This window comes from Marinobacter sp. MDS2 (assembly GCF_030718085.1).
Lineage (GTDB): Bacteria > Pseudomonadota > Gammaproteobacteria > Pseudomonadales > Oleiphilaceae > Marinobacter.
On the sequence record NZ_JAVAJF010000001.1, the window covers coordinates 1,547,891 to 1,605,561 of the forward strand.

At 56.4% G+C, this 57,671-nt stretch carries 55 protein-coding genes and 1 pseudogene (2 of these 56 running past the window's edge); 29 read left to right on the top strand and 27 right to left on the bottom strand.

What is annotated here, in order from left to right; genetic code table 11:
- From Q9245_RS07380 to coaD, 4 genes are all read left to right on the top strand, one after another.
- Positions 1–1,037, top strand: partial view of a coniferyl aldehyde dehydrogenase gene (locus Q9245_RS07380; RefSeq protein ID WP_305896522.1) — the 3' portion only. The gene continues 409 nt to the left of window position 1, outside the view; only the last 1,037 of its 1,446 coding nucleotides appear in the window; its start codon lies beyond the left edge, outside the window; the stop codon is at positions 1,035–1,037.
- A gap of 100 nt (positions 1,038–1,137) precedes the next feature.
- A complete protein-coding gene (locus Q9245_RS07385; protein WP_305896523.1) occupies positions 1,138–1,770 on the top strand; it encodes a hypothetical protein in 633 nt (210 codons plus the stop codon).
- Between the two features lie 24 nt (positions 1,771–1,794).
- Entirely contained in the window at positions 1,795–3,393 is a 1,599-nt protein-coding gene (locus tag Q9245_RS07390; RefSeq protein ID WP_305896524.1) for a GMC family oxidoreductase, read from the top strand.
- Positions 3,394–3,671: 278 nt separating this feature from the next.
- Positions 3,672–4,154: a pantetheine-phosphate adenylyltransferase gene (gene coaD / locus Q9245_RS07395; protein WP_223134413.1), complete on the top strand. Its 483-nt coding sequence runs from the start codon at positions 3,672–3,674 to the stop codon at positions 4,152–4,154.
- Between the two features lie 55 nt (positions 4,155–4,209).
- Here the strand turns inward: coaD and Q9245_RS07400 are convergent, their stop codons facing one another.
- From Q9245_RS07400 to Q9245_RS07415, 4 genes are all read right to left on the bottom strand, one after another.
- Complete coding sequence (locus Q9245_RS07400) at positions 4,210–5,502, bottom strand: DUF945 family protein (RefSeq protein WP_305896525.1); 1,293 nt, start codon at positions 5,500–5,502, stop codon at positions 4,210–4,212.
- Between the two features lie 51 nt (positions 5,503–5,553).
- Entirely contained in the window at positions 5,554–7,701 is a 2,148-nt protein-coding gene (gene ppk1, locus Q9245_RS07405; protein WP_305896526.1) for a polyphosphate kinase 1, read from the bottom strand.
- A gap of 43 nt (positions 7,702–7,744) precedes the next feature.
- Entirely contained in the window at positions 7,745–8,776 is a 1,032-nt protein-coding gene (gene hemB / locus Q9245_RS07410; RefSeq protein ID WP_305896527.1) for a porphobilinogen synthase, read from the bottom strand.
- Between the two features lie 152 nt (positions 8,777–8,928).
- On the bottom strand, positions 8,929–9,150 hold the full coding sequence (locus Q9245_RS07415) for a hypothetical protein (RefSeq protein ID WP_305896528.1): 222 nt from the start codon (positions 9,148–9,150) through the stop codon (positions 8,929–8,931).
- A gap of 269 nt (positions 9,151–9,419) precedes the next feature.
- On the opposite strand from Q9245_RS07415, the gene Q9245_RS07420 reads away from it, so the two are divergent.
- The 4 genes from Q9245_RS07420 (at position 9,420) to panP (ending at position 14,195) form a co-directional block, all read left to right on the top strand.
- Positions 9,420–10,049, top strand: coding sequence for a TetR/AcrR family transcriptional regulator (locus Q9245_RS07420; protein WP_305896529.1), 630 nt, complete (start codon positions 9,420–9,422; stop codon positions 10,047–10,049).
- A gap of 2 nt (positions 10,050–10,051) precedes the next feature.
- Positions 10,052–11,758, top strand: a complete 1,707-nt coding sequence (locus Q9245_RS07425; protein WP_305896530.1) for an isovaleryl-CoA dehydrogenase — start codon at positions 10,052–10,054, stop codon at positions 11,756–11,758.
- 209 nt (positions 11,759–11,967) lie between these two features.
- Positions 11,968–12,318, top strand: a complete 351-nt coding sequence (locus tag Q9245_RS07430; RefSeq protein ID WP_305896531.1) for a DUF503 domain-containing protein — start codon at positions 11,968–11,970, stop codon at positions 12,316–12,318.
- 197 nt (positions 12,319–12,515) lie between these two features.
- On the top strand, positions 12,516–14,195 hold the full coding sequence (panP, locus tag Q9245_RS07435) for a pyridoxal-dependent aspartate 1-decarboxylase PanP (protein WP_305896532.1): 1,680 nt from the start codon (positions 12,516–12,518) through the stop codon (positions 14,193–14,195).
- Between the two features lie 59 nt (positions 14,196–14,254).
- Here the strand turns inward: panP and Q9245_RS07440 are convergent, their stop codons facing one another.
- Together Q9245_RS07440 and Q9245_RS07445 are read right to left on the bottom strand one after the other, a co-directional pair.
- Positions 14,255–14,521 (bottom strand): hypothetical protein, encoded by a 267-nt coding sequence (locus tag Q9245_RS07440; RefSeq protein ID WP_305896533.1) that lies wholly within the window; start codon positions 14,519–14,521, stop codon positions 14,255–14,257.
- A gap of 106 nt (positions 14,522–14,627) precedes the next feature.
- Positions 14,628–16,193, bottom strand: a complete 1,566-nt coding sequence (locus tag Q9245_RS07445; protein ID WP_305896534.1) for an inorganic phosphate transporter — start codon at positions 16,191–16,193, stop codon at positions 14,628–14,630.
- A 193-nt stretch (positions 16,194–16,386) separates the two neighbouring features.
- On the opposite strand from Q9245_RS07445, the gene Q9245_RS07450 reads away from it, so the two are divergent.
- The 3 genes from Q9245_RS07450 (at position 16,387) to Q9245_RS07460 (ending at position 20,662) form a co-directional block, all read left to right on the top strand.
- Positions 16,387–17,484, top strand: coding sequence for a GGDEF domain-containing protein (locus Q9245_RS07450; RefSeq protein ID WP_305896535.1), 1,098 nt, complete (start codon positions 16,387–16,389; stop codon positions 17,482–17,484).
- Between the two features lie 69 nt (positions 17,485–17,553).
- A complete protein-coding gene (locus tag Q9245_RS07455) occupies positions 17,554–18,000 on the top strand; it encodes a flavodoxin (RefSeq protein WP_305896536.1) in 447 nt (148 codons plus the stop codon).
- Between the two features lie 106 nt (positions 18,001–18,106).
- Positions 18,107–20,662, top strand: coding sequence for an EAL domain-containing protein (locus tag Q9245_RS07460; protein ID WP_305896537.1), 2,556 nt, complete (start codon positions 18,107–18,109; stop codon positions 20,660–20,662).
- Here the strand turns inward: Q9245_RS07460 and Q9245_RS07465 are convergent.
- The 3 genes from Q9245_RS07465 to Q9245_RS07475 form a co-directional block, all read right to left on the bottom strand.
- Positions 20,629–21,489: an acyl-CoA thioesterase II gene (locus tag Q9245_RS07465; protein ID WP_305896538.1), complete on the bottom strand. Its 861-nt coding sequence runs from the start codon at positions 21,487–21,489 to the stop codon at positions 20,629–20,631. The two genes, Q9245_RS07460 and Q9245_RS07465, sit on opposite strands and share 34 nt — an antisense overlap.
- 143 nt (positions 21,490–21,632) lie before the next feature.
- On the bottom strand, positions 21,633–22,790 hold the full coding sequence (locus Q9245_RS07470) for an FAD-dependent oxidoreductase (protein ID WP_305896539.1): 1,158 nt from the start codon (positions 22,788–22,790) through the stop codon (positions 21,633–21,635).
- A gap of 16 nt (positions 22,791–22,806) precedes the next feature.
- On the bottom strand, positions 22,807–22,974 hold the full coding sequence (locus Q9245_RS07475) for a rubredoxin (protein ID WP_114335399.1): 168 nt from the start codon (positions 22,972–22,974) through the stop codon (positions 22,807–22,809).
- 271 nt (positions 22,975–23,245) lie between these two features.
- Between Q9245_RS07475 and Q9245_RS07480 the strand changes: the two genes are divergently transcribed.
- The 9 genes and pseudogenes from Q9245_RS07480 to Q9245_RS07520 all read left to right on the top strand — a co-directional run bounded on the left by Q9245_RS07480 (position 23,246) and on the right by Q9245_RS07520 (position 31,548).
- Positions 23,246–23,803: a hypoxanthine-guanine phosphoribosyltransferase gene (locus Q9245_RS07480; protein WP_305896540.1), complete on the top strand. Its 558-nt coding sequence runs from the start codon at positions 23,246–23,248 to the stop codon at positions 23,801–23,803.
- Entirely contained in the window at positions 23,784–24,350 is a 567-nt protein-coding gene (locus tag Q9245_RS07485; RefSeq protein ID WP_305896541.1) for a chorismate lyase, read from the top strand. Before Q9245_RS07480 ends, Q9245_RS07485 begins: the two co-directional genes overlap by 20 nt.
- 67 nt (positions 24,351–24,417) lie before the next feature.
- The gene (gene ubiA, locus Q9245_RS07490) at positions 24,418–25,302 is read left to right on the top strand and encodes a 4-hydroxybenzoate octaprenyltransferase (RefSeq protein ID WP_371824791.1); all 885 of its coding nucleotides are present in this window, start codon (positions 24,418–24,420) and stop codon (positions 25,300–25,302) included.
- A gap of 106 nt (positions 25,303–25,408) precedes the next feature.
- On the top strand, positions 25,409–26,101 hold the full coding sequence (gene phoB, locus Q9245_RS07495; protein WP_305896543.1) for a phosphate regulon transcriptional regulator PhoB: 693 nt from the start codon (positions 25,409–25,411) through the stop codon (positions 26,099–26,101).
- Positions 26,102–26,151: 50 nt separating this feature from the next.
- A complete protein-coding gene (gene phoR, locus Q9245_RS07500) occupies positions 26,152–27,471 on the top strand; it encodes a phosphate regulon sensor histidine kinase PhoR (RefSeq protein WP_305896544.1) in 1,320 nt (439 codons plus the stop codon).
- A gap of 143 nt (positions 27,472–27,614) precedes the next feature.
- A complete protein-coding gene (locus tag Q9245_RS07505; protein ID WP_371824792.1) occupies positions 27,615–28,850 on the top strand; it encodes a lytic murein transglycosylase in 1,236 nt (411 codons plus the stop codon).
- Positions 28,851–29,611: 761 nt separating this feature from the next.
- Positions 29,612–29,695, top strand: a pseudogene (locus Q9245_RS15960) (PEP-CTERM sorting domain-containing protein); the annotation flags it as partial.
- Positions 29,696–29,818: 123 nt separating this feature from the next.
- Positions 29,819–30,847 carry a metal-dependent hydrolase gene (locus Q9245_RS07515; RefSeq protein WP_305896547.1) on the top strand — a complete coding sequence of 343 codons (1,029 nt, stop codon included), beginning with the start codon at positions 29,819–29,821 and terminating at the stop codon, positions 30,845–30,847.
- Complete coding sequence (locus tag Q9245_RS07520; protein WP_305896548.1) at positions 30,847–31,548, top strand: pseudouridine synthase; 702 nt, start codon at positions 30,847–30,849, stop codon at positions 31,546–31,548. Before Q9245_RS07515 ends, Q9245_RS07520 begins: the two co-directional genes overlap by 1 nt.
- On the opposite strand, the gene Q9245_RS07525 is transcribed toward Q9245_RS07520, so the two are convergent.
- Positions 31,545–32,036 (bottom strand): asparaginase domain-containing protein, encoded by a 492-nt coding sequence (locus Q9245_RS07525; RefSeq protein ID WP_305896549.1) that lies wholly within the window; start codon positions 32,034–32,036, stop codon positions 31,545–31,547. The two genes, Q9245_RS07520 and Q9245_RS07525, sit on opposite strands and share 4 nt — an antisense overlap.
- A gap of 178 nt (positions 32,037–32,214) precedes the next feature.
- On the opposite strand from Q9245_RS07525, the gene Q9245_RS07530 reads away from it, so the two are divergent.
- Positions 32,215–32,844 (top strand): HPP family protein, encoded by a 630-nt coding sequence (locus tag Q9245_RS07530; protein WP_305896550.1) that lies wholly within the window; start codon positions 32,215–32,217, stop codon positions 32,842–32,844.
- A gap of 5 nt (positions 32,845–32,849) precedes the next feature.
- On the opposite strand, the gene Q9245_RS07535 is transcribed toward Q9245_RS07530, so the two are convergent.
- The 7 genes from Q9245_RS07535 to cysZ all read right to left on the bottom strand — a co-directional run bounded on the left by Q9245_RS07535 (position 32,850) and on the right by cysZ (position 41,203).
- Positions 32,850–33,140, bottom strand: a complete 291-nt coding sequence (locus tag Q9245_RS07535) for a type VI secretion system PAAR protein (protein WP_305896551.1) — start codon at positions 33,138–33,140, stop codon at positions 32,850–32,852.
- Between the two features lie 111 nt (positions 33,141–33,251).
- Positions 33,252–33,863, bottom strand: coding sequence for a Yip1 family protein (locus Q9245_RS07540; protein ID WP_305896552.1), 612 nt, complete (start codon positions 33,861–33,863; stop codon positions 33,252–33,254).
- A 257-nt stretch (positions 33,864–34,120) separates the two neighbouring features.
- The gene (locus Q9245_RS07545; protein ID WP_008939715.1) at positions 34,121–34,327 is read right to left on the bottom strand and encodes a cold-shock protein; all 207 of its coding nucleotides are present in this window, start codon (positions 34,325–34,327) and stop codon (positions 34,121–34,123) included.
- 263 nt (positions 34,328–34,590) lie between these two features.
- A complete protein-coding gene (crcB, locus tag Q9245_RS07550; RefSeq protein ID WP_305896553.1) occupies positions 34,591–34,971 on the bottom strand; it encodes a fluoride efflux transporter CrcB in 381 nt (126 codons plus the stop codon).
- 14 nt (positions 34,972–34,985) lie between these two features.
- Positions 34,986–37,433, bottom strand: a complete 2,448-nt coding sequence (locus Q9245_RS07555; protein WP_305896554.1) for an acyl-CoA dehydrogenase — start codon at positions 37,431–37,433, stop codon at positions 34,986–34,988.
- Between the two features lie 138 nt (positions 37,434–37,571).
- Complete coding sequence (gene rapA, locus Q9245_RS07560; protein ID WP_305896555.1) at positions 37,572–40,436, bottom strand: RNA polymerase-associated protein RapA; 2,865 nt, start codon at positions 40,434–40,436, stop codon at positions 37,572–37,574.
- A gap of 17 nt (positions 40,437–40,453) precedes the next feature.
- The gene (gene cysZ / locus Q9245_RS07565; RefSeq protein ID WP_305896556.1) at positions 40,454–41,203 is read right to left on the bottom strand and encodes a sulfate transporter CysZ; all 750 of its coding nucleotides are present in this window, start codon (positions 41,201–41,203) and stop codon (positions 40,454–40,456) included.
- A gap of 95 nt (positions 41,204–41,298) precedes the next feature.
- Here cysZ and Q9245_RS07570 point away from each other — a divergent pair, with 95 nt between their 5' ends.
- The gene (locus Q9245_RS07570; protein ID WP_305896557.1) at positions 41,299–41,679 is read left to right on the top strand and encodes a VanZ family protein; all 381 of its coding nucleotides are present in this window, start codon (positions 41,299–41,301) and stop codon (positions 41,677–41,679) included.
- A 485-nt stretch (positions 41,680–42,164) separates the two neighbouring features.
- Here the strand turns inward: Q9245_RS07570 and Q9245_RS07575 are convergent, their stop codons facing one another.
- Positions 42,165–42,824 carry a methyltransferase gene (locus Q9245_RS07575; RefSeq protein WP_305896558.1) on the bottom strand — a complete coding sequence of 220 codons (660 nt, stop codon included), beginning with the start codon at positions 42,822–42,824 and terminating at the stop codon, positions 42,165–42,167.
- 114 nt (positions 42,825–42,938) lie between these two features.
- Between Q9245_RS07575 and mnmH the strand changes: the two genes are divergently transcribed.
- From mnmH to Q9245_RS07600, 5 genes are all read left to right on the top strand, one after another.
- On the top strand, positions 42,939–44,054 hold the full coding sequence (gene mnmH, locus Q9245_RS07580; protein ID WP_305896559.1) for a tRNA 2-selenouridine(34) synthase MnmH: 1,116 nt from the start codon (positions 42,939–42,941) through the stop codon (positions 44,052–44,054).
- A gap of 118 nt (positions 44,055–44,172) precedes the next feature.
- Positions 44,173–45,006, top strand: coding sequence for a mechanosensitive ion channel family protein (locus Q9245_RS07585; protein WP_305896560.1), 834 nt, complete (start codon positions 44,173–44,175; stop codon positions 45,004–45,006).
- Positions 45,007–45,171: 165 nt separating this feature from the next.
- Complete coding sequence (locus tag Q9245_RS07590; protein ID WP_305896561.1) at positions 45,172–45,726, top strand: aminoacyl-tRNA deacylase; 555 nt, start codon at positions 45,172–45,174, stop codon at positions 45,724–45,726.
- 92 nt (positions 45,727–45,818) lie between these two features.
- Entirely contained in the window at positions 45,819–47,114 is a 1,296-nt protein-coding gene (locus tag Q9245_RS07595) for an FAD-dependent monooxygenase (RefSeq protein ID WP_305896562.1), read from the top strand.
- Positions 47,115–47,155: 41 nt separating this feature from the next.
- Complete coding sequence (locus Q9245_RS07600; RefSeq protein ID WP_305896563.1) at positions 47,156–47,521, top strand: histidine triad nucleotide-binding protein; 366 nt, start codon at positions 47,156–47,158, stop codon at positions 47,519–47,521.
- Between the two features lie 177 nt (positions 47,522–47,698).
- On the opposite strand, the gene phoU is transcribed toward Q9245_RS07600, so the two are convergent.
- The 5 genes from phoU to Q9245_RS07625 form a co-directional block, all read right to left on the bottom strand.
- Positions 47,699–48,421: a phosphate signaling complex protein PhoU gene (phoU, locus tag Q9245_RS07605; protein ID WP_305896564.1), complete on the bottom strand. Its 723-nt coding sequence runs from the start codon at positions 48,419–48,421 to the stop codon at positions 47,699–47,701.
- Between the two features lie 30 nt (positions 48,422–48,451).
- Positions 48,452–49,339, bottom strand: coding sequence for a phosphate ABC transporter ATP-binding protein PstB (gene pstB / locus Q9245_RS07610; protein WP_371824793.1), 888 nt, complete (start codon positions 49,337–49,339; stop codon positions 48,452–48,454).
- 11 nt (positions 49,340–49,350) lie between these two features.
- Positions 49,351–50,628, bottom strand: coding sequence for a phosphate ABC transporter permease PstA (gene pstA / locus Q9245_RS07615; protein WP_305896565.1), 1,278 nt, complete (start codon positions 50,626–50,628; stop codon positions 49,351–49,353).
- Complete coding sequence (pstC, locus tag Q9245_RS07620) at positions 50,621–52,009, bottom strand: phosphate ABC transporter permease subunit PstC (RefSeq protein ID WP_305896566.1); 1,389 nt, start codon at positions 52,007–52,009, stop codon at positions 50,621–50,623. Before pstC ends, pstA begins: the two co-directional genes overlap by 8 nt.
- Positions 52,010–52,116: 107 nt before the next feature.
- Complete coding sequence (locus Q9245_RS07625) at positions 52,117–53,166, bottom strand: substrate-binding domain-containing protein (RefSeq protein WP_305896567.1); 1,050 nt, start codon at positions 53,164–53,166, stop codon at positions 52,117–52,119.
- 211 nt (positions 53,167–53,377) lie between these two features.
- Between Q9245_RS07625 and Q9245_RS07630 the strand changes: the two genes are divergently transcribed.
- A complete protein-coding gene (locus tag Q9245_RS07630; protein ID WP_305896568.1) occupies positions 53,378–53,779 on the top strand; it encodes an acyl-CoA thioesterase in 402 nt (133 codons plus the stop codon).
- Positions 53,780–53,782: 3 nt separating this feature from the next.
- On the opposite strand, the gene Q9245_RS07635 is transcribed toward Q9245_RS07630, so the two are convergent.
- The 4 genes from Q9245_RS07635 to Q9245_RS07650 are packed head-to-tail and all read right to left on the bottom strand — an operon-like array spanning position 53,783 to position 57,514.
- Positions 53,783–54,889 carry a DUF3524 domain-containing protein gene (locus Q9245_RS07635; protein WP_305896569.1) on the bottom strand — a complete coding sequence of 369 codons (1,107 nt, stop codon included), beginning with the start codon at positions 54,887–54,889 and terminating at the stop codon, positions 53,783–53,785.
- Complete coding sequence (arsJ, locus tag Q9245_RS07640; RefSeq protein WP_305896570.1) at positions 54,882–56,093, bottom strand: organoarsenical effux MFS transporter ArsJ; 1,212 nt, start codon at positions 56,091–56,093, stop codon at positions 54,882–54,884. The genes Q9245_RS07635 and arsJ overlap by 8 nt, the downstream gene beginning before the upstream one ends.
- Position 56,094: 1 nt before the next feature.
- Positions 56,095–57,099: an ArsJ-associated glyceraldehyde-3-phosphate dehydrogenase gene (locus tag Q9245_RS07645; protein WP_305896571.1), complete on the bottom strand. Its 1,005-nt coding sequence runs from the start codon at positions 57,097–57,099 to the stop codon at positions 56,095–56,097.
- A gap of 37 nt (positions 57,100–57,136) precedes the next feature.
- A complete protein-coding gene (locus Q9245_RS07650) occupies positions 57,137–57,514 on the bottom strand; it encodes a metalloregulator ArsR/SmtB family transcription factor (RefSeq protein WP_305896572.1) in 378 nt (125 codons plus the stop codon).
- Between the two features lie 153 nt (positions 57,515–57,667).
- On the opposite strand from Q9245_RS07650, the gene arsH reads away from it, so the two are divergent.
- Positions 57,668–57,671 carry the beginning of an arsenical resistance protein ArsH gene (gene arsH, locus Q9245_RS07655; protein WP_305896573.1) on the top strand. The gene runs 713 nt beyond the window's last position, so 4 of the gene's 717 nt are visible here — the first part of the coding sequence; its start codon is at positions 57,668–57,670; its stop codon lies beyond the right edge, outside the window.

The window sequence follows — 57,671 nt, forward strand, 5'->3', positions numbered from 1 at the left end:
TAGGGCCGCTGGTTGCGTCATTGGCCGCAGGAAACCGGACCATGGTCAAAATGTCCGAGTTCACGCCTCACACCTCGGCGCTGTTTAAAGAGATCATCGAGAGCATGTTCCCGGAAGACCTGGTCGCAGTTGTGACAGGCGAAGCCGATGTGGCAGCCGATTTCTCCCAGCGTCCGTTCGATCATCTGCTGTTCACCGGCTCTACCTCCGTGGGCAAATTGGTGATGCGGGCCGCGGCCGAAAACCTGACACCGGTTACACTGGAACTCGGCGGCAAATCCCCCGCCGTTGTCTCGCCCGACGTGCCGCTTTCCGATGCCGCCCAGCGCATAGCGTTCGGTAAGGCCATCAACGCCGGCCAAACCTGCGTCGCCCCGGATTATGTGCTTTGTCCGAAAGATCGGGTGCAGGCTTTTGTGGATGAATTCCGCGCTCAGGCTTCAACCATGTATCCGAGTCTGCGCGATAACGACGACTACACCGCCATCATCAACGAACGGCAGTACGACCGGCTGCAAAGCTATCTCGAGGATGCCCGCGCCAAAGGTGCCGAGGTTATCGAGATCAATCCTGCCAACGAACACATGAAAGACGGCACCCGCAAGATTCCCTTGACCTTGGTACTCAACACCACCGAGGACATGAAGGTGATGCAGGATGAAATCTTCGGGCCGATTCTTCCCATCGTCACCTACTCGGATCTGGACGATGCGATTCATTACATCAACGATCGTCCTCGGCCGCTGGCCCTGTACTTCTTTGGCTACGACAAAGACCAGCAGGAACACATCATCGCCCAGACCCACTCCGGCGGCATGTGCATAAACGATGCCTTGATGCATGTGGCCCAGGACGACCTGCCCTTCGGCGGGGTCGGGGATTCCGGTATGGGCCATTACCATGGCAAAGAAGGCTTTATGACCTTCTCCCACCACCGGTCGATCTTTAGCAAACAGAAATTCAACAGCGGCAAGTTCGTATACGCACCGCACGGCACTGCCGCGCACAAAATGATCTACAAACTGTTCATCCGCTAACAACGGCCCAGACCGGCACAGGCATCGGGTAATCCTTCCCGATCCTGTGCCAACCTTCGGAGCCCGGCCAACCTTCATACACAACCAGCACAGGTGCCACATGCCCGATCAGCCAACCCTCTCTGCTGAAACCACTCCCCAACTGAGCCGACGAAGCTTTCTGAAAACCGGCGTGGGCGGCGCCCTGTTTTTGGGCACTGTCAGCATGACCGCGGGCCTCTCTGGCTGTTCAACTGCGCCCGCAGGTCGAATCAGTGCCGTTGAAAGCCGGATGAATGCCAGTTATCAATTTCAGTTTTTGAGTACAGACGACATCGCGCTGTTTGAAGCCTTGCTACCGGCCCTGTTTGCCGGTGCATTACCTGAAGCCCCCAACAAACGTCAGTTTGAGATTGCTGCCACCATTGAACGAATTGATCAAGGTATCGTCCAGTTCGGGGCCCCGAACCAGAAAGAACTGCGAAAACTCTTCGACTTGCTCAACTTTGCCCCCACCCGCATCGCTCTGGCACGGGTATGGTCCGACTGGCCATCGGTCACCACCAAAGAAGCCGATGCGTTCCTGAACCGCTGGCGCACGAGCCGCCTCGGTCTATTGAACAACGGCTACATCGCGCTGAGCAAAATCGCCAACGTCGCCTTTTATGGTCACCAGAATCAATGGCACCTGACCGGTTACCCGGGGCCACCCGCCTGGATGGTTGATGCGTTACCTCAATTCAAAAATGCCTGATGACCCCGGAAAACGGAGAGCACTATGTCCATGAATGATCCCATCGCCCGGGGCCTGGCTTCCGGCTGGAACGTGGTCGATGCCAGCAAACTGACCGAAAACCAGACCGTCGAAGCCGACGTTGTTGTCATCGGCACTGGCGCCGGCGGCGGCACCACCGCTGAAATCCTGTCCAAACAAGGCTTTTCGGTAATATTGGTCGAAGAAGGTGGCCTGTATTACCAGAAAGACTTCAAAATGGACGAACAAACCGCCTACGCCACGCTCTACCAGGAAGGCATGAGCCGCACCACCGCCGATGGCGCCATCTCCATTCTGCAGGGCCGCTGCGTGGGTGGTTCGACCACCGTCAACTGGACCAGCAGCTTCCGCACACCCGAGCAAACGCTGAATTATTGGCGCGAAACCTTCGGGCTGGAAGGACTGGCCCCGGATGTCATGGCGCCTTGGTTCGACGGGCGAGAAGAACGCCACACCATGGCACCCTGGCTAACACCGCCCAACCAGAACAACAGCATCTTACGGGACGGTTGCGAAGCACTCGGATACTCCTGGCAAACCATTCCGCGCAACGTCAACGGCTGCTGGAATTCGGGCTACTGCGGGGTAGGCTGCCCGACCAATGCCAAACAAGGCGCCCTGATGACCACCATCCCCGGCGCACTCGACAACCAGGCCCAAATGTTCCACGGCCTGCGCGCCGAGCGACTGGTCATGAAACAAGACCGCATCGACCACCTGCAAGCCACCGCCATGGGGCCAGACGGCGTTACCCCATCCGGAGTCACCGTCACCCTGAAGGCCAACCATTTCGTGGTCGCCGCCAGCGCCATCGGCTCCCCGGGACTGCTGTTGCGTTCCGACCTGCCGGACCCACACAACCGCGTAGGCAAACGCTCATTCATCCACCCGGTCAGCGCCACCGTCGCCCGTATGCCGGCCAAAGTAGAGCCTTTCTACGGCGCACCGCAGTCCATTTACTCGGATGAATTCAACTTCAAAAACGGCCACGACGGCCCCATAGGCTACAAACTCGAAGTCCCACCGTTACACCCCGGCATGGCGGCTGGCGTTGTACCGGGCCACGGCCAACTGCAGCGCGATAATCTGGGCCAACTGCCCTGGCTCCAGTCCGTCATTGCCCTGCTCCGGGACGGCTTCCACCCCGAAAGCCCCGGCGGCACCGTCAGCCTGCGCGACGATGGCAGCCCCGTACTCGATTACCCCATCACCGACTACCTGTGGGATGGCATCCGCCAGTCCTACCTCGACATGGCCGAAATCCAATTCGCCGCGGGCGCAGAAGCGGTCCAGGCCATACACATGGACTCGGCCTGGTACACCAGCTGGAAAGAAGCCAAAGCCGCCATCAACGAGCTTCCGATGAGGCCCCACCGTGCCCGAATCTTCACCGCGCACCAAATGGGCGGCTGCGGCATGGGCAGCAATCCGGAAGAGTCGGTGGTCAACGGCTTCGGCGAACACCACCACGTGGCCAACCTGAGCGTGCACGACGCCTCCATCTTCCCCACCAGCATCGGCGCAAACCCGCAGCTGTCGGTTTACGCACTGGCGGCTAGAAACAGCGTGAGACTGGCTCAGAAGCTGGCAGCGAAAAGCTGATTAAACGGCAAAAGTAGCGCGAACTGTCGCTGTCGGGGCGACTATGGATGAGCCCGAGGCACAGGGTGAGGGTTGTCTTCCGGGAGTCTTGAGGGCCAAGGACGGCCCGAAAGAAGCGCACAAGGATGTGCTCGTAGCGTCTCCCGGAAGACAACCCTCGCACTGTGCTAACTCCAACTCAAGCAATCCGATGCAAAAGCCCCGGATCAAAAGCACAGGGCTACAGCCCGAAAACCAATACTGCTATGCTACCGGGTATAAAAACCAAGGAGCTGTGCATGCCAAAAGTAATCTACCCAGGCACCTTTGACCCCATCACCAATGGCCACACCGACCTCATAGAACGGGCCGGCCGCATGTTTGATGAAATCGTCGTCGCCGTTGCCTACAACCCCAAAAAGCAGCCACTGCTCAATCTAGACGAGCGCTGCGAACTGGTCAGAAAAGCCACTGCACACGTCCCCAACGTCACCGTCACCGGCTTCAGCAACCTACTGGCAGAATTCGTACGGGAACAAAACGCCAGCGTTATCCTGCGTGGCCTGCGGGCAGTATCAGATTTCGAATACGAATTTCAGCTTGCCGACATGAACCGCCGACTGGCACCGGAAGTGGAAAGCGTGTTCCTGACGCCATCCAACCACTTGTCCTACATCTCCTCCACCCTGATTCGGGAAATTGCCTCCCTGGGCGGCGATGTATCGGAGTTTGTTGATCCAGCCGTTGCTGAAGCCCTGAAGCAGAAATTCAGCAAAGCCTGAGAACACAAAGAAAGGGAAAGCAGCACCACCGGTCAACGGTGGTGCCAGAACAGGCTTAAAGCAACGGCGGCAGCGGAATCTGAACGCCGTTAATATCCAGCACCAAATCTTCCATCTGCCCCTTCATCACCAACTCGTCGCCGTCACGAACCAGCAGCCCCTGCTTGATCAGCGGCGACAACTGCATGCGTACAGCCGGGTATTCTTCAGCCAGAGCCAACGGCATAGCCAGATTCACCGACCCCACCAAACGCTGCATCACCATCAGCATATTGGCGCGCTCATCCTCGGATAACTCAGGGTGCGAGATATCCAGCGACCCCTCAATCGCGCCCTCCGGCGTATCCAGGCTCAGCTCCCGAACGCCCACGGAAAAGCCACTTGCCGCCAAACCACGTACCGCCTCGTTAAACCGCTGCATCAGCGCCATTTGCTGCTCGTAGGCAGAACGCGGATCCGCGCCGGCATCCATTGCCATCAATTGCATATCCGTCATCGCCGAGCTGAAACTGTTCCAACTCGGTACATTCAAGCGATCAACCGACACCGCTATCCGGTGCGGCCCATAAGTGTTGCCTTCAACGCTAACACTCTCAATATCCAGCGCCGCTTCCGAATCCAGGGTCTGGCCATGATTGCTGGCTTCACTGCGAGTCTCGAACAACACATTGCTCACCATCAAGGCGGGAAGCTCTGCGCTTTTAACCACCAGAGATTCCAACGTCATTGTGCCGGCCCCGGTCCATACATCTCCGCTGAGCAGAGCCATACTTTGCTCAACCTGCAGCCCTGCAATTGTTACATCGGCCTGCGGCCCCGAAACGCTCAACTCCGGCCACACCAGCAAGACATCGGCCTGCTCACCCATGCGCCCCACATCTATCCGGGCGAAACCACCACTGGCGCTGACGGATTCCGATCGGCCGGGCTGTTCAAAGGTGACCGGCGGCGCCTGAAACTCCACCACCGCTGACCCCCAAAGCCGGGTTTCCAGCGTTAACGCCGGCTCTTCATCCTCGAACCAGTGGGCGCCTTCATACTGCCAGCCCTCACGGGGGCTGAAGTCCAGCAAGCTACCGGTCACGCCATGAGAAATGGCAACCTGAAAATCGATGTTGCTGGTATCGCCGGTCTCGGGATCGATCAGCGCCAATGTCCCACTGGCCTGGGCACTGAACAAGCCGCGCTGATAACGGTTAGTCTCCAACCGAACAAACGGCTGCGACTGGTTCACCTCTTCGGTCGCCTCCAGCCACTGTTGCTCAGTCACGTACCCCACTGCCCAAGGTGCCACGCCCGCGACCAGTAAAACGGCTGAGCCGATCATCGTCCATTTGTTCAGTTTCAATATCTATGTCCTATCCGCGGGTTGCGTGGTTGATTGTTCGTCGTCTAACGCTTAACTCGGCTTACCGGTCAGCCTTTCCAGCAGGAGCAACTGCGCCGCCATTCTGGGCTCACCCTCCGCCGGTTGGTTCTGGATATAGCTTCCATCGGGCTGCAACACCCAGGATTGACAGTTGTCCGCCAGGTAAGCGGTCAGATCTTCTTGCAGCCGCGCAATGAGGGCCGGTTCTTCAATAGGAAATGCCACTTCTATGCGGCTCAACATATTGCGTTCCATACCATCGGCACTGGCGCAATAGACATCAGGCTTACCCTTGTTCTCGAAGTAATAGATACGGGTATGCTCCAGGAATCGCCCCACGATCGAACGGACCCGTATGTTGTCCGACAAACCCGGCACACCCGGGCGCAAGCAGCAGATACCCCGAACAATCAGATCAATTTGCACTCCCGCTTGCGAGGCTCGATAAAGCGCCTTGATCAGTTGGGCATCGGTCAGCGCATTAAATTTGAAAATGATGCGGCCTTCCTCGCCATAACCGGTTTCCCGTTCGATCAGACTGATCAAACGCTTGTGCATGGAAAACGGTGCATGGAACAGCTTTTTGATTTTCAGGGCCTTGCCCATACCGGTCAGCTGCTGAAACAGCTTATTAACGTCATCGCCAATTGACTCGTCACACGTCATGAAGCTGTAATCCGTGTAAAGCCTCGCATTGCCAGCGTGGTAGTTACCCGTGCCAAGGTGCACGTAGCGACTCAACTTACCCTCTTCCCGGCGGACAATCAGCAACATCTTGGCGTGGGTTTTATAACCGACCACGCCGTACACCACGATGACACCGGCTTCCTGCAACCGACTGGCCAGCTCGAGGTTTTCCGCCTCACTGAAACGTGCCCTCAGCTCAATCACTGCGGTCACCTCTTTGCCACGGCGCGCGGCATCCGCCAACGCCTCGACAATTTCCGACCCTGTGCCGGCCCGGTAAAGCGTCTGCCGGATGGCCAACACCTGCGGATCTTTCGCCGCCTGGCGCAGCAAATCGACCACCGAACTGAAGTTCTCGAACGGGTGGGACAGCAGAATCGGCCGCTTGCGAATGGCGTCAAACATCGATTCCTTGCTGCGAATCTGGCGCGGAATGGCCGGTGAAAAACTGGAATAGGTCAGGTCCGGCCGCTCCACCAAGCCACTCACCGCCAGCAGCCGGGTCAGGTTTACCGGGCCGTTCACCCGATAGAGATCCCGTTCCCCAAGGCCAAACTCATGCAACAGGAAGTGCACCAGCTCTTCCGGGCAGTTATCCGCCACCTCTAGCCGCACACCGTCACCGAAGCGGCGACTCAACAACTCACCCCGCAGCGCCGACGCCAGATCTTCCAGATCGTCCTCCAGCTCCAGGTCCGCATTGCGGGTCAAGCGGAACTGGTAGCAGCCCTTCACTTCCATGCCCGGGAACAACTCATCTGCATGAGCGTGGATCATGGACGACAAGAACACCAGATTCTCACCGCCGTCACAGACTTCGTCCGGCAGGCGAACCAGGCGAGGCAACGAGCGCGGAGCCGGCAGGATAGCCATGCCGGTCTCCCGGCCGAAAGCGTCTTTGCCATCCAGTTCAACAATGAAATTCAGACTCTTGTTGACCAGTCGCGGAAACGGGTGCGAAGGGTCCAGCCCGATCGGGCTAACCACCGGAAGGATTTCGTCATCAAAATAATTTCTGACCCACTCGGCCTGAGCGGGCGTCCATTCCCGCCGACGAATAAAGTGGATGTTCTGCTTTTCCAGTTCGGGAAACAGCACGTTGTTCAGAATGTCGTACTGCTCATCGATGTACTCATGAGCAACACGGCTGATCTCGGCCAACGCCTGTTCCGGCTGCATACCATCCGCGCCCACGGTTTCCCGGCCGTATTTCAGCTGCTCCCGCAGGCCGGCGACCCGGATCTCGAAGAACTCATCCAGATTACTACTGAAAATACAGCAGAAAATCAGCCGGTTAATCAGCGGATGCGCCGGATCCATGGCCTGTTTCAGCACCCGATAGTTGAACTGAAGCTGACTCAGCTCCCGGTTAAACCAGTTCTCGCTTGCATCCAGATTAACCTGCTCGCCGACCGGCGGAATCTCAACGGGCGCGGGCACGCTGAGATCGTCGCTGGTGACTGATTTTGCTTTTGTTGTTTCCGTAGTCATCGCTCTCTGCATCCATTTACGGCGCGAACGGCCTGTTCGTCCTTTACGCTCGCTGGCGCTCTCTCATCAATCGGGCGGCACGCACGGCAAAATAAGTGAGAATGCCGTCGGCACCGGCGCGGCGCATCGCCATCAGGCTTTCCATCATCACCGCATCTCCGTCAAGCCAGCCGTTCTGCGCAGCAGCCATATGCATGGCGTATTCGCCACTCACCTGATACACAAAGGTCGGTACCTGAAGTTCGGTTTTGACCCGGTGCACAATATCCAGATACGGCATGCCCGGCTTGATCATCACCATGTCGGCACCTTCCGCCAAATCCATGACAACTTCGTGAATGGCTTCGTCGCTGTTAGCCGGGTCCATCTGATAGGTCGATTTATTACTCTTGCCCAGATTACCCGCCGATCCGACAGCATCCCGGAAAGGCCCGTAGTAGCTGGACGCATATTTGGCAGAATAGGCCAGAATTCGGGTATTGACGTAACCGGCCGATTCCAATGCTTCACGAATCGCCGCGACCCGGCCATCCATCATGTCTGACGGTGCCACCACATCGGCACCCGCGTCGGCGTGAGACAGTGCCTGATTGACCAACGCCTCCACCGTCACGTCGTTCAGCACGTAGCCGTCATTATCGATGATGCCGTCTTGACCGTGAGTGGTGAACGGATCCAATGCCACATCGGTAATCACGCCCAGCTCAGGGTGTGCTTTTTTCAGCGCCCGTACCGCGCGCTGCGCCAAACCATCGGAATCCCAAGCACCCGAGCCCGACAGGTTCTTGTGCTCGGCAGGGACAACCGGGAACAGCGCGATCGCCGGAATGCCCAACTCCACCAGTTCTGACGCCTGCTCCACCAGCAAATCAATGCTCAGACGCTCGACACCCGGCATAGAGGGCACGGCTTCCCGCTGGTTTTCTCCCTCCAGTACAAATACCGGATAAATGAGATTGTCCGGCGTCAGCTGGTTTTCGCGAACCATACGGCGGGAAAAATCACTGGCGCGATTACGGCGTAAACGAGTATAGGGAAAGCTTCGACCGGAAAGCGGCTGGTGCGGCTTTGACACAGGTAACCTCCTGAACATGAACCGTGGGAAGAGCATCCATCATACACCTCGGAGGCGACCTGTTGCAGGCCTGCGGTCATGCTCGCGGTTGACGGGGGGCAACAAATCACGATTTCGGGCGGTTAGGCAAACACCGCCCGAACAAAAATCCCTTAAAGCGTGCGATTATTGAAACCTGCATCCACCTTGCGGGATGTGTTCGACTTCAATGTCGTATCGACCTCTTCGATTTTGCCACCACACTGCAAAAAGGCCTCCATGTCCGCCTGCAATTGCGCTCTGACCCGAGCGCGGCTGGCAACGGAATGATTGTCGTCGCCTTCTCCGGCCCAACTTACTGACTGCTCCAAACTGCCTTCGTCGAATTCACTCATGCGCTTTTCTCCATCAACGAAAACCCGCCGCCAGCGCTCCAAAATGCACTGGCCAGCACAACTTGCCTCGACGAACAGCCCGCAAAGGCTTCGTCTTGGCGTCTTTATAATCCTCTTTTTTTAACGGCGCTATTTGCTCACTCAATATTTTTTGTAACATTTTGTAATTTAGATTAACTTATTGATTTTGTAGCCCATAATTAGGCTCCATCAAGCCGTCATAAATTGACACAAAGAATGAACAGTGATTCACTACTTGGGAAGGCAGCATGGCCTATCGTGAAACCGACAAAATGCGTCAGCGAAAAGCCGAGGCGCGCGAAAACATCCTTAAATGCACGTCTCAGTGCGTGGCTGAAAAGGGGTTCCGCAGTGCTCGAATCACGACCATTGCAAATTTGGCGGGCGTAGCAACCGGCACCATCTACCGCCACTTCGAGTCCCGCGAAGACCTGTTTGCCGAAATTTTCCGGCTGGCTACGCAACGTGAAGTCGATAAGGTGGCCGAAGCGCTGGCCGTAGAAGGCGATGCCGTGCACCGATTGAATAATGCCCTGTGCCAGTTCGCCAGACGCGCCCTGAAAGGCCCCACCCGGGCCTGGGCAATGATTGCCGAACCGGTTGACCCGAAAGTTGAAGAAGAACGACTGTTATACAGAAAAGCCTACGCCAGCCTGTTTGAACAAACCATTCAGGAAGGCATCGCAGAAGGCTCCATACCCGAACAGGATGCCCGCATCACCAGCACCTGTTTGGTAGGCGCCATATCCGAATCACTAGTCGGACCGCTGTCGCCAGCGCAGACAGCCTCACTGCCAACAACAAAAACCGATCAAGAAGCGCTGATCAACACCATCGTTCGCTACTGCGTGAGGGGGTTGACCGGCACCAGGAGCTGATTATGAGCAAGCCGCTAGGCACCACCCGCGATCGCAACACCGACACCCCCCGACCGGATCGCTATCTGGCCGCAACCCACGAGGTTCTCAACCAGCCCAAAGCGCTGGCCGACTACAACCTGTTCGAGCAAGACGCCGCCCTGCGGGACGCCGTATTGCGGGAAGGTGCCGCCCACGCCAACGAAGACCTGAGCCGCTTTGGTGCCTGGGCCGGAAAAGCCGACACCATAGAGCTGGGCCACCAGGCCAACCACAACAAACCCAGCTTCCGCACCCATGATCGTTACGGCCACAGAATAGATGAGGTCACGTTTCACCCGGCCTACCACGAACTGATGACCGCAGCACTGGAAAACGGTTTGCACAGCTCGCCCTGGGCCAACCCCGGCCAAGGTGCCCACGTCGCGCGGGCAGCCAAGTATTATATGCACTCGCAGGTAGAAGCCGCCCACTGCTGCCCCATCACCATGACCTTCGCCGCAATCCCCTCCATCCGCAAACAACCGGAACTGGCGAAGCTTTGGGAACAAAAAATCCTGACCAACGCCTACGACGGCCGCAATCTACCCGACCGCGAAAAAACCGCCGTCACCATCGGCATGGCGATGACCGAAAAACAAGGCGGCAGCGACGTGCGCGCCAACACCACCCGAGCCTACGCCATAGCTTCCGAAGGCCCCGGCCAGGCTTACGAACTGGTCGGCCACAAATGGTTCGTCTCCGCCCCCATGTGCGACGCCTTTCTGGTACTGGCCCAAACCACCAACGGCCTGTCCTGCTTCCTGATGCCGCGCTGGCGCCCGGACGGCAGCAAAAACCCGTGGCAGATCCAACAACTGAAAAACAAAATGGGCAACGTTGCCAACGCCTCCAGCGAAGTTGAACTTCGCGGCGCCATGGCCTGGATGGTCGGCGAAGAAGGCCGGGGCGTGCCCACCATCATTGAAATGGTCGCCATGACCCGCTTCGACTGCATGATCGGAAGCTCCGCCGGCATGCGCCAGGCCGTTGCCCAAGCCACCCACCACTGCCACAACCGCAGCGCCTTCGGAGCCCGCCTGAGCGACCAGCCCCTGATGCAAAACGTGCTGGCCGACCTCACCCTCGAAAACGAAGCCGCCCTCGCCTACACCATGCGAGTCGCCCGTGCTCTGGACAATCAAAACAGCGAACACGAACGCCTACTGGCCCGACTGGCCACTCCTGTCGGCAAATACTGGATCTGCAAACGCACCCCCAACCACGCCTACGAAGCCATGGAATGCATCGGCGGCAGCGGCGTGATGGAAGACTGCATCATGCCCAGACTGTTCCGGGAATCCCCGGTCAACGCCATCTGGGAAGGCAGCGGCAACGTCCAATGCCTGGACACCCTGCGCGCCATCCAAAAAGAACCCGAAACCCTCGATGCCTTCTTCAAAGAAGCCGCCGAAGCCAAAGGCACCGACCGCCGCTTCGACCAGTTCCTGGCCCAACTGCAAGCCGACTTCTCCGACATCAGCGACTTCCAGTACCGCGCCAGAAACCTCGTCGACCGCCTTGCCCTAGCCATGCAGGCATCCGTACTGCTGCGCTTCGGCAACCAACACGTAGCCGACGCCTTCTGCGCCTCCCGACTGCAAAACAACGGCGGCATGAACTACGGCAACCTCCCGTCCGGCACCAACGTCGCGGCTATTATCAAACGGGCAACGCCTATAGTAGGCTAGGGGGAAAATTACAGGAGACCTAAACAGGCAACAGAAATCCTGATTGTCACGTGGACTCCCCGAACAACGTCTGAGAGCGGGCGAGGATTGGCTTTCCAAAAATTTGCGAAGCCATGGATGGCGAAGCAGAAGCGCCACATGGATGTGCCGCAGGAGCGTTTTTTGGAAAGCCAATCCTCGCCTGCTCCGGCACCCATACTGAGCCAAATATGTCGGAATCCCTGAGAAAACTGTTAAAAGAAGGCAAAACCCCAAAACAACAGCAACACACCATCACCCCCCACGTAGGCCTGCTAACCCTGCACTTCCAGCTGTACGGCTGCGAAGACCTAAAAGCCAAGCGCAAAGCCTTCACCGCCATGAAAGCCACCTGGGGCAAAGAACCCGACCTGGCCGTCAGCGAAACCGCCGACCACGACGCCTTAGACTGCGCCACCTGGACCATCGCCGCCCTGGGCGACTCCGCCCAGCAGATCACCCAGCGCCTCGACCAGGTCGAAAAAGACATCCAGGACCGCATCGACGCCGCCATACTCGACATCCACCGGGAAATTCTCTGACCTCACCCCCACTCTCAGAGAATCCCGAGCGCTGAAGGCATAGCGTCAACGCAGATCAAGCCTTATACTACGGCCCCTCAGGGACATATGACCTACTACCAGACAGGTCAGAAGTACATGTGTCAGGCCAAGCCTGGCCTCCATCCGCAGGGTTTCCGGAACCAACCCTCGGACAATCACTGAAAGTGTGTGGCTCTATGACCGGAAATAAAAAATCCGCCCAAGCCTCAGTCGAGGCCATGTATCGCGTCTTTACGGTGCCAGAAGCGCCGGAATCCACGCTGAGCCGCATCGACCAAAACATCTCCCGGAACCTCGCCGGCTTCCTCCAGGAACACATCGTTGCCGTCGAACGGGACCTGTCTGACGTAGAAAAGAATTTCGCCGATTCTGCCATCCCGGAAAAGCCGGTTTTTGTTTCCGAGCAAGCCCAGTTCCTGCTCGACAAACTGGTGGCGAACTCCGTACACACCGCATCCCCGGCCTTCATCGGACACATGACCTCAGCGCTGCCCTACTTCATGCTGCCGCTGTCCAAGATCATGATTGCCCTGAACCAGAACCTGGTCAAAACCGAAACCTCCAAAGCGTTCACGCCGATGGAACGCCAGGTATTGGGGATGATTCACCGGCTGGTATACGACCAAGACGGCTCCTTCTACCGGAAATGGATGCACAGCCCCCGCCACTCACTGGGCGCCATGTGCTCTGGCGGAACCGTCGCCAACCTGACCGCCCTCTGGGTTGCCCGCAACCGCGCCTTCCCTGCCGAAGGCAGTTTCCGCGGCCTACACGAAGAAGGGCTGTTCAGAGCACTGAAATACTACGGCTACGAAGGCGCTGCCATCGTGGTTTCAAAGCGCGGCCACTATTCCCTGCGCAAAGCTGCCGATGTCCTGGGCCTGGGCCGGGACGCGCTGGTGGCAGTCGAAACCGACGACAACAACTGCATTCAAACCGACGCACTGCGCGACAAGTGCCTCGAACTGCAAAAGCAGAAAATCAAAGTTATGGCGATCTGTGGCGTTGCTGGCACCACCGAAACCGGTAACGTTGACCCCCTCGATGCCATGTCTGATATCGCCCGGGAGTTCGGCGCACATTTCCACGTTGATGCCGCCTGGGGTGGACCTACTCTGTTCTCTCGCACCTACCGCGGCCTGTTGCGCGGCATCGAAAAGGCTGACTCGGTCACCTTTGATGCCCACAAGCAACTTTATGTGCCGATGGGCGTGGGCCTGGTGGTGTTCAAAGACCCTAGCCTCGCCAGTGCGGTTGAGCATCATGCCCAGTACATCATCCGGAAGGGCTCGCGGGATCTCGGCAGCACCACCCTCGAAGGATCACGCCCGGGCATGTCGATGCTGATTCATTCCGGCCTGAAAATTCTGGCCCGGGAAGGGTATGAAATCCTGATTGATCAGGGCATCGAAAAAGCCAAGCTCTTCGCGGAAATGATTACCAAAGAGCCGGACTTCGAGTTGGTCACCGAACCCGAACTGAACATTCTGACTTACCGGTACTGCCCGGACATCGTGCAAAAAGCCTTGGCGGTAGCCGACGAGCTGCAAGCCGAGAAAATGAACAGTTGCCTGAACCGCGTCACCAAGTTTATCCAGAAAACGCAACGGGAACACGGTAAAGCCTTCGTCTCCCGGACCCGGCTGGAACCGGCGCGCTACTACCGTTTTCCCTGCATAGTATTCCGGGTAGTGCTGGCCAACCCATTGACCACACCCGAAATTTTGGAAGACATTCTCAAAGAACAAAAGGAACTGTCGAGCTCAGAAGGTATTGCCGACGAGATCGACATTCTGCACCAAATGGCGAATGCCGTTCTGAAGCCGGCTCAAGCTAAAATCAGAGGTAAGGTATAAAACGACAAGCTGTCAGGAACGGTACCTGACAGCCTTTTCCGGGCGAACCGGGGAGGGAATCAATACAGCGCGTCTTCGTCGTCCAGCACTTCGTGCAAGATCTCCAGAAACATCTTATCCGCATCACTCCACGCTTCCGGTATACGGATCGTTGTATTAGCGCTGATCTCCCGAGCGATCAACTCATCAGCATCGGCTTGGCCTTTATACTTGCGGGCGATGTCCACCGACTTTACCGCAATGGTTGGATCACTCAGAACTTTCTTGATGAAAACTCTCAGCTCCCCAATCATCTTTGCCTGATGACTTTCAACAGATGAACTCATTCCTGACTCCCGAAAGTAAATAGCGGCGGAGTTAACAAACCGGCTCCGCCAACGTTTCGCCTATAGTATGGCCAAAGCGCGAGGCACTAACCAGCCCCGCCAGCCATCAGACCATCATGCCCCGCAGTGCAAAGAACAGGAAGGCTGCCATCAAGGCAGATGCGGGCACAGTGATAATCCACGCGGCCGCAATGCGGGTCAGATGCGAGCGCTTCACCATTTCTTCTTTGTAGATCTTCTTCAGACGCTTACGCTCGGATTTAGACAGCGGCACCTGCTGTTTTTTCTTCTTCGCGCGCTTCAGCAAACTTTCCATCTCTTCGAGTGTGGCATTGCGGAAGTCATCCAGGAACGGCTTCAGGCGCTCCTGCTCGGCCGGTTCGTGGGCGTCGATAATTTTGTGCAGCTGGGTCGCATAATTGGACTTCAGATACTCCCGCAGGAAGCCCACACCGAATACGCCACCGATGGCTATATGGGTCGAGCTTACGGGGAGCCCCAGCTGGGATGCGAGAATAACCGTCAGCGCAGCAGACAACGCAATACAGAAGGCTCGAGTCTTATCGAGTTCGGTAATCTCGCTGCCCACGGTCTTGATCAGGCGAGGACCGAACAGCATCAAACCGACCGCCAGCCCGAGAGCACCCACCAGCATTACCCAAAGCGGGATGCTGGCCGACGTTACTACTCCGCCACCGGCCTGAATGGCATCGTTAATGGCAGCCAGAGGGCCAATCGCGTTGGCCACGTCGTTGGCACCGTGCGCAAAGCTGAGCAAGGCAGCAGCGCAAATCAGCGGCCAGGTGAACAACATGTTCACGCCGTCAGTGCTGTTCTCCATGGTCGCAGCACGACGGCTTACCAAATTCCGCATGGCAAAGAAAACGGCGGCGGCCACCGCCAGACCGATCAAGGAGGCATCAACAATATCGACTTTTACAATTTTCTTGACGCCTTTGACCATCAGATAGGTGGTGAAAGCCCACGCCATGATCGAAACCAGCCAGGGGACAAACGTCCGCGCTGATGACACCAGATTCTGACGATACAGAACGGTTTTGTTGATGAGGAATAAAAACAGCGCCGCTAACATTCCGCCCAACACCGGCGAAATAACCCAGCTGGCGGCAATTTTGCCCATCACCGCCCAGTCCGCGATCTGCCAGCCTCCAGCCGCGATACCCGCGCCCAGAACACCACCTACAATCGAGTGGGTGGTGGACACCGGAGCGCCCATCCAGGTGGCAAGATTCAACCAGAGCGCACCCGCCAATAACGCTGCGGTCATCAGCCAGACAAAAGAGCGAGGATCGTCCAGCGTGGTCGGATCTATGATGCCACCCTTGATGGTGGATACCACATCACCACCTGCAATCAGAGCACCCGCCGCTTCGAAAATAGCGGCCAGAATAACCGCGGCCCCCAGTGATAACGCGCCGGAGCCCACCGCAGGGCCCACATTATTGGCAACATCGTTGGCACCAATGTTGATAGCCATATAGCCACCGATCACTGCGGCGGCCATCAGCAACATGCCGTTGGGCAGGTCATGGCTGAACGACCCTACCAGCAACCAAATACCGAGCAGAAAAAGCAAACTTAAGCCAACACGGTACCTTTCGGTGGTTGGGCTGCTAAGAAGACTATCCAGATAACCGCTGGAACTTGCCATAAGCGCTATGCTCTCTTTTACGTTAACCATTATGAGTTTGACAGATCATCTGGCGCGCACTATAAAATTTTTGCCTCAAAAATGAAACAAAAGTGAGATTCCGGTCACCCTTCACATTGTAGCCAAGTGCACCTCCAATCTTTGGCAATTTTGGCGCATACTGGCGAAAAATGTGTCAATAAGAACAACACAAATGCATGACAACCTAACACTTAGCCAAGCGCTCTCAACCGAGCACGAAGAGCAGCAGGTATCTCGCCTGCTGTCCGCCGTATCCGTGATGGCTATCCTGTTTTTGTTTGGCATTGGCGCTAAAGCCTGGCACTCCGGTGACTCTACTCACGGCGTAATCCTTTGGTTATTTAGCGTACCCATTATTCTGAACATGCTCTGGTTCGCTCGCACGGGTAACCGACGCACCCAGAAAACCGGCTTGCTCACCTTTGTCGCCCTTTTACTGTCGTACCTTGTAGCCACGGGCGGAGAAAGCAGTACCGGCCCGCTATGGTTTTACGCCTTACCGCCGCTGCTGTTCTTTCTAACGAGCCTGAAAACCGGAACAGCTGTTCTGCTGTTTTGTTACCTCGCGGCATTGATCGTGTTTCAGTTTCCCGATCTGCCCGGCATCACCGCGGAGTACAACAATGACTTCAAAATTCGCTTCTTCGCCACACTGACCTTTGAATCTTTTTTCTGTTTTGTTCTCGAAGCGACGCGCCAGTCAGCGCGGAACAAACTGGTGAGCTTCGCGCAAGCCCACGAACATGCCGCCCGCACAGACGAATTGACGGGGCTAGCCAACCGACGGGAAATGTTGAACCGGTTAAACGCGGAATTTTCACGCTACCAAAGAGCTGGACATCATTTTTCCATCGCTCTGATCGACCTGGACCTGTTCAAACAGGTCAACGACAACCACGGCCACGATGCGGGAGACAAGGTACTTCAACGCTTTGCAGAGGTGACCCGCGGCGTTACACGCCAAACCGACCTTGCAGCCCGCTGGGGTGGCGAAGAGTTCATGTTGTTATTACCAGACACCACCTTGCTTCAGGCCCTCGCCCTAGCCGAGCGCCTGAGATCCGAGATTGCAAACACCTCATTTACCCATAACGGTGCCTCGGTGCCAGTGACACTCAGCGCAGGTGTTTGCTCCATCTCAAACGCATCCTCAATCAACGAGCTGCTCAAACAGGTCGATGTGCAGCTGTATACCGCCAAAGGCAGCGGCAGAAACCAGATTTCGCCTCGGGTTCGCAGCCAGCACAAAGCCCTGACCTCATCGACTTGAGTGCAACCTTCACGGCCGCTATGATCTCGTCAGCAAGTATGACCCACACTCTCAGGCGAAGGCAGAACCATGGCAGCAATCCGCATCCTAACCGGCAGCGTCTACGGCGGGGCGTTACAGACCGCGAAGACCATCAAGGACACCTTGGAGCCAGAAGGATACAAAGTGTCCGTTCTGGAAAACCCCAATCTTGAAGACATAACCGCCAATGACGATGCTCTTCTGGTCTGCACCTCGACCACCGGACAAGGCGAACTGCCCCCCAACCTGCTGCCGTTTTATATCGAGCTCAAAGACCAGCTGCCTCAGCAGCCTGGCCGGCCGTTCGGCATCATCGTGCTCGGCGACAGCTCCTACGGCGACACCTTCTGCGGTGCCGGCGATTTAATGGAAGAAGCGCTGTACGAAACCTGTGCGCGTAAAGTAGGTGACACGCTTAAAATCGATGCTCTGGAAACCCTGGAGCCGGAAACCGAAGCCTTGGAATGGGCCAGGCAGTGGGCAAAAGAAATCTGACCCGCTAATGGAACAGCATCAAATCACGACACTTTCCGCCTTGAGCCGCCATCCGCTAGCGTTCATACTCGGTGCACAACGACAAGAATGATAAGAGCTGCAACGCGTGAAATTACCGAACTCGGCACAATGTTTGGCCATTCTGCTGTTAGTGCTGGCGACCTCGTCCTCAGCATTCGCAGCCAAAGCGCCTTATATTCCGGAGATGGACTACGTCCGCCTGGCACCCGACGCCGAGGTCACGGCATCAAGAATCCTTGAAACAGGGCGCTGGCAGCGGCTGCCGGAAAAAACGGCCAACTTTGGCTACACGCAGGATCAAATTTGGCTGCGGTTCACGGTATCCAACCCCGCCAGCACCCAACTGGTCGAAATCAGCTACCCCGCCCTCGACCACATCGATTTGTACGTCTTTGAAAACGGCGAGCTGATCCAAAAAGAAAGCACAGGCGATCAAAACCTGTTCGCTGAAAGAGCCGTGCAGCACCCTCTGTTCCTGTTTCCCCTTCAGTTGCAAGCCGAAGGTCACTACACCATTCTGGTCCGGGCGCAAACACAAGGGGCAATGCAAATCCCCCTCAAACTGTGGGATCGCCAACAATACTTCGAACATGCTTCCATTGAAACCCAACTGCACGCCGGTTATTACGGCATACTGCTAACCGTCATTTGCTTCAACTTGTTTGTCTTTCTCGCACTGCGAGAACCGGTTTACTTGCTGTACGTGCTGTCGACATTAGGCTATCTGATCCTGATTGCCAGTCTGAACGGCAGCACCTACCAGCTCCTGTGGCCCCGCAGCCCCGACATCCAGAGCGTTGCAATGGCGGTGGTCGTGCCACTTGCCGTCGCCTTCTCATGCATGTTCTCCGCGGTGTTTCTGCGGCTGAAACAATCCAGCCCGTTCCTGAACCGAATCCTGATGCTGGTCATCGGAGTGAATCTCGGGCTGGCCGCGTACAGCTTATTTGGCGACTACAGCACCGCAATCCGGCTGGATGTGGCCTTTGCGATCCCCAGCTGCCTGTTCCTGACCATTCTCGGGCCTATTCAGTGGTACAAAGGCAACCCGCAAGCGTCTTACTACACGCTGGCCTGGGGAGCGCTTACCTTGGGCAGCGCAATCACTGGCGCCAACAAAATGGGCTTCATCCCCAACAGTTTTCTCACCGCCTATGGCATGCAAATCGGCTCTGTTCTGGAAGCCCTGCTGCTGAACCTGGCGTTGGCCTCACGGCTCTACCATGAGCGGCAAGATAAGCTCACCGCCAGAGATGCCGAAATCAAGGCGCTGGAAGCTCGACGCTCCGCGGAATTGAAGTTGATGGATCAAGCCCTGCATTACCCGCTTACCGGACTGCCGAACCGCAGCAGTTTCGAAATGCTCCTGAACGAGCTGATCCACAGCAACCCCGGTAAACGCTATGGCGTTGTGCTGCTGCATCTTAATAATCTGGACCCGGTCACCAAGACCCTGGGCCATCGCAATACCGATGCCATCCTGATGAGAGCATCAAAGCATTTCAATGCCGTGGCACGCGACGTACCCGGCGCACAAATACTCGAGACCAACAGCAACGCCAACTTTTATCTGGCCCACTTCGACCCACAAACCTTCGCCTGTATCGTTGACGCCAACCAAACGGCCGCCACCCAACGCAAGTTGATCCAAAGCCTCGACGAGATTCGATGGCCAATCGAGTTTCTCGGCATGGAAGTGCCACTTGAGCCTCGCATCGGCATCGCGGTGCATCCGGAAAATGGCAACGACGCCAATACCCTGATCCGGCGGGCAGCCATTGCCGAAGGCTCTGGCCGGGCCATCGAGCGCGGTCTGGCCTTCTATAAGCCGTCTCGTGACTCCTACAGCGCCGACCGCCTGACGCTGGTATCAGAACTCCGCCATGCCATCGACAACGACGAGCTGGCGCTGCATTTACAGCCCAAGCTGGCATTGAAAACCCGAGAGATCATCGGTTTTGAAGCGCTGCTGCGCTGGCGGGGCCGGGAACAAAGCGTATTCGCCGATGAAATTATTGCCGTCGCCGAACAGAGCGGGCTGATCAAGCCGCTGACACGGTGGGTGATATCCGAAGCGTTGAAGATGAGAGGGAGCCTTGTCGATCTTGGCTCTGCGGCCAGTATCGCTGTGAATATTTCACCGAATAACCTGCGGGAACCGGATTTTGCGCTGTTCGTACGTCAGCAAATGGAGAATAACCCCTCGCATCTGGGCGCAATCATTTTTGAAGTCACAGAAACCTCGATGATGCAGGATCCGGCCAACTCCCTGAAAGCCCTGAATTCACTCAATAAAGCAGGCATTCCTCTGTCCATTGACGATTTCGGCTCGGGCTACTCGTCGCTGTCTTACATCAAGCAGTTGCCGGCCAGTGAAATAAAGATTGACCGCTCACTGATCACCGACTTATCAGACCGGAAAGAAGACCGAGTGATCGTCCAAACCACCATCAGCATGTGCCACAACCTGGGCTACACCGTTGTTGCCGAAGGGGTCGAGGACGAAGCCACTCTCAACCTGCTGGCAGAAATGGGCTGCGACCAGGTTCAGGGCTACTTCCTGACCCGGCCGTTGCCGTTTGACAAGATGGTTGAATGGCTAGCCGATCAGCCTTGCCGGTCGCGGATCAGTGCTTCCTGAGTGGTGGATGCCACCAGCACCCCCTCTCTGGTATAGAAATTACCGCGATTGAAACCACGCCCCGCTGAAGAGCTCGGGCTGTCTTTGTCGTACAACAGCCACTCATCCATTCGAAAATCCCGGTGAAACCAGATTGAATGATCGAGGCTCGCCACCTGCATATTCTTGTTCATGAACGAACGACCATGAGGTGCCATCGAGGTACCCAGGAAGCTGAAATCCGAGGCATAGGTCAGCAGGCAGCGTTGCAATACCGGATCGTCCGGCAGAGGCCCGGCGGCGCGGAACCAGTTCTGCCGGTATGGCGGCCGTTTCTGAGGGTTGAACGGATCATCCGGGTTGACCGGACGTATTTCAATGGGGCGATCACGAGTGAGCATGTCGCGAATTTTTTCCGGCACCTGATCGGCAATCATCTTGCCCAGGTCCTGTTCGGAGCGAAGCGTCTCTGGCGCGGGCGCATCGGGCATCTCGAACTGGTGACTCAAACCCTCTTCAGCGGTCTGAAAAGACATGGAGCCAGTTAGAATCTCCTTCCCGTCCTGGCGGGCAATAACCCGGCGCACAGCAAAAGAACCGCCATCCCGAACCCTCTGAACTTCGTAGTCGATGGGCATACGGTGGTTACCAGGGCGCAGGAAATACGCGTGCAACGAGTGGCAAAGCCGGTCTTCAACGGTGCGGCTCGCCGCCATCAGCGCCTGCCCCAGAACCTGTCCGCCAAAAACATGGGGAAACCCCAAGTCTTCACTGTCACCTTGGAAATGGTCGTCTCCGATTGGAGACAAATCCAGCAATTCCACCAGTTTTTTGGTTACTTCCAGCATGCCCGCTCCTGTCACGTCATTCGAGAGCTTTTCGTAGCTCCTTAGCTTACGAATAGTTTTCTACCTCAGGCGCAGGCTTTACGCAATAATAATCGGGAAAAGAAGCGCTCCCGCCTTGCCCCGGCACCTGAGCAACCGCTCCCCTATTCCGGATGGATGGGCGGCACCTGTTTCGCCAAAGCCTGTTTCTCAACGGCAAACCGCCCGGTCACCGCAAACCCGAGAATATCGCCCGAAACAGCCTTGAACACGGCTTTCACATCGGAACCCTCTTGCTCGACCTGCCACTCACCTTCCGCGTCTTTTGGCGGTGGACACACGGCTGTCGGGCAGCACGGTGTTTTGATCATGATCGGCATGGTGCCATAACGCACTTCCGTGCGCTGGCCCGTAAGGGTTTTCGCCAACGCCCGCGCACTCGCCATCAAGGGCAGAACGTACAACAAAACCTGGCCGTCTACCTCGGCGCAGTCTCCCAGCGAAAACACGTTCGCCGCCGAGGTTTCCAGCGCACGATTCACCGTGATGCCGCGGCCAACGTTCAAGCCGGCTGCTTTCGCCAATTCAACACGAGGGCGAAGACCCACGGCGGAGACCACCAAATCCGCGTCCAAGGTTTCCCCGTTGCCGAGGGTTAAGCGAACGCCCTGCGCCTGACGATCCACGCGCTCAACCACAGTTCCCAAATGGAAACGTGCACCCAACTCGGTCAGTTCATGCTGGACCGCTTTTGCTGCGGCCGCTGGCAGCAAACTGGGCATAACGTTCGCGTCCGGAGCAATCACATCGACCTCGTACCCGCCATTGCGCAGATCGTTGGCAAATTCGCAGCCAATCAAACCAGCGCCCATAATGGCGACGCGTTTGCCACCGTGCAGGGCTTTTCGAAACGCGCGATAATCGACAAGGTCGTTGATCGAGTAGATGTGCTCCGGACCATTGCCCTCAATGCCCAAGCGAATCACATCTGCGCCCCAGGCCAGCACCAATTTGCCATAGGCCAGGCGCTCGTCGCCCAGAACCAGCTCCTGACTCGCGGTATCAATACCGGTCACGGTAGTGAACGTACGCACGGTAACATTCAGCTGTTCCGACATGGCTGCTGTTTCGGCCTGAGCCAAACCATCGGCATCTTTGCCTTTGGTGAACCCTGTCGAAAGCATCGGTTTGGAATAACTCACGCCGTCATCGGCGGTGATCATAATGACTGGCGTGTCTTTATCGAGCTTGCGCAGCTCTTTCACCAACGAATACCCGGCAAGTCCGGTTCCGACGATGACAATGGGCGCTGGGTGTGACATGGCTGTGCTCCGTCTATCAGCTGATTTCGATCATCTCGAAGTCTTCCTTACCCACGCCACAGTCCGGGCATTCCCAATCGTCTGGCACATCTTCCCAAAGGGTTCCGGGCTCGATACCGTCTTCCGGCCAGCCTTCCGCTTCATCGTAAATCAGCCCACAAACCACACACTGCCACTTTTTCATAATCGCTCCTCAAGCAAACCATCTCGAAAATTTTGTCCGACAATACAGCAATGATCAATAATTTCAAGCGAGCAGGCACACCAGTATTATCTCGGCCTGAAAACAGCCGTCATCATAACCGCCTCATCCACCCCGACCAATGCCGGATCCGACGCGCTCCGCCACTTTACCGGCCAATAGCTGAAATTACACATAGCGATCATGGTATCCGCTCTCCCTTCGGGCGTCTCGGTTCGGTATAATCTGCCGTTTTGAGACAGGACCGACCGTTATGACCGATACCGTCGCCGAAATGAACCAAGTCATGGCTGAAGCTGACTGCCTGGTGAATGACCAACAAGTCAGTGCAGCGATCGACAAAATGGCGAAAGAGATTACTGATCGCCTGAAAGACAGCAACCCGCTGTTGTTTTGTGTCATGAATGGTGGCCTTATCCTGACAGGCCAATTGCTGCCCAGGCTTAAATTCCCCGTTCAAGCCGAGTATCTGCACGCCACTCGTTACCGGCAGGAAACCACCGGGGGCATCCTGGAATGGAAACTTCAACCCGAAGCCGACATGAAAGACCGCACCGTGCTGATCGTTGACGACATTCTGGATGAAGGCACCACGCTGTGTGCAATCGCCGATTACTGCAAAGCTCACGGTGCCAGCGAAGTTCTGACCGCCGTACTGGTCGATAAAGACCACAACCGCAAGGCCAAACCCGATCTGAAAGCCGATTTCACCGGGCTGTCGGTCGAGGACCGCTTCCTGTTCGGCTACGGCATGGACTACAAAGGGTACTGGCGTAACGCCCCCGGTATTTATGCTGTCAAAGGACTTTGATTCAGCTCCCGGGTTAACCATCCCCCCTACCCATTGGTATCGATCACTGGCGGCTGCCGGACTCCATAACCCGGATGTTCATGGCCCGGCTCGCCATTGGTTACAGGTTGAAGGCTCGTTTACCAAAGCGCTGCAGAAAAAATGCCGCTCCAGCTTTCAGGTAGACGTTATCCGGGAAGGGTTCGCCGAGCCGTCTGACGAAGAAGCTCGGCGGTTATCCATTCCCCGCCGACAAAAGGCCTGGATCCGGGAAGTCCAGCTGTGCGGTGATGGCGCCCCCTGGGTGCTCGCTCGCACCATCATCCCCGTCAGCTGTCTGGAAGGCCGTGGCCGGCGCCTGCTGAATCTTGGCAACAAACCCTTGGGCGCCTACCTGTTCAGCAGTCCGGATTGGGTGCGAGGCCCACTGGAAACCGGCTTGTGCAACCCCGAACACGCCAACCATCCACAATTGGCCCGCCGCTCGCTTTTCCATTGTGGCCAAACCGCACTCATGGTCTGTGAGTTTCTTTTACCCAACCTGTACCTGACCGATCATCCGCTTTAACCGGCACCGTTCTGGTGGCTATAATCAGGCTTTCACCTCTACGCCCGACGAACGGATGACCACCACCATGTTGCAGAATGCTCTGCCTGAGCACGTTCATGCGCGCTTAACCGATTACGCCAAGCTACTTCGTATCGATCGCCCCATTGGCACGTTATTGCTGCTGTGGCCAACCTATTGGGCCCTGTGGCTGGCCGGCGATGGCAGCCCCTCGGTCGCCAACATCCTTATTTTCACGCTTGGCGTGTTCATGATGCGAGCCGCCGGTTGTGCGATTAACGATTTTGCCGACCGGGAATGGGACCGGCACGTAGAACGCACGCAAGACCGCCCCCTGACCACGGGCCGTATCCAGGCCTGGGAGGCCGTGGCGCTGTTCGGCGGATTGTGCCTGGTGTCGTTCCTGATGGTCGTGCTGTTCACCAATTCGCTGACCCTGTATCTGTCGTTTGGCGGCGCAATTCTGGCGTTCATTTACCCGTTCATGAAACGCTATACCCACCTACCCCAGCTCTTTCTGGGCGCGGCCTTTAGCTGGGCCATCCCGATGGCATGGGCCGCCGAGGCGAATGAACTCAGCCAACTCACCTGGCTACTGTTCACTGCAAACGTGCTCTGGACCGTAGCCTACGACACGTTTTACGCCATGGTGGATCGTGATGACGATCTGAAGGTGGGCATCAAATCGACCGCGGTACTGTTTGGTGATGCCGACCGTGCCATTCTCGCAGTGCTCCAGACACTGGTCGTTATGGTGCTGATTCTGGTTGGCAATCAGGCAGGCCTCGGCAGCTTTTATTATTTAGGCTTGGTAGCCATGGCCTGTTTATTCGTTTATCAACAGTATCTGGCGAAGGATCGCGCCCGGGACGGCTGCTTCAAGGCGTTCTTGAATAACAATTGGGCGGGGCTCGCTGTATTTGCCGGGTTGGTTCTGGATTTAGCGCTGTAACCAGCCACGGCTGTCATAAACTTGTAACGAAGGCGCGCTGTAATAGGCAAGTAACAATACTAGGAGGCGAAAAACGGACTCCGCTGCTTGATACAGGTTGAAGCTCATGATTGGAAAGACTGTGCTGATTGTTGACGACGAAGCGTCAATCCGTGAAATGATTGCCGTCGCGCTGGAGATGGCCGACTACAATTGCCTGGAGGCTGCCGATGCCCTCGAAGCCCATACCCTGATCGTCGACAAACAGCCCGACTTGATTCTGCTGGATTGGATGCTGCCCGGCACCAGCGGGGTGGAACTTGCCCGACGCTTGAAAAAGGACGAGGCCACCGCCGACATTCCCATCATCATGCTCACGGCAAAGGTGGAGGAAGACAACAAAATTCAAGGGCTCGAAGTCGGTGCCGACGACTACATCACCAAGCCGTTCAGCCCCCGGGAACTGGTGGCTCGCCTTAAGGCCGTGTTACGCAGAGCGACCCCCGCCGGCGTAGACAGTCCGATTGATGTTGATGGCCTCATACTGGACCCGGTCAGCCACCGGGTTTCGACACCGACAGGCCCCCTCAACATCGGACCAACGGAGTACCGCTTACTCCAGTTTTTCATGACCCACCAAGAACGGGTGTATACCCGTACACAACTGTTGGATCAGGTCTGGGGCGGCAACGTTTATGTTGAGGAGCGTACCGTTGATGTCCACATCCGGCGGTTGCGCAAAGCACTTGGCTCTGACTACGATCATCTGGTACAAACCGTTCGCGGTGCAGGCTACCGTTTTTCGACCAAGGCGGCCTGAATCGTGCGACGTTCCCACTCATCAGAAGCACCACTGCCAGGCAGGTATTGATGCGGTATAACTGGTCCCGATATTTACGCCTGATTTTAGCGGGCATCACCGGAACCACGCTGATTGGCTGGTACTTTGGCGTTCCCCTGTACGGGCTGCTTACCGGACTAACGCTCTATTTATGGTGGACGTTGTTACAGGCCCGCCGCCTTTACCAGTGGCTGGGAAACCCCAGCGCGTCTGACGAACCACCCCAAAGCATCGGCATGTGGGGACATATTTTCGACAGCCTGCACAAACTGCATCAAGGTCACCTGAGCAAACAGGACACTCTGCGTTCACGCATTAATCGGGTACAAGATTCCACCAACTCCATGCGTGAAGGCGTGATCATGACCAACACCAAGGGTGAAATGGAGTGGTGGAACGATGCCGCCGAATATCTGTTGGGTTTCAGGCGCAGCACTGACCGAGGCCAGTACATACAGAACCTGATTCGATCCCCGGCCTTCAAGACCTACTTCGAAGCCCGAAACTACGCCGAGCCCCTGGAGCTGAATTCGCCTGCCAAGCCGCACATTCATCTGGAATTCCAGATTAATCAGTTCGGCGATGATGACCGATTAATCGTGGCGAAAGATGTCACCCGTTTGTTCCAACTCGAGCAAATGCGTCGTGATTTTATCGGGAACGTCTCGCACGAAATGCGCACTCCGCTAACGGTGATCAGCGGCTATCTGGAAACCCTCGTCGATCACGTCGAGGAGCTGCCGCCGAAGTGGCGTCGGGCGATCCACACCATGCAGACGCAATCGTCCCGGATGGAGGCACTGATTACCGACCTGATCCTGCTATCCAAGATTGAAACCGGCGAACATACCGTCGATCAGGTGCCCACCGATGTTGAGGTGATGCTCAACCAGATCCGCAACGATGCCAAAGCACTCAGTGGCGAGAAGGGCCACCAGATCGACATCCAAATCACCGACCAGCGTCTGCTTCAGGGCGACAGCAGTCAGCTTCGGAGCGCTTTCTCGAACCTTATCTTCAACGCGGTGAAATACACACCCGCGGGCGGTCAAATTACAGTGATATGGACCACCAACCGGGACGGGGCTCACTTGACGGTCAAGGACACCGGCATCGGAATTGATCCGGTGCATATCCCCCGGCTGACGGAACGTTTTTATCGTGCTGACCCCAGCCGGCATCAGGGTACTGGCGGCACCGGCCTTGGGCTAGCCATCGTCAAACACGTTCTGATCAATCACGATGGCCATCTGGAAATTCAAAGCAACCTCGGTGAGGGCAGCAGATTCATCTGCCACTTCCCCAAGGAGCGCTTGGTTGAGCGCCCACCCGAGAACACGGTGGGTTAAACGGCGCCTAACCGGCCCCACCCCCATTAAACAATTGTCACCTGTCCAGCATCACGGCAGTGTTTCCTTGGCCGGAAAACACGCTACCATGGCCACTCTGATTTCATTATTTAAGGCTTACGAGGTTCACTTTGGCTCAGCTCATGACACGGACGACATTGCGGCGTGTAATAACCGCCCTAACCTTATCTGCTCTGCCGCTTGCGGTGCAGGCGGAAACCGCGCCAGCGGGCGAGCCCACAATGACCCAAAACGCATTCGCGGAGTGCAAAGGTACACTGCACAGTAGGGCCGTTCAGGCGGGCGTAAGCGAAAGTACGGCAACCTCGGTACTGGCTGAAGTTCAGTATCTGGAGCGCGTCATTGAACTGGATCGCCGTCAGCCCGAGTTCACCACCACCTTCGCGGACTACTTCAATCGCAGAGTCAATGAAGCCCGCATAACCAAAGGCCGGGAGCTGCTTAAAGAGCACAATGAACTGCTAGCTCGAGTAACGGACGCAACGGGCGTTCCAGCCCCTTACCTTTTAGCTTTCTGGGGCCTTGAAACCAACTTCGGCAGTTATTTCGGCAAAATGCAGGTGCCCAGCGCACTCGCCACCTTGGCCTGCGATCCTCGACGCACCACCTTTTTCACCGAACAGTTTGTCGCCGCGTTACAGATCATCGACGAAGGCGCCATTCCGCTCGAGCAGATGGAAGGCTCCTGGGCCGGCGCTATGGGCCACGTGCAGTTCATGCCCACGGTATTCCTGAAGCACGCGGTTGATGCCGACGACGATGGCCGAAGAGACCTATGGAACAGTCTGCCGGATGCCATGATGTCCGCGGGCCGTTTCCTCCAGTCCATGGGCTGGGACGGTGACTATCGTTGGGGGCGTGAAGTGCTGATCCCTCGCAATTTCGATTTCAATCTGGCCGATGGCCGCCGACTGCCCCTGAGCCAATGGAATCAACTGGGCATCACTGACGTCTACGGCCAGGCTCTTGACGACGAACCCATCAGCGCAGCGTTGGTGGTTCCTGCAGGGCATCAAGGCCCGGCCTTTCTGGCGTATAACAATTTCCGCGTGATCATGGGCTGGAACCGCTCCGAATTTTACGCGATTTCCGTCGGCCACCTTGCCGACCGCATTGCCGGTGCCGGCGGGCTGAAGAACCCGCCACCGGAGGATCAGCCTGCGCTGTCACGGGACCAGGTGATCCAGCTTCAGGAAACCCTGAGCGACAAAGGCTACCCCAGCGGGAAAGCCGACGGCATTCTGGGCTCCAACACCCGAAAAGCCATTCGCGCGTTCCAGAAATCCGAAGGCATGATTGCTGATGGCTTCCCCTCAGCGCAGTTGCTTAAGAAGCTCGGAATTCAGGCTGACAACTGAGTGCGAGTGTCAGCATTTATTACACTCCAACCGTTCGGCGCGGACAACAAAAACAATCAATTCCTTAAAATCATTACGTTGCATATAACGCCATGGCTGTTGCTAATTCCTCCTCGCAGTAAAAAACAAACACCCCAATCATCTTGTGCAGTAGGTTGGAATGCCCCGAGCTCTTACTATTCCAGGCAAATGGGGCGACAAGGAGGAGATTTACCATGATATGTCGTTTAATTGGCAGCGCTCTGGTTGCTGCCGCATTAACATTTAGCGCCAACAGCTTCGCTGTTCCCACTCTGAATTTTGATGTCGACGGTCCGAATTCCTCAGTGAACTCAGCCGGTCTCTCACTCTGCTCAGGATGCTCAGTAAATCTGACGCTCGACGCCAATCTGGACAACCAGATTTTCAGCTTGGCGGCTGGCGATAGCTACACCTTTGATTTCTTTGACGCCGTGCTTTATGGCCCCGCTTCGGGCTGGGGCGCCATCGGTGGCTTTGTTAATGCAACTTTAGCCTTTTCCTCACCCGCCGCAGTTGATGCAAGTGGAACCGGTCTCGGAGGGGCCGCTTGGGGCTGGTTGATCGGGTTTGGTGGAGCAGGCGGCCTGACCTTTGGTCTTGGCGGACAACCCAGTGACATTACCTTAAGTGATGGGTCGATATTTGGTATCGAGTTTGCCACAGTTGCTGACTCCTGCGGCGGCAAAGGCTGCACCTTAGCCCAAACCATAGAAGCGACCATCACTGCTAAAAATGTTGTCGCCTCTGTCCCAGAGCCCGGCACACTGGCTCTTTTAGGATTAGGCCTAGCCGGACTTGGCATATCTCGTCGCAAGAAAGCCTGAATAAGCTGTCTGACCCACGGGTGGCATTCGTTGCCACCCGTGGGTCTTTGCCTTCCTCCGTGAAGTCCTGATCGAATCCGCGCATAATATTGGTATCTACACCAACGATGTTATCCGGACGCCATGGACTCGATCACTCAAATAGCTTTAGGTGCCTCACTTGCGGGCGCGGTTGCAGGCAAGACCCTCGGTCGAACGGCTCTCCTGACCGGCGCTGCTCTCGGCACTCTGCCTGATTTGGATATATTGATCGACTACGGCACCGCTGTTGCCAACTTCACCCAACACCGGGGTTTTAGCCATTCACTGTTGGTGTTGGCACCGCTGTCTCTGCTGATTGCCTGGGGGCTGTCCCGCTGGCAGCCTCAGTTGTCCTTCCGACGATGGCTGACGCTGGTCGGGCTGGTGCTGCTCACTCACCCGCTGCTCGACACCTTTACCACCTACGGTACCCAATTATTCTGGCCATTCGGCGGGCCGCTTGCCGTGAACAGCATTTTCATCATTGATCCGCTCTACACGCTGCCGCTGCTCCTTGGCTGCCTGGGATTCCTGATTCGCCCACCCGCGCCAAAAGCGCTCGCGTTGGGTTTGTTGGTATCCTCGTTGTATCTCGGCTGGACCGTTACCGCTCAGCACCTGATTACCGAACGGGTCAAACCGGCTCTCGCTGCTGCGGGCCTGAACGACTCCGCGTTGATGGTGCAGCCGATGCCCTTCAACACTGTCCTGTGGCGGGCGACAGCCATCAACGATGACAGGCGCGTGGAAATCGTGACGGGCTTTTTTGATGGAGATAGCGCATTAACATTGGAGCAGTTTCCCCGCAATCCCGAGCTCGCCCGGTCAGTTTCTCAGCTTCCGGAAGCCCAACGGCTGGAATGGTTTACCAACGGATTCCTTCACTATGAGCTCAACGGGCAACAAATAACCGCGACCGATATCCGCCTCGGTATACCCGGCGCGCATCCCTTCACCTTCGCGCTGGCCGAGCTAAACGGCTCCAATCTCACGGCGCTTCCCAGCGGACAGCTTCCTCGCCCAACCATGAACTCAGCCGCCCTGCCTGTGCTTTGGTCGCGGCTGACCGGCCAAACACCGGCTCTGTGCCTCCGTACACTCAGCGCACCGTTGGACGGAGGCGACTGCTAATGCGTCTGGATCAATACCTTTCAACCAGCACGGCACTCTCGCGCAAAGACGCAAAGAAAGTCATCAGCCAAGGGCGAGTATACGTGGATGGTGTTCCCGCCCGCTCAGCGAACTTGCAGGTGGCTGTGGGCGCAACCATTGAACTGGATGGCTCCGAACTTCATTTACCGGGTGAGCTCTATTTGATGATGAACAAGCCCGATGGTGTCATCAGCGCCACCACCGATAACAGTCAACCTACGGCTGTTGATCTGCTTCCATCACCATTGGCCTCGCAAGTCCATATCGCCGGCCGGCTGGATAAGGACACTACTGGGCTGTTACTGCTAACCAGCGATGGCCAGTGGTCGCACCAGGTCACCTCCCCCCGGCGCGATTGCCCGAAAACCTATCAGGTTCAATTGGCCGCCCCCCTTTCAAGCGAGGCCCGGGCGCAGCTGGAAGCGGGAGTTATGCTCAAAGACGAAAACAAACCCACCCTCCCGGCGACGGTGAGAGTGTGTTCTGACGCAGCGATTGAGCTGACCATAAACGAAGGGCGTTACCACCAGGTGAAACGTATGCTGGCGGCAGTGGGCAATCACGTGACAGGGCTGCACCGCTTGCGAATCGGTACAATCACCTTGGATCCGGCATTGGCGCCGGGCCAATACCGGGAACTGACCGAAAACGAAATTCGCTCTATTACCGGGCGGGCTTAACCGGCGCCACCGGTGCGCTCGAATTTCTGCGCTGCCAGATTTTTTCGTACCGCACCGGCTTCAAAGATCTCTCCGTTCATGGCTATGTATACGCCAGGTGGCAGCAGCTGCACAGCCGACCAGGCAAAGCCGATGTTGAAGATAGCGTCGGTTCGGCGCATTCGCGCAGGCTGCATGGCACCCGTCAGCACGATCGTTTTACCGGCAGCTTGCTTCAACACCTCTCCGGTTGTGGCCATGGTGTCTGTGCCATGCGTGATGAGTATCCGCTGACTGGAAGTTTCGTTCACCGCCTCAAGAACGGCCGCACGGTCTTCATCTGTCAGCTCGAGACTGTCTTTTCGCATCAATTCACGCAGAGCATAACCGCCATGAATGTTGGACTCGGTCAGCAGTTCCGGCAACACGCTATCGCCAATTTCAAATTGGCTATTGGCATCGAAGTACACCTTATCGATGGTGCCGCCAGTGGTCAGAATCTGAATCATAGGCTACTCAATTTCGTTGTTCATCGGTTTGGGCAGCTACTATATCAGCGCGCCTCTCCTGACGCAGGCCTGGAATTCCGTTATTCATAACCCTCTTAAGCCATATCGAAAATCCTTGTTTGTCTTATTTTTCGACCACCCTTAATATGGCGCACCTTTTTGGTGCAATAGGATTGGCATGGGCATTCGTAACGAAAGATTACGCTGGCAACTGGCAGTAGGGTTGCTCAAAGCGCTTCATCTGGAAAATCTGGCGCAACGATACAGCCGCAAGACTGTTCTCGCCGGATTTAATCTGATTAACGGCGGCCTTAGCATTGCCTTGGTGGCGTTTGTCGCTCTGGTTACTCAGGAAGCGTTTATATTTCCGTCACTCGGAGCCACTGCGTTTATCCTCTTTTACATCCCGATGGCTCAACCCGCCTCGCCTAAAAACACCTTATGCGGCCATTTGATTGGCGCATTAATGGGCTTACTGAGCCTCTATTTGTTCGGCTTACAAGAGCAATCATCGGCGTTTCTGACTGGCGTAGACCTTCCTCGCGTTGGAGCCGCAGCCCTATCATTAGGGTTAACAGGCTGCTTAATGGTGCTCTTTAATGTTGCACATCCGCCAGCGGGCGCAACAGCGCTGATCGTATCCCTGGGGCTGATGCCTGACCCGGCCCAGCTGCCTGTGTTGATGGCGGGCGTCGCTTTGCTGCTCGCTCATGCTTTTGCCATGAACCGGCTCGCAGGCATTCCCTACCCGCTCTGGTCGACTAAAACCACTACGGCCGGATCAGCAGCCTCCTCAGTGGCGCAGTAAAGACATCAACTACCGATGATAACGGTGCCACTGCCAATAGTGACGCCACCACATGAGACTGCGCTGCCCGTGATCGCCGCGGGCTGCCCGTTTATCATGACGGTCGCTGAACCGGCTGCAATGGTCCGGGGATGGGGTGGGTGTTTCGGTTTGGAGTGAGGCGCTAGAGGATCGCCTAATCTGGCAACGGGCTTGCCATCAACCAAGACATCGGGAGAACCTGCAATGACAGGCGTGGGAGGGAAGCCGGCGTGATCCATGCCCAGATCACCCAAAAGCACAATGGGCTTACTCATCATCTGATTCCTTTCAAAATTGAGCTTAGGGCCGCCATCCTATAACGATAGCGCCCCCAACCCAAGCCGACACTTGCATCCTTAGAAGTGCCGCACATTAATGCTGAACTATCAGCCGCTGATAAAGACCGGACCAACCCCCAGATTCCACAGAATGACCGAGCCACCTCTTGTTGATACCAGTATCACCAGAGCAACCGTGAGCAAAGCTCCGCCGTACATGACGGCCCGTTCTTTCTCGATACCCATGACTATGGGCAGACCGTCGTACATCAGCCAAGCGCTATAAGCCGCAGCCGCCAGGAACACAAAGGCATTAAACCACGGAACCGGATACAGCAACGCGAAGCCTGCCAGGAACATGGGTGTACAGGAATAAGCCGCAAGCGCAATGCCGTTGGAAGGCACGTGTTCTTCCTTCGCGCCGTAGGTTTTGGCCATCCAGTTAATGGCATAGCCCAGCGCAAAAACACCCACCAGCATCGCGATGTAGGTCAGGATACTCAGCTGTAGCGCACTGATTTCCGTTAACTTGATCAACCGCTCGTTACCGACTGTCCAGCCGAAATGGGCGGTGGAGATATAGGCGCAAATTGGCGCAATGGAAGCCAATGCCAGCACATAGGCGACATAGAGCTTCATCGGACTTTCATGTTCTTTACGTATCGATGCCCACTCCTCGCCGGGATGGGTAAAGAGACCGAACGCATGAGACAGCAGCATAAACTACCCCGCATTTTACTGTTGTTAGTATCGGGACACACGGCACCCAAAGCCAATCAGGTTTTCTGCCGTTTGTAGTCTTAACTATAGTCAAGAACGGCGAGCGTAACAGGAACATTTGATTCCATTTCGTTCATAGACGCGCGCAGTCAGATCATTTGGTTCTTGCAAGAGGCCAAAGCGGCGATTTGCCCTTCCCCAGAAACGCAAAAAGGCAGCCGAAGCTGCCTTTTAATGCTGTGCCTGAATCTTAACGATTACAGAGCTACAACGTTCTCCGCCTGAGGACCTTTCTGGCCCTGAGTTACGGTGAACTCGACCTGCTGGCCTTCGGCCAGAGTCTTGAATCCTGAGCCTTGGATGGCGCTGTAGTGAACAAATACGTCCGGGCCGCCTTCACGAGTGATAAAGCCAAAACCTTTAGCTTCGTTGAAGAACTTAACAGTACCGGTAACAGTAGACATACGTAAACTTCCTGAAATCAATCATTTTTCTGCCGCCACACACCAATCTGGCGCTGGTCAGCGTGTATACGGAAAAACTGAACTCGCGGGATCAAAAACAGGACGGCACTACTAACTGCGGAGGTACGTCTTATTCATGAACTGCTTTGCTAATCTTTCCTTCAGTAAACACTCTACTCTGGAAAATCGGGCTTGCCAAGGGTCTTTGTGAGAATTTCTGTAGGTAAAGATACACAGTCCAAAACCGGACCATCTCCGACGGCTTAACCTTTCAGTATTGCGAACGTCCAGACGCCCAAAGCGGTCATCAGAATTGAACCGATAACGTGCAACAGGACCCCCGCCAGAGCTGCGGCCCACTTGCCGTCTTGAAGCGCACCAAACATTTCCAGGGAAAAAGTCGAGAAGGTCGTCAACGCGCCACACAATCCGGTAATCGCAAATAAGCGCCATTCCGGAGCCAACGCACTGTTGTGACTGAAAAAGCCAATCAACATGCCTACCAGCCAGCCGCCAGACAGGTTAGCAACCAAGGTTCCCCAAGGAATGGCGTGGTATGACGCATTAAGCCATAAGCCCAGGGCCCAGCGAAGGTTGGCGCCGATCACGGCGCCAACACTCACGGCAAGGGCAGAAAGCCACATTTCAGCTCAATTCCTCAAGCCGGGTTGTGGTCGATAAGCGTGTCCTTGTTTCGGGCAAACTCATCAAACGGGAAGTCGTCCACGGTCAGCATTTCAAGTACCAAGGCTTCATACTCACGCATGAACTCGGCCTCTTCCTGAGTGAACACCTCGGCCTTGAGAGCCGCCTCGAACCGCTCTTCCGGATGCAGGGCGGTCATCGGCAGTTCGCCCTTGGCGTAGGCTTTGGTAGCCTTCCGATACAACTGTTCCGCCTTGTCGTAGTCCTTCAGCAGATGGTTGTACTGGGCCACCGGATTCGGAACATCGCCTTCACCGTCAGTGGTCCAGGCACCGGCCAGCAACTTATTGCGCAGCGGCGTATCTTTGGAGATGGCCTGGGCCAGCGCCCGGGTCAACTTGTCGCTGGGTTCTGCCCAGCAACGGCCAAGCGGTAAGGTGATAACCCGCAGTGCCATGGCCACCGGACGGTTCGGCAAATTCTTGAGGAACTCGTCGAGCGCCGTTTCGGTGCGGTTCAACAGCAAGGTCATGCTGTATTCCATCAGCTCTTTCTCGCCTTCAGCCGGCTGTCCTTCGTGCCAGTTCTTCAGCACCATGGAGCCCAAATACAGATTCGCCAGCATATCGCCCAAACGAGCAGACAGCAGCTCACGCATCTTCAGCTCGCCACCCAACGTGGACATAGCCGCATCGGCACACAGGCCAAACGCAGAACTGAAGCGGGCCAACGCCTGCGCGTATTGGCTGGACGCACTGTCGAGGGGCACGTCCGCTTTACCGATACCAAAGGCCTGAGTAAAGGCCCGCGCGGCGTTGCCGAAGATCAGCCCGGCATGGCCAAAGAAGGCTTCGTCGAAGGCTTTCAGGTCGTCGTTGTCTTTGGCGGCCAGCTCTTTCAATACGTATGGATGGCAACGAATGGCACCCTGCCCGAAGATCATCAGGCTGCGGGTCATGATGTTGGCCCCCTCCACCGTGATCGATACCGGCATGCCGCTGTAGCCAATGCCCAGATAGTTGCGGGGCCCCAATGTGACCGCTTTACCACCGTGCACGTCCATGGCGTCGGTCAGAATGTCACGCTGGAACTCGGTCAGGTGATACTTCAGGATGGCAGACGGCACCGCCGGTTTCTCACCCCTATCAATCATGTTCGCCGTGTGATTAACCGCCGACTGGGCAATGTAGGTCTTGCTGGCAATTCGCGCCAGAGGTGCCTGCACACCTTCCATTTCAGCCACCGGGGTATTGAACTGGCGGCGAACGCGGGTAAAGCCACCCGCCGTACCCACCGAGTACGCAGCTGCACCGGCAGCACCGGACGGCAGCGTAATACAGCGGCCAACCGACAGACATTCAACCAGCATACGCCAGCCCTGGCCTGCCATTTCCTGACCACCGATGATGAAATCCAGCGGAATGAAGACGTCTTTGCCTTTAATCGGCCCGTTCATGAACGGTGAACCGATCGGGCAATGACGGCGGCCAATTTCCATGCCATCGGTATCGCGCGGGATCAAGGCACAGGTAATACCATGGTCTTCGGTGTCGCCCAGCAGCCCGTCAGGGTCGAACATCCGGAACGCCAGCCCGACTACGGTGGCCACCGGGGCCAGAGTGATCCAGCGTTTCTCGAAGTTGAGGCGAATACCCAGTACTTCTTTTCCGTCAACTTCCTGTTTGCACACGATACCGGTGTCAGGCAATGACGTAGCGTCCGAACCGGCACGAGGCCCGGTCAAACCAAAGCAAGGAATCTCGCGACCATCGGCCAGGCGCGGCAGATAGTGCTTTTTCTGTTCCTCGGTTCCGTATTTCAACAGCAGCTCGCCGGGGCCGAGAGAATTTGGCACCCCGACAGTGACCATCAACATTTCGTTCGCGGCCAACTTCTGTAGCACCGCGGTCTGTGCTTTCGCTGAGAAACCCAGACCACCGTATTCTTTCGGGATGATCATGCCGAAGAACTTTTCTTTCTTCAGAAAATCCCACAGTTCCTTCGGCAAATCGGCACGCTCAACAGCAAGATCCCAGGCATTGCACATGCTGATGGCTTGTGTGCACTGGTTGTCCACGAAGGCTTGTTCTTCTTCATTGAGCCCATTGTGACGATTGATCAACAGGTTGTGCCAATCCGGCCGACCGGTGAACAGCTCACCATCCCAGCCCACGGTGCCCGCTTCCAACGCGACCTTTTCGGTTTCCGAGACTTTGGGCGCCACTTTTTTGAACATGGCAAACACCCGCGGGGTGAGCCAGTTGATACGGAATTGAGGCAAACCCGCCGCAGCCGTGATCGCTGCACCAACGAACAGCACCAGGCTTAACCAGCCCGAGCCGATAAACAGGGATAGCACGCCCACGACCAACATCACGCCAATGGCATGCTTGGCGCCCGACTCTCGGCGCATCACAAACAGCAAGCCGGCTAGTGCCGCCAGAAAAAGAATCAAAGTCATTTCAGGTTCTCTCTGTCTTCCATGGATTAAAGCCTTTGTCGTATTGACCCAAGGCTCCAGCTAATGAATCGCTTATCCAACTTACCTTAACAAGAGCCCTTGCGCTAGATAACCCTGAGCGCACATTCACCGTTTACATCACGATGTTACGATCACCCGGATGCCTTCTAACGCCAAACTGGCATGGCCCACCGCTTCACGCGCTGCTGCCAACTGGTCACGCAGGAAGTCGATTTCCTCATCACGAATTGCCGGATTGACCTTTTTCAACGCCTCCAAGCGCCGGATCTCCGGTTCAAAACCTGCGCCAACCTGAGCCAGAGCCTGCTCTTTCAGGGGCTCCAGATGCGGATCAGACAGCCGTTCTGCATGATCCACCATGGTTTCCACCTCAGCCCGGATCTTCGGCACGATCGCCTGGGCTGTGCGCCGACGAATGTTCGAGCACAACTCGTTCAGACGGTCATGGGGCAATGCCTTCGACAGATCACGGCCGTTGACGTCCACCACCAGTCGTAGCGGCGACACCGGCAGGTAGCGGGTCAATTGCAGGCTCTCGGGGGCCGGGCAATGCACGGCAAACACGGCTTCCAATAGCAGAGTTCCCGGCGGCAGCGCTTTGACTGACAGATTGGCCAGCGCGGCCTTACCCAAGCCCGAACTGGTCACCGAGTCCATCACGCCCGTTACCATCGGGTGCTCCCAACTCATGAACGCCATATCTTCACGCTGCAGCGCCTGTTCACGCTCCCAGGTCACCGTCAGCCCGTCTTCCGGCAGCTCGGAGACGTGGCCAGACTGATACTGCTCGCCAGGCTTAAGTACGTCGGCGTGTTCGCTGTGGTCTTCGATATCGACACCCAATATATCGAAAGCCTGCACCATGTAATCGCGCACCTGAGCCGAACCTTCTTCTTTCTCGATCTCGGCGATCAGGGCTTCTGCCTCATCCCGGCGGCAGGAATTTAATTCGATCAGTGCATCCCGCCCGTTATGCAACAGAGTTTTCAAGCGCTCGGTTTCGTCGGCGCTGGCCGCCAGCAATGGCTCCAGTGCCGCCTGGTCTCCGTCGAGGGCCTTCTGCCAATCGCTACTGACGTGCTCATGCACCGCAACGCCTACGGCACAGCTTTCCGCGAAAGCATTCAAACCTTCCTGGAACCAACTGTACTGAACTTCCTGACTGGTACCCTGCAGGTAGGGTATATGGATTTTGATGGCCTCGGTCTGCCCAATCCGGTCCAAACGACCAATCCGCTGCTCCAGCAAATCGGCATTCGCCGGCAGGTCAAACAACACCAGGTGATGGGCAAACTGGAAGTTGCGGCCTTCACTGCCGATTTCCGAACAGATCAACGCCTGAGCGCCCTGCTCGGTGTCGGCAAAATACGCCGCAGCACGATCCCGCTCAACCAGACTCAGATGTTCGTGGAAGGCGGCACTGCGAATACCCGCCCTTAACTGCAAATAACTCTCGAGTGCCATGGCCGTATCGGCGCGGGCACAGATGACAACCACTTTTGCCGGTCGCAGACTGGCCAGTTTTTTCTCCAACCAAGCCACCCGGGGGTCTTCCGCCAGCCACTTCTCTTCCGCCGCGGTTTGTTCGGGTGCCAGACCCACATCTCCGTACCGGGCCTGCTCGTAGAGTTCGGGACACGGCAGAGGCTCCGGCAGCGGCTGGCGCTCCGGGAAACCTTTAATGGCGGCGCGGGTATTTCGGAACAAGACTCGCCCGGTTCCGTGACGGTCTAACAGGGCGTCGATAATGGCTTGGTGCGCATCGTCTTGCGTCAGTAACTCGGTCAGTTCGTCGCCCAACCAGCTCTGCAGCGCGGCTTGATCTTCTTCCGCGATTTGATCCGGCGTTGCCTGCAGCCGGCGCACCACCGAATTGATGGCTTCGTACTGTTGCTCTTCCGCACGGAACGTTTCCAAATCGTGGAAACGGGCCGGGTCCAGCAAGCGCAAACGGGCAAAATGGCTGGCGATGCCCACCTGTTCCGGGGTTGCGGTCAACAGCAACAGGCCTTTACTGGCTGCAGACAGTTCCTCAACCACGTTGTATTCCGGGCTTGCTTGTTCTGGTGCCCACGCCAGGTGATGGGCTTCGTCCACCACCATCAAATCCCAGCCCGCGGCCAAGGCGTGGTTGCGGGCTTTTTCGCTGTTCACCAGAAAATCCAGACTGCACAGAACCAACTGGTCTGATTCGAACGGATTTTCGCCATCATCGTCATCACCAAAGATGTGGTTTACCAACGCATCCACATCGTCTTCCTGGGCCTTGATGTCGTCGTAGCGGCCTTGATCGACAATCGAGAATCTCAGATTGAACCGGCGCAGCATCTCAACCAGCCACTGGTGCATGAGCGAGTCGGGTACCACAATCAATGCTCGGCGCGCCCGACCGGTATGCAACTGGTAGTGCAGAATGAGGCCGGCCTCGATGGTTTTACCCAGCCCCACTTCGTCTGCCAGCAACACGCGTGGCGCGTGGCGACGCGCCACTTCATGGGCGATGTACAGCTGGTGAGGCAGGTGCTGGGTGCGGGCACCAATCAGCCCTTGCGCGGCAGACGCACGAAGCCGGTCTTGGTGTTCAAGCGTGGACACACGCAAACGGAAGGCGCCATTGCGATCAAACTGGCCGGCAAACAAACGCTGGTGGGGCGCCGAAAAATTCACCGATCCCGCCAATTTTACTTCAGAAACCTGCACGGTCTGTTCGCCGTCATCAGCGTGGTACATCAGAATGCCGCCGACTTCTTCTACGGCTCGCACGGTATATTTGCTGCCATCAAAGGTTTCTATGTCCTCGCCCAGCTGAAACACAATTCTGGACAAAGGTGCATTATCGATGGCGTATGTGCGTTCCTCATCGGCCGCAGGAAATCCCAGGGTGACTCGACGACCGGAGATATCAGTAACAATACCCAATCCCAATGCCGTATCACTGTGGCTGACCCAACGCTGGCCGATGGCAAATTCCGATGTTTCCAAGAAACCTCCAATACAAGTTACTGATGTTTAGAATCGTTTTCGCGAACCCAATAAGCGGTTGCACCGCACACAGCGGCCGGGACCACAATCAGGTTCAGGATGGGTACCATGGCGGCCAGAGCGACCGGCAAACCAAACCCCAGAGCCGACAATCGGCTGGCCGCGAGGTCTTTGCGCAGTTTGGGGAAACTGACCTTGTGGTTGTCGGCAGGGAAATCCACGTACTGCAGAGCCATCATCCAGCTGTTAAACAGGAACCAGAGCACGGCCGCTGCCAAATTGACGACAGGAATCAGGCCAATAATGAACAAACCCAACGCCCGTGGCAGGTAATAGGCGATCTTCTGCACTTCGCGCCAGAGCGCCCGGGGAATGTCTTTAATAATGGCCGCCCAGCTCCCCTCGGTACTGACCTCCTGGCCGGTAAGGTGCTTTTCCGTTAATTCGGACAGATAGCCATAGAAGGGCGAGCCAATCAGGTTGGCGATGATGACAAAGCCGTAGGCCAGCATCAGCAAGATCACCACGCCATACAGTAGCCAAAACAGCCAGTCCAAGGCTTGCAGCCAGGCCCAGTCCGGCAGCCACGCCATGGCGCCGGCGATCATGACCGCGAACAACTCAGCCAGGAAGTAAAACAAAAGTCCGAACAACAGGACGTTGATCACAAGTGGAATGATCACGAACAGCCGAAGGCCGGGTTGGCGAATCAGCCTGAACCCCTCTCCCAGGTAGCCCAGTCCTCGAAAAAAGTTTCCCTTGAGCATTGCTGGTGGTCCTCCGCTGCCATGACAATAACGGGGCGCAAAGCATATCATGTCACGCACAATCCCACAGCCTGCAACTACTCTCGGATTTCCCTATGCGTCGTTTTCGACAAACCCTTCACTTTCTCTTACACCAAACCCGGCTCTGGCAAGCCGTGCTCTTCCTTTCCCTCGCGGCTATTTTGTATCTGGCGACCACCAGTCAGAGCTACCCCATCCCGTCGTCAGACAACGACAAGATCAATCACTTCATCGCCTTTGCCGAGCTGACCATCGTCACCCGGCTGGCCTGGCCACGCCTCGCTTTTTACTGGTATGTGCCGGCCTTGCTGGGCTTTGGTTTCGTTCTGGAAGCCATCCAGGCAACGCTGCCCTATCGGGATTTTTCTTTGGCAGATGTATTGGCCGATGCACTGGGCATTGCCATCGGCATACTGCCCTGGCCGGGCATTCGGCGCGCCGGGGCAACTACGTAAGATAAAACCCCACAGCCTTGTAAGAGATATCTCACAAGGCCGTAGGAACTTTTGGCTTCATGACGTGCGCAGCCCATCGCCGAACGCACCAAACAACGCATAACACATTAATTTAATGACACTTTTTCGCAATTCATTGAAAACAGATGCAACTTTGCGCACCAGGGTCACAGGCGTGCAACAAAAGCCTTGGTATAGTGTTTCTCGTCAGGGATGACAGGGAAATGGACGACGCATTGGACGCACCCCCACATGGATTGAGGGGAGAGGCAAGGACACAGGGACGCTTCGCTTAAGGGAAAACGAATTGGATTGCCGGCTCGGACGCCGGCACCAGGGAAAGGCAAAGGATCCAGCAACATGGCTGTTGCTCACCGCGCAAGGACGCGCTATTTGTTCCGACTGTGAACTGCTCAGGATGGCGGTTCAGTACCTGTAAAGGGCGGCTTTCGAGTCGCCCTTTATTTTTCCAGCCTTCCCGCTTGCTACTCCCCACCCTCTGCCAGATAAATTCGAACCTTATTAAACTCTTCGAATTCGTTCAGGTCTGGCCAGGTTCGTGCCTCAACCATGCCTTGGCGCACATAGGCCGCATTGCCTAAATCCTTAACCCGGGAATCCGCCAGCAGGACCTGTTTCGCCGCGGCTTGAAAGGCGGCCAAGAGCGGCCGGTTTTCAGGGTCGTAAAGCACATCGGCCGCAGTAATCAAATCCAGATCCTTCGGCCGGTTTGCCCAATCGTCACACAGCTCCACATTCACACCGTTCAGCCGTGCGTTCGCGGCTGCCGCATCCAGTGCTGCCGGATCAATATCGCAGGCGATCGAGCAGGCGGCTCCCGCCCGGGCCGCCGCAACCGCCACCACCCCCGATCCGGACCCGAAATCCAGCACCGTTTTGCCCCGGACCAACTCCGGGTGATCCAGAATCCACTGTGCCAGCACCTGTCCGCTGGCCCAACAGAACGACCAATAGGCGGGCTCGGCAACCACCGCTTGCGCTTCGTCATGACTGAGCGGACCTTCCAGGACCAATGGATCAAACAAATAAAGCGGCATACTCGGGCAGCCCGCGGGTGCCGATTCGGCGACGCGCCCTCGACTCAAGGTCTTACGAAGGTGCTGATTAAGATGTTCTGGCGTCATCATAGGTCCTGATCAGGTACATAAACGAGCGACATTGTACCCTCAGCCAGGATGCCGGGTTAATGGCAGTCCGGTATACTTCCAGCTCACTCAAAACCACAGTGACCCGAGGACATGGCCAGTAGACCCGATACCGATGATTACCTGAACCTGTTCCTGAACGATGTGCCGTTAATGGATGTGCGAGCACCGATTGAGTACGACAAAGGCAGCTTCCCCGGTGCCGTCAACGCGCCCCTGATGAACGACGAAGAACGTCACCGAATCGGCATCTGCTACAAAGAAAAAGGACAGGACAAGGCCATCGAGCTCGGTCACCAACTGGTTTCAGGCGACCTCAAGGCACAAAGGATCGAAGCCTGGAAACGCTTTGTCACCCGGCATCCGAACGGCTACCTGTTTTGCTTTCGTGGCGGCCTTCGCTCCCGTCTGACCCAGCAGTGGATCAAGGATTCTGGCATTGACTACCCGCTGATTAAGGGTGGCTATAAAGCGCTGCGCCGCTTCCTGATCGACAGTCTTGATGCGCTTATCGAAAAGCAAGAGTTCCAGGTTCTCAGTGGCCGCACCGGCACGGGCAAAACCCGCGTTCTGCTCGACCTGCCCAACCCTGTGGATCTTGAAGGACTGGCCAATCACCGAGGCTCCAGCTTTGGCCGACAAGTCAGCCCGCAACCGTCCCAGATCGACTTCGAGAACCGCTTAGCAGTGGCAATGCTGAAAGCCCACCATAACGTTGGCGGCCCCGTTTATCTGGAAGACGAAAGCCGACTGATTGGCCGCTGCGCTATGCCGGAGCGACTGCGAGCTCGGATGAGCGAATCCGGTTTGCTGATACTGGAGCAACCGATGGAAGAGCGCATTGCCATCATCCGGACCGATTATGTGGAAAATATGATGGCCGATTACGTCGCCCGCGACGGAGAAGAAGCCGGTTGGCTGAATTTCCGTGAGTACCTGCTTAGCGCGCTGGACCGCATCCGCAAGCGTTTGGGCGGTGAGCGGCATCAGCAATTGCGCAGCCAGATGGAACAGGCTTTGGAACAACAGGAGAAAGGGTCCGTTGCTGCACACAACCGCTGGATCGAAAACCTGCTCAACGACTACTACGACCCTATGTACGACTACCAGCTTAGCCAGAAACAAGGCCGGATACTGGCACGAGGCGGCCCCCAGGAAATCATCGAGTATGCCAAAACCCATCACAACATTTGGCCCAACCGAGCCTAATTTGCATCACGCGGTTCGCTGACTCTAGGATACGTGCCTATACTGGACCAAGTTAAGTCCGTTAAGACAGTAAGTTACCCTGTTATCACGAACACCAAAAACATCAAGGAGCGTTTCTATGGAAGAGCTATTCAGCGATAGCGGCAAAGCTTCCGAATTACTGGAGCAAGGCATCGCAATGGTCATGACCTATGCGCCTAAAGTGCTGCTGGCCATTGTCACTCTGATCATCGGCCTGTGGTTGATCAATCGTTTTGTGTCGGTACTGGACAACAAACTGGGCCAAAAAGACCCCACCCTGAACAAATTCCTGTGTGCCCTGATCGGTGCGCTGCTCAAGATTCTGTTGCTGATCTCCGTTGCCTCGATGATCGGCATTGCCACCACCTCCTTCATCGCGATTATCGGTGCCGCCGGTCTGGCTGTCGGCCTCGCATTGCAAGGCAGCCTGGCCAACTTTGCCGGTGGCGTACTGATCCTGATTTTCAAACCTTTCAAGGTGGGCGATGTCATCGAAGCCCAGGGTTTCCTCGGTTCAGTGCGCGAAATCAGCATTCTTTATACCATTGTTGACACCTTCGATAACCGCCGTGTGGTAATCCCCAACGGCGACCTGTCCAACTCCAGCCTGACCAACATGAGCGTCTACGAAACCAGACGCTGCGATATGACATTCGGTATCGGTTACGACGACGACATCGACAAAGCGAAAGCCATTTGCAAGCGATTGATTGAAGAAGACGAACGTGCCCTGAAAGATCCGGAACCGATGGTCGTCGTCGGCGGACTGGGCGACAGCTCTGTTGACCTGAAGGTTCGTGCCTGGACCAGTTCTGCGGATCTGTGGCCGTTCTACTGGGACATGCAGGAACGTGTGAAGAAGGCGTTCGATGCGGAAGGTATTTCTATTCCGTTCCCTCAGCGCGACGTGCATATGATCAAAGCCGATTAACCGGAACCCTGTCACACAGACAGGACCGGTTATTCGCAAACCAAAAATCCTGGGCTAAGCTGTCGGTAAGGCAGGCGGAGAACGCTCTGCCGGCTACCGGAGCCGGCCCGGGATTTTTTTCGGAAGGCTCTACATTCCTGTCCGTACTGTCAGGAGGTTGTATTTATGCCAGTACAACAGCTTAAAGATTTCCTGGACCAATCCGGCACCGAATACATGTGCCTCAACCACCCTCCCGCCTTCACCGCACAGGAACTTGCTCACCACGTCCAGATCGCCGGTGACAAAGTGGCCAAAACCGTCATTCTGGAACTCGATGGCAAAATGGCCATGCTGGTGATGCCGGCCACCTGGCGCATTCGATGGGACAGTCTGTCCAGAATTCTCGATACGGACTTCGTGGATCTCGCCGACGAACAGGCCTTTCAGGATCGTTTCCCGGACTGTGAAGTGGGTGCCATGCCGCCTTTTGGCAACCTTTTCGACATGACCGTCTACTGCGCTGAAGCACTGACCGAACAGGAAGACTTGGCGTTCGCCGCCGGCAGCCATACTGAAACCCTGCACATGAAGACCAGAGACTTTCTCAACCTTGTGCAGCCTTTGGTGCTGACTCGCGGTTTCAAAAAACCGGGCACACAAAAACCAGCGTGGATGTTAAAGGGGCGCCAGCAATCCACCGAGCCCTCACGCCAGCGGGTAACCGGCATGACCGGTTGACCGCTGTCATCAAGCCACCGAGTCGATTGCGTTCCATCGCTTGTCTGTTCTTTGCCTTCGCGTAAACTGTGGGCATCAGACAGGAACCCGATATGACTCAAGCTTTTGATATTGTGATCGTCGGCGCCGGTATGGTCGGCGCCGCTCTTGCCACCGGTTTGGGGCGCGAAGGCTTCAATGTTGCCATGGTGGACCGCGCTCCGGCCCCGGAGTTCAGCCCGGACGCTGCGCCGGATATTCGCGTGTCTGCTCTGAGTGCCGGCAGCGAAGCCTATCTGCGAAGCCTCGGCGCCTGGGATCATATTCTCGCGATGCGAGCCTCGCCCTACCGGCGCCTCGCTGTTTGGGACGAAGCCCCCCACCCTTTGAGCAACCTGCTTCCCAGAACCGTCAATCACGTTGAGTTCACTGCCGACGGGCTCAATGCCACGCACCTTGGCCACATTGTGGAAAACTCCGTCACCCAGAAAGGGCTATGGCAAGCGGCAGAGGCTGAACCAAGTGTTTCTATACTGGCGGGCTACGGTGTTTCCAGCATTTCCCAAACCGAGTCGCATGCCACAGTTACCCTTGAAAACGGCCAAGAGCTGACAGCGGCTTTGGTGATTGGCGCCGATGGCGGCCAATCCCGGGTCCGAGACATGGCCGGTATCGGCATCACCAAAGACCAATACAGCCAGCAAGCGATGATTATTTCCGTGCGCTATCAGGGCGAGGTGCAGGACATTACCTGGCAGGGATTTTACCCTTCCGGCCCCAGAGCGTTTTTGCCGCTATACAGCGCCGGTGCCCATTTTCCGGGTGAAAGCCGAGGTTCACTGGTCTGGTACGACTCTCCCGCCGCTATCGGACGCCTGAAGAGCCTGAGCGATGAGGCCTTGATGGCTGAAATCCAGAAAGCGTTTCCACAGGAACTGCCGCCACTGACTCATATTGAAGAACGCGGCAGCTTCCCCATCGCCCGACAACACGCCAAACGATACTATTCCAGCCGCGTTGTGCTCACCGGCGATGCCGCCCACACCATCAACCCGCTGGCCGGGCAAGGGGTGAATCTGGGCTTTCAGGACGCCGAATGCTTGCAGGGCCTGCTGAAAGAAGCACGCCGCGGCGGAGAGGATCTCGCCAGCGCCCACTGGCTGGGGCTTTATGAGCAACAACGCCGCCCGGCAAACCGGCGCATGATGCTGGCCATGGACCTGTTCTATCACCTGTTCAGCAACACCATTCCGCCGCTGCACCTGGCCCGCAACCTTGGCCTTGGCGCAGCCCGCGCCCTGCCCTTTGCCCGCAACAAAGTGGCCCGCTACGCCATGGGGCTGGACAGCCAGCCGCCGGCGATATTTCGGGAAATCACCAACCGGTTACCTATGCCAAACTGGCTTTAAATAAACACTCAACGGATTCAAAGAACAACCAAGGAGCCATCATGTCTGAAACACTCTTTACCAAGATCATCAACCGGGAGATCCCGGCCGACATCGTTTACGAAGACGATCTGACCCTAGCGTTCAAGGACATCAACCCGCAAGCGCCGGTGCATCTGCTGATTATTCCGAAGAAACACATCGCCACCATCAACGACATCGAAGAAGACGACCGGGAAGTGGTGGGGCATCTGTACTGGGTGGCGGCCAAGCTAGCCAAGGACATGGGCTTTGCCGAAGATGGCTACCGGGTGGTTATGAACTGCGGCGAGAACTCAGGGCAGACGGTGTTCCATATCCACCTGCACCTGCTGGCAGGCAAGCCTCTGGGCTGGCCGCCGTATACCGACAAGATGAAGCAGGCCTGATTATCTGCTCTGATGGTCGCGGGAACGGGCAGCCTCACCCAAGCCGGATTGGCCGATGTGCGGAGCTGCTTTCCCGGACCATCTTTGGCCATGGATGGCCAAAGCTGAGCGACCAGGGATGGCTCGAGCGTGTCCGGGAAAGCAGCTCCGCATAGCGGCCCACCTCCCAACTAGACTTCAGCGCCCAACCACCCGCTCAGTTTCTTCCATGGAAGCGTGCCGCACGTCTTCACCTTTGGCCATGAAAATCACGTGTTCGGCAATGTTACAGGCGTGATCGCCGATGCGCTCCAAAGCGCGCAATACCCACATCACCATCATGCACCGGGTGATATTACGGGCATCTTCCATCATGAAGGTCAGCAAAGCGCGCGCGGCGGCCTGGTACTCTTCATCGACTTGTTTGTCTTCTTTCATAACACGTAATGCCTGATCGGTATCCAACCGGGCGAACGCGTCCAGTGCATCGTGCAGCATGCTTTGCACGTGCTTACCGATGTGGCGAATTTCCACATAGCCACGCGGAGCCTGCCCTTCTTCAGACAGCTTGATCGCCATTTTGGCGATCTTTTTCGCCTCATCGCCCACGCGCTCAAGGTCAGCGACCATCTTGATCACAGAAATAACCAAACGCAGATCTCGCGCTGCAGGTTGGCGACGGGCAATCACCAGGATGGCCTCTTCATCGAGATCCATTTCCATCCGGTCAACGGTTTTGTCATTCAACCGAACATCTTCGGCCAGTTGGCTGTTGTTATCGGTAAGCGCCTCAATCGCCTGCTCAACCTGACTCTCCACCATACCGCCCATGTTCAGAAACTGGGTTTTCAGTTCGGTCAGTTCGTCGTTGAATTTGGCGGAAATGTGGTCGCCGTATACATCATCTTTTGAATTGGACATGCTTTGCGTCTCCAGCTGTGCCAGACCGGTTTAACCAAAACGACCGGTAATGTAGGACTCGGTCAATTGGTGATCAGGGGCGGTAAATACTTTGTCGGTGTCGTTCACTTCCACCAGATGCCCAAGGTGGAAGTAAGCGGTGCGATCGGAAACCCGAGCTGCCTGCTGCATCGAGTGGGTTACAATCACGATGGTGTAGCTTTCCGACATTTCCGCGATCAATTCTTCGACCTTCGCGGTTGCAATGGGGTCCAGCGCCGAGCAGGGTTCATCCATCAGGATCACTTCCGGGCTCACAGCGATCGCACGGGCAATGCATAAACGCTGCTGCTGGCCACCCGACATACCGGTTGCGCTGGCATCCAGACGGTCTTTCACTTCGTCCCACAAACCGGCTTTGCGCAGGCTGTTTTCAACGATGTCGTCCAGGTCTGACTTGCGGTTCGCCAAACCGTGAATCCGGGGGCCGTAGGCCACGTTGTCGTAGATCGACTTCGGGAACGGGTTCGGCTTCTGGAACACCATGCCAACCCGGGCTCGCAGTTCCACCACATCCCGCTTGGGGTCGTAGATATCCTGATCGTCCAACATCAGTGAACCTTTCACCCGACAGATATCGATGCTGTCGTTCATTCGGTTCAGGCACCGCAGAAAGGTGGATTTACCGCAGCCTGACGGTCCGATAAACGCAATCACTTCGTTGCGGCCAATATCCAGGCTGATGTTCTTGATGGCCGGGCTCTCGCCATAGAACACTTCCACGTTGCGCAGCTTGAACTTCGGGTCGTCGGCAAACGGTCGGCCTACGGTGGTGCCTTCGGTAATCACTGCGTTTTCAGGTTTTTCATCAATCACGGGTTTAGCCACCTTGTCGGACATATTCTCGGTACGCATCGCTGTTGCACTCATATTGTTCATCGCTGTACTCCTTACCACCGGCGCTCTAGACGTTTACGCAACCAAATGGCCAAACCGTTCATGGAAATCATAAAGGCCAGCAAGATCATGATGCCGGCAGAGGCCAGCTCCACGAAGCCCTGCTCGGCACTGCTGGCCCATTGATAAATCTGCACAGGAAGCACAGTGGCGGAGCTGAAGAAGCCTTCCGGCACTTCGACGATAAACGCCACCATCCCGATCAATAGCAGGGGCGCGGTTTCACCGAGCGCCTGCGCCATACCAATGATCGAGCCGGTCATCATGCCGGGCATCGCCAGCGGAATGACGTGATGCAGTACCACCTGCATCTTGGAGGCACCAATACCTTCCGCCGCCTCGCGAATGGACGGCGGAACGCTTTTGATCGCCGCCCGGCTGGAAATGATGATGGTAGGCAAAGTCATCAACGCCAACACCAAACCACCCAACACGGGCACCGACCGGGGCATCCCGAACACGCCGATAAACACCGCCAGCCCGAGCAGACCGAAGATGATGGACGGCACCGCCGCCAGGTTGTTGATGTTCACCTCAATGAAGTCGGTCAGTTTGTTTTGCGGGGCGAATTCTTCCAGATACACCGCCGCAGCCACACCGGTAGGGAATGCGATCACTAACGTCACCAGCATCGTCAGCAACGAACCTACAATCGCGCCCAGAATGCCCGCGTTGGACGGTTCCCGGGAATCTCCGCGACTGAAAAACACGTCATTAAAACTGGTTGTTACTACGCCCTGCTCCACCAGCTCATCCACCCAGCGCTGTTGCTGCTCGGACAATCGAATGCTGTAGGCCGGGTTGTCGGCATGCTTGACGTACACCGAGACGGTATCGTGGACCAGAAACTCCAGCGTCTGCGTGGAGCCCAGCAGTTCAGGCTGCGCTTGCAACAGATCACGAATCTGGTTGCTGGCGTAGTTTCCGGACAACCGGCTCAGCTGACGAACGTCCTTTCGGGACTGCGCCTCCGGGAAATAGCGCTGCAAGGCCGCAATGATCGGTGCCTGAAAATCCGCCATAGAGATCTGGTCTTTATCCGTCGGATCCTCCAGATACATCTGCTCACCGTCCAGCACTACCTCCAGAGTCATCGTCGTTTTGATGAAACCGGTGTAGCCCTTACCGATGATATCGGTGAACAGCACCACCAAAGACAGCAGCGCAACGGCGATGGCGGTCATGCCATAGAGCCGGAACCTGCGCTCCTTGCGGTAGCGTCGCTTCAGCGACTGGCGGACAATTTCCGCCTGCGTGCGTTGGTTAGTCATATTGTTCCCTATATTTGCGAACCACTTTCAGGGCAATCATGTTGAGGGCCAGGGTCAGAATGAACAGCATCATGCCCAAGGCGAAGGCTGCGAGGGTCTTGGCGCTGTCGAATTCCTGGTCACCGGTCAGCAGGGTGACGATCTGAACCGTAACCGTGGTCACCGAATCCAGCGGATTGGCGGTCAGGTTGGCCGCAAGACCGGCTGCCATGACCACAATCATGGTTTCACCAATCGCCCGGGACGCCGCCAGCAGAATACCGCCCATGATGCCGGGCAAAGCCGCCGGGAAAATTACGTTCTTCATGGTTTCGGACTGGGTAGCGCCGAGCGCGAGCGAGCCATCCCGCAGGGTGCGAGGTACCGCGTTGATCACGTCATCTGAAAGCGACGATACGAACGGGATAATCATGATGCCCATTACCAGGCCTGCTGCCAGCGCACTCTGGGAGGAGGCCTCCAACCCGATCGCTTCAGCCAGATCGCGGATAAAAGGCGCCACTGTTAACGCCGCAAAAAAACCGTAAACGACGGTCGGCACACCCGCGAGCATTTCCAGCAACGGTTTGATGACGGACCGAGCCGATTTCGAGGCGTATTCAGACAAGTAGACCGCAGACAACAAACCGGTGGGTACGGCCACCAGCAAAGCGATCGCAGAAATCAGCAAGGTACCGGTAAACAGGGGAATGATGCCAAACGCACCGTCGGAACCCACCTGATCGGCCCGAAGTGCCGTTTGCGGGCTCCAGGACGTACCAAACAGGAATTCAGTAATCGGCACCTTGCCGAAGAACCGGACGGTTTCGAAAATCACGGAGAAGACAATGCCGACCGTGGTCAGTACCGCCAACGCCGCACAGGCGAAGAAGATCCACCGGAGTGTACGCTCGACGTTCTCCCGGGCATTGATCTGGGGCTGCACCCGGCTCCACGCAAAAGCGGCACCGAGCACGGCAATCAACACCACCAAAACCGTTTTGAACTGGCTGCTCTGGGCTTTCAAAATGCCCAGCTTATCAGCAGCACTGACAACGTCCGTCGGCACAAAATCCGGGTTTAGCTTACCCGCCGCGACGTTATTGATCTGGGACATAATCAAACTGGCTTCACCTGCCGATTGCGGCAGCATTTCGGTCGGCAGGGAACCCACGACCAGATTTTGAATCACCTTGCCTTCAAACGCTGCCCAAGTGCTCAAAACAATCAAGGCGGGAATGGCACACCACAAAGCTGCCCGGGCAGCGTAATAAAAGGGCAATGCCTTGAGGTTACGGATACCACCCATCGGGCCAGCAACCGTTCGCGACCGCATGTACGCCAATCCATAGGCTATGACGGCAATCACCAGAATCAGGGGCAATAGATTGGCCGTTTGCATAGAGTTCTCTGTGTTATGTGAATAATTAGCTTCTGTCAGATACAACAAAAGAACGCGAACCTTTCGGCTCGCATTCTCTCATCTTCCTTGATGATTCTGAGCGATGCTCAGAGCTCGTTACCGGTCATCGGCGTCAGGTTGCGTACCTTTTTGGCCACTTCCATGCGCACGTTCCGCGGGTTCGGAATCAGGCCAACATCAACCAGATAGCCGTTGTCACCCCAAGCACTTTCACTGGTGAACGCTTCGGCGTATTCCTTGATACCCGGAATCACGCTCACGTGGGCACTTTTGATGTAGAAGAACAGCGACCGGGCAACCGGATAGTCTTCATCAGCAATGCTATCCGGTGTCGGCTCAACACCGTTAATCGTAGCTGGCTGAATCTGGCTGGCATTTTCCATAAGGAAACTGTAGCCGAAGATACCCAAAGTGTCTTTATCCTGAGCCAGACGCTGAACGATCAGGTTGTCGTTCTCGCCGGCTTCAACAAACAGACCGTCTTCACGCATGCTGTGGCAAACACTGCGCATTTCTTTCTTGTCCATTGCCTTGATGAAGTCGAAGGTCTTACAACCACCTTCCATGGCAATTTCAACAAAGGCATCGCGGGTGCCGGAAGTCGGTGGCGGACCCATTACGCTGATTTCTTTGTTCGGCAGACTGGAGTCAATGTCGCTCCACTTCTGGTAAGGATTGGCAACCAGCTTGTCGCCGCCTTTCGGGTCCGGTACTTCTTTGGCCAGAGCCAGAAACACCTGCCGCAGGCTCAGATCCATCGGATCCGCATCTTTGGAGTTGGCGATCACAATGCCATCAGCGCCGATTTTCACTTCAGTGATGTCTTTCACGCCGTTGTTCTGGCACATCTCGAACTCGCTTTTCTTCATGCGACGAGACGCGTTGGTAATATCCGGATGCTGGGTGCCAATACCGGCGCAGAACAACTTCAAACCACCACCGGAACCGGTGGACTCAAGCTTCGGGGTCGGGAAATCGGTGTTGCGACCAAAGCGCTCGGCCACCACGGTTGCAAACGGGTACACCGTTGAAGAGCCAACAATGTTTACAGTGTCGCGGGCCATCGCCGGCACGGATACGGCGGCAAGGCTACCCGCCAAAGCAACAGACGTCAGAGCTGATTTCAGTTTCATCACGTAGTTATCTCCAATATGGGTGGACGCTGTTTACGTATTTCGTTCTTCGATAACTGCATCCTAAAGAGACTCTGTGACAACTTTGTTACAGCTTTTCATAAAAATTGCGACGCGCTATCACCATCATTAGTCGAATATGCTTGCAGACCGGCGCCACAGCGTTACCATGCAGGCAAAACAACTCATAACAGCAGCAGTAACAGGCCAACCCATGACAGCGTTTGATGATGATAAACCGAACCCACGCGGCGAGCTTACCCTACAGGTAGTGCCACTTCCCTCCGACACCAATGCGAATGGCGATGTGTTTGCCGGTTGGCTGGTCAAACAGATGGATATTGCCGCCGCCACCATGGCAGGGCGTATTTCCCGTGGCCGCAGCGCAACGGTCGCCATGGACCGAATGGAATTTTTATCGCCGCTGCGCGTGGGCTCCCAGGTAAGCTGCTATTGCGAACTGGTGGACATTGGCCGCAGTTCCATGAAGATCAATGTAGAAGTGTGGATGCTGGACCGCTTCGCCAAGACACCTCGAAAGGTCACCGAAGGGCTGTTTATCTATGTAGCGATCGATGATCAGGGCCGCATACGGGAAGTGCCAGACCAGCCATAGTCACTAGCACCGCCCCGCCTCGATCAGTTCATCAACTAGCGTTCGATAGCGTTGTGCCAACACCGAGGCCTTCCATGCCTCGGGCGATCGCCATACCGGCGGTGTGTCCAGAATGCTTTGCAAGCGATGAAGCGCGGAATCTGCCTCGGCTTCAGCGTCTTGCTCGTGGCTTTCGTACCGACCACTCGCGGGCACGTATTCACGGTAGGCCAACCGGTCCGGGGCCAAAGGAATACATCCGGATGCCATGGCCTCCAGCATCGACAGGCCTTGGAAATCATGGAGAGCAGTGGAAAGCACCACATCCGCCTTACGCAATAAATCATCGTACTCGGAGCGGCTGGCCAGAAAGCCCCAATGTTCGAGCCGATGGGCAAACCTAGTCTGAACCTCGCCAAACGCCTTCGGGTGATTTCGGAAACCCTCCCCCACCACACTCAAGTTGTAGGGCTGCCGGCTCTGCTCCAGCCGCTCCAGGAAGTGTAGCAATCGGTCTGGGCCTTTGTCGTATTCCCAGCGGTGATTCCACAGCATGTGGGGGCAGGCACGGTTGATAGCGCGGGGTTCGTTTGTGAACAAACGGTCTTCTATGGGTACCGGAATCACATCGGATTTTTGCTGAATACGTTCAATGATTCCGTCCGGCACGGCATCCGGCAGTTTATTCAGTAAGGCTTGGGCGCCCGCTAAAAAGCTGTCCCGATTCCAGGCGCTGTTGAACACCACACGATCCGCCGCCATCGCGCTGTACAGATTCACCATCTGGGGTTCCACGCGATCCTGCTGCTGTTGGCTGATCGGGAAGGCAAACTGATTTTCGTGCATGTAGAGCACGCAGGGCGTGCGGGCCAACTGAGGGTTCAGCCCCCGCAAGGTTGCGAGGTCCACCATGGAGGTGGCAATCACCAAGTCCCAGGGTTCCTGTAAACAGGGCTCATCGAACCAGCTCAGGGCGTTGCCCCGGATTCGCCACTGAAAAAAGCGCGGGGGCAAGGTCAAGCTTTGCCAGTGGTAATCCGGCAACAACTCAATCAGCTGCTCTCGCCAGCGCTTATGGCTGGCGGCATCGTAGGCTGACAGGAGCAGAATGCGGGGTTTGGAATCACGCACTCCCTTGCTCCGCCGCCGGGTGAGCCGTTCGTTCGGGTAGCCAAACCGAAAACAGGGCAGCAACGGCCACCAAAGCAGAAGATATCCACAGGCACGCTTCCAAGCCGTATGCCTGATAAACCAATCCGGACAACACGGTGCCCAACAGCCGGCCAGCGGCGTTGGACATGTAATAGAAGCCCACATCCAGCGAAACGCCATCGCCCCGGGCATAACTGACAATCAGATAGCTGTGCAGGGATGAATTGATGGCAAACAACACGCCGAACAGCAGCAATCCCCCAATGACCACCAACTGGGCCGACCACCCTGCCATCAAAGCGCCGGCAATCGACGCCGGAATCACCGCCAGCAGCGCAGCCCACAGCACCGCGCCGGATTTACCATCAGTGTGGCCGGTAATTCGGGGCGCAATGGTCTGAACAAAGCCGTAGCCAATGATCCAGCTGGCCATAAATCCGCCCACCTTCCAGTGATCCCAGCCGAATACGGTCGCCATATACACCGGCAGCGCCACCACAAACCAGACATCCCGAGCGCCAAACAAGAACATCCGCGCCGCCGAAAGCACGTTGATCGCTTTGCTTTTGGACAGGATTTCGCGGAATTTGGGTTTTGCTTTGCTCTTACCCAGTTCCTGTTTGAGCAAAAACAGGCTGGCCAACCATACCAGCCCGAGTACCACAGCCATCAGCACCACGGCTCCCGTGAAGCCAGCTGACATAAGCAGCACACCACCCAGGAAGAAACCCACGCCTTTCAGAGTGTTCTTGGAGCCGGTGAGAATGGCCACCCACTTATACAGCTGGCCTTGCTGGTCGTCCGGCACCAACATTTTGATACCGCTCTTGGCCGACATTTTGTTGAGATCTTTGGCAATACCGGACAGAGCCTGCGCCGCCATCACCCAAGGCACGGTCAACATGGCGGCTGGCACCGCCAGCATCACCAGAGCAACAATCTGCAAAAACAGCCCGATGTTCATGGTGCGATTCAGGCCAAGCCGGGCACCGAGATAGCCCCCCACCAGATTGGTCACCACCCCGAAAAACTCATAGAAAATGAACAACAAGGCGATGGCCAGCGGCGAATACCCCAACTGATGAAAATGCAGCACCACCAGCATGCGCAGCGCGCCATCGGTCAGGGTAAACGCCCAGTAATTACCGGTAATCACGAGGTACTGGCGTATGGAGGCAGTCATATCAGGCCAGGCCCACCTTGCGCGCCAGCTCTACGGTGCGATTGGCATAGCCCCATTCGTTGTCGTACCAGGCGTAAATTTTCACATGGGTGCCGTTGACCACCAGAGTGGATAAGGCATCGACGATGGAGGAACGCGGATCGGTTTTGTAATCAATCGAAACCAGCGGACGCTCTTCATAGCCCAGAATGTCTTTCAGCTCGCCCTCGGCGGCATCCTTCAAGAGTTGGTTAACGGTGTCTTTGTCCGTCGGTGTTTCCACCTCGAACACGCAGTCAGTCAATGATGCGTTGGTCAGCGGAATACGCACCGCATGGCCATCCAGCTTGTTCTTCAGTTCCGGAAATATCTCGATGATCGCCGTCGCGGAACCGGTGCTGGTGGGAATCAGCGAACTGCCACAGGCACGGGCCCGGCGCAGATCTTTGTGGGGTGCATCAATAATCGTCTGAGTGTTGGTCAGACTGTGAATGGTGGTCAGCGAGCCGTGCTTGATGCCCAGTTTCTCGTGAATCACCTTCACCACCGGCGCCAGACAGTTGGTGGTGCAGGACGCAGCGGTAATGATTCGGTCATTGGCCGGATCGAACACGTGTTCGTTTACGCCCATCACAATATTTTTGGCACCCGCTTCTTTGACCGGCGCTGTGACGACCACTCGCTTAACGCCCTGATCCAGATAGGCTTGCAGCACCGACACGGTTTTATTCGCGCCACTGGCTTCGATCACCAGATCGCACTCCGACCAATCGGTATCGCCAATCGCCTTGTTGCGAGTGGTGCGAATGCGCTGCCCGTCGATAACCAGATCGTCGCCATCCGCAGAGGCTTCATGACTCCAGGTGCCGTGTACGCTGTCGAAATTCAACAGATGCGCCAGAGAACCGGCATCCGCGCCGGGATCGTTAATCGCCACAAACTCCAGCTCAGGCCACTCCCAGGCAGCCCGCAATGCCAACCGGCCAATCCGGCCGAACCCGTTTATACCTACTTTGATCTTGCTCATGGCAGTCTCCTTTTATGAATGGCCATTCGATCAATCTTCAGGTGCAGCTAGGCGCTGAACGCTCAGCCAATGCTCCAAGCTTTGCCAGCGGTGTGTGAATCAACGCCTCATTGTGCGCAGCGGTTTCATCGAGCACTCGCAGGGCCCACGTGGGTAAGCTGGGGTTAATAGAATAGTAGACCCACTGGCCCCGCCGTTCTGTTGCCACCAGCCCGGAATCTCGCAATATCGCCAAATGACGACTGACCTTCGGCTGGGACACTTCAAAGGCCTCCGTCAGCTCACAGACGCATAGCTCTTTCTCGCGCCGAATCAGCAACAGCGAGGTCAACCTAAGCTCATCGCTTAACGCTCGGAACAGGCTGACCGGGCTCAGCTCGGCCGCTCGTTGATCCGTTTCAGGTAAAGGCGCCATGCTTTTTGTTTCCATCGGGCAAACGTTCCACGCTATTGAACATTCGATTATCCATATATATGCTTTGGGTAATATTAGGAGTGAAGTGTGACAAAGTAAAGACACCGAGCCACGCTTTCGCTTATCCAACTTTCGGGATTTTCTAGCTGCCTTATGA

What these genes read in the sequence shown, in the direction of transcription:
- Q9245_RS07385 (WP_305896523.1), top strand. Translation starts at nt 1,138, where the DNA reads ATGCCCGATCAGCCAACCCTCTCTGCTGAAACCACTCCCCAACTGAGC.
- Q9245_RS07390 (WP_305896524.1), top strand. Translation starts at nt 1,795, where the DNA reads ATGTCCATGAATGATCCCATCGCCCGGGGCCTGGCTTCCGGCTGGAAC.
- coaD (WP_223134413.1), top strand. Translation starts at nt 3,672, where the DNA reads ATGCCAAAAGTAATCTACCCAGGCACCTTTGACCCCATCACCAATGGC.
- ppk1 (WP_305896526.1), bottom strand. Translation starts at nt 7,701, where the DNA reads ATGACTACGGAAACAACAAAAGCAAAATCAGTCACCAGCGACGATCTC.
- Q9245_RS07415 (WP_305896528.1), bottom strand. Translation starts at nt 9,150, where the DNA reads ATGAGTGAATTCGACGAAGGCAGTTTGGAGCAGTCAGTAAGTTGGGCC.
- Q9245_RS07420 (WP_305896529.1), top strand. Translation starts at nt 9,420, where the DNA reads ATGGCCTATCGTGAAACCGACAAAATGCGTCAGCGAAAAGCCGAGGCG.
- Q9245_RS07425 (WP_305896530.1), top strand. Translation starts at nt 10,052, where the DNA reads ATGAGCAAGCCGCTAGGCACCACCCGCGATCGCAACACCGACACCCCC.
- Q9245_RS07430 (WP_305896531.1), top strand. Translation starts at nt 11,968, where the DNA reads ATGTCGGAATCCCTGAGAAAACTGTTAAAAGAAGGCAAAACCCCAAAA.
- panP (WP_305896532.1), top strand. Translation starts at nt 12,516, where the DNA reads ATGACCGGAAATAAAAAATCCGCCCAAGCCTCAGTCGAGGCCATGTAT.
- Q9245_RS07440 (WP_305896533.1), bottom strand. Translation starts at nt 14,521, where the DNA reads ATGAGTTCATCTGTTGAAAGTCATCAGGCAAAGATGATTGGGGAGCTG.
- Q9245_RS07445 (WP_305896534.1), bottom strand. Translation starts at nt 16,193, where the DNA reads ATGGCAAGTTCCAGCGGTTATCTGGATAGTCTTCTTAGCAGCCCAACC.
- Q9245_RS07450 (WP_305896535.1), top strand. Translation starts at nt 16,387, where the DNA reads ATGCATGACAACCTAACACTTAGCCAAGCGCTCTCAACCGAGCACGAA.
- Q9245_RS07455 (WP_305896536.1), top strand. Translation starts at nt 17,554, where the DNA reads ATGGCAGCAATCCGCATCCTAACCGGCAGCGTCTACGGCGGGGCGTTA.
- Q9245_RS07465 (WP_305896538.1), bottom strand. Translation starts at nt 21,489, where the DNA reads ATGCTGGAAGTAACCAAAAAACTGGTGGAATTGCTGGATTTGTCTCCA.
- Q9245_RS07470 (WP_305896539.1), bottom strand. Translation starts at nt 22,790, where the DNA reads ATGTCACACCCAGCGCCCATTGTCATCGTCGGAACCGGACTTGCCGGG.
- Q9245_RS07475 (WP_114335399.1), bottom strand. Translation starts at nt 22,974, where the DNA reads ATGAAAAAGTGGCAGTGTGTGGTTTGTGGGCTGATTTACGATGAAGCG.
- Q9245_RS07480 (WP_305896540.1), top strand. Translation starts at nt 23,246, where the DNA reads ATGACCGATACCGTCGCCGAAATGAACCAAGTCATGGCTGAAGCTGAC.
- Q9245_RS07485 (WP_305896541.1), top strand. Translation starts at nt 23,784, where the DNA reads ATGCTGTCAAAGGACTTTGATTCAGCTCCCGGGTTAACCATCCCCCCT.
- ubiA (WP_371824791.1), top strand. Translation starts at nt 24,418, where the DNA reads ATGTTGCAGAATGCTCTGCCTGAGCACGTTCATGCGCGCTTAACCGAT.
- phoB (WP_305896543.1), top strand. Translation starts at nt 25,409, where the DNA reads ATGATTGGAAAGACTGTGCTGATTGTTGACGACGAAGCGTCAATCCGT.
- phoR (WP_305896544.1), top strand. Translation starts at nt 26,152, where the DNA reads ATGCGGTATAACTGGTCCCGATATTTACGCCTGATTTTAGCGGGCATC.
- Q9245_RS07505 (WP_371824792.1), top strand. Translation starts at nt 27,615, where the DNA reads ATGACACGGACGACATTGCGGCGTGTAATAACCGCCCTAACCTTATCT.
- Q9245_RS07515 (WP_305896547.1), top strand. Translation starts at nt 29,819, where the DNA reads ATGGACTCGATCACTCAAATAGCTTTAGGTGCCTCACTTGCGGGCGCG.
- Q9245_RS07520 (WP_305896548.1), top strand. Translation starts at nt 30,847, where the DNA reads ATGCGTCTGGATCAATACCTTTCAACCAGCACGGCACTCTCGCGCAAA.
- Q9245_RS07525 (WP_305896549.1), bottom strand. Translation starts at nt 32,036, where the DNA reads ATGATTCAGATTCTGACCACTGGCGGCACCATCGATAAGGTGTACTTC.
- Q9245_RS07530 (WP_305896550.1), top strand. Translation starts at nt 32,215, where the DNA reads ATGGGCATTCGTAACGAAAGATTACGCTGGCAACTGGCAGTAGGGTTG.
- Q9245_RS07535 (WP_305896551.1), bottom strand. Translation starts at nt 33,140, where the DNA reads ATGAGTAAGCCCATTGTGCTTTTGGGTGATCTGGGCATGGATCACGCC.
- Q9245_RS07540 (WP_305896552.1), bottom strand. Translation starts at nt 33,863, where the DNA reads ATGCTGCTGTCTCATGCGTTCGGTCTCTTTACCCATCCCGGCGAGGAG.
- Q9245_RS07545 (WP_008939715.1), bottom strand. Translation starts at nt 34,327, where the DNA reads ATGTCTACTGTTACCGGTACTGTTAAGTTCTTCAACGAAGCTAAAGGT.
- crcB (WP_305896553.1), bottom strand. Translation starts at nt 34,971, where the DNA reads ATGTGGCTTTCTGCCCTTGCCGTGAGTGTTGGCGCCGTGATCGGCGCC.
- Q9245_RS07555 (WP_305896554.1), bottom strand. Translation starts at nt 37,433, where the DNA reads ATGACTTTGATTCTTTTTCTGGCGGCACTAGCCGGCTTGCTGTTTGTG.
- cysZ (WP_305896556.1), bottom strand. Translation starts at nt 41,203, where the DNA reads ATGCTCAAGGGAAACTTTTTTCGAGGACTGGGCTACCTGGGAGAGGGG.
- Q9245_RS07570 (WP_305896557.1), top strand. Translation starts at nt 41,299, where the DNA reads ATGCGTCGTTTTCGACAAACCCTTCACTTTCTCTTACACCAAACCCGG.
- Q9245_RS07575 (WP_305896558.1), bottom strand. Translation starts at nt 42,824, where the DNA reads ATGACGCCAGAACATCTTAATCAGCACCTTCGTAAGACCTTGAGTCGA.
- mnmH (WP_305896559.1), top strand. Translation starts at nt 42,939, where the DNA reads ATGGCCAGTAGACCCGATACCGATGATTACCTGAACCTGTTCCTGAAC.
- Q9245_RS07585 (WP_305896560.1), top strand. Translation starts at nt 44,173, where the DNA reads ATGGAAGAGCTATTCAGCGATAGCGGCAAAGCTTCCGAATTACTGGAG.
- Q9245_RS07590 (WP_305896561.1), top strand. Translation starts at nt 45,172, where the DNA reads ATGCCAGTACAACAGCTTAAAGATTTCCTGGACCAATCCGGCACCGAA.
- Q9245_RS07595 (WP_305896562.1), top strand. Translation starts at nt 45,819, where the DNA reads ATGACTCAAGCTTTTGATATTGTGATCGTCGGCGCCGGTATGGTCGGC.
- Q9245_RS07600 (WP_305896563.1), top strand. Translation starts at nt 47,156, where the DNA reads ATGTCTGAAACACTCTTTACCAAGATCATCAACCGGGAGATCCCGGCC.
- phoU (WP_305896564.1), bottom strand. Translation starts at nt 48,421, where the DNA reads ATGTCCAATTCAAAAGATGATGTATACGGCGACCACATTTCCGCCAAA.
- pstB (WP_371824793.1), bottom strand. Translation starts at nt 49,339, where the DNA reads ATGAACAATATGAGTGCAACAGCGATGCGTACCGAGAATATGTCCGAC.
- pstA (WP_305896565.1), bottom strand. Translation starts at nt 50,628, where the DNA reads ATGACTAACCAACGCACGCAGGCGGAAATTGTCCGCCAGTCGCTGAAG.
- pstC (WP_305896566.1), bottom strand. Translation starts at nt 52,009, where the DNA reads ATGCAAACGGCCAATCTATTGCCCCTGATTCTGGTGATTGCCGTCATA.
- Q9245_RS07630 (WP_305896568.1), top strand. Translation starts at nt 53,378, where the DNA reads ATGACAGCGTTTGATGATGATAAACCGAACCCACGCGGCGAGCTTACC.
- arsJ (WP_305896570.1), bottom strand. Translation starts at nt 56,093, where the DNA reads ATGACTGCCTCCATACGCCAGTACCTCGTGATTACCGGTAATTACTGG.
- Q9245_RS07645 (WP_305896571.1), bottom strand. Translation starts at nt 57,099, where the DNA reads ATGAGCAAGATCAAAGTAGGTATAAACGGGTTCGGCCGGATTGGCCGG.
- Q9245_RS07650 (WP_305896572.1), bottom strand. Translation starts at nt 57,514, where the DNA reads ATGGCGCCTTTACCTGAAACGGATCAACGAGCGGCCGAGCTGAGCCCG.